Raw genomic sequence first — 55,791 nt, 5'->3', positions numbered from 1 at the left:
GCAGATCCAGAGCTGAGTAAGCAGCGATCCGCACGCGCAGATCATCTGGCTGCAACCCATCGGGTTCGGCTAACTGATCCAGCAGATTGCTTAGCATGACGCCACGTAGTTCAGCTGCAGCTTCAGCGGGTAGGGGAGAGCGTTCGGACTCATGCAGCGGGCTTCGCTGTAGTGGAAAAGGTACAACGCAGGATTCGAACTCAGCCATGGCGCACCTCCAAGTTTGAGGTGGACAGCAAGACCAGAAGCCCAAGGCGGAGCTCTCGGGTAAAAAAGGGGTAGCGCATTTTCCTTGTGCTCCTCAGACGATTAAGGAGCCGTCACCCGCCGTTGTCACTCGGATATGGGTGGCGGACCGTGCGGGGGTGACAAACCGGCGTCCGAGGGAACCGGCCAGGCAAAAGCCTGCCCCACACGGCCCGCCATAGAAGTTAAGCAACCAAGCAATCGTATGCTGGTGCTTAAACTATGGCGCTACCGCGCCTCGAACGAATCGGGTTGTCACACCCGGTCGTGGGACTTACCACGACGGGCGCACTCTAGCCCGAGGGTTTACGAATGGCAACATACTGGGGCGTAGGAGGGAATGATCGCGTAGGAGGAGGCTTGGTCGGAGCTGAAGCCAGCAAGAAAGATTTTCAAAGCTCTTCAGCGCCCTCCGCTTCGAGAAATGCTTAGGGAGGCGGCCTGAAGATATCTACCAGAAGCTGTCGGCCGCCATAGACTGACTCCAGCCTTCAGCAGATCGTTATGTTTTATGATGGGGTTAGTGTTTGCATTATTTGTTGCACGGCGCTTCAGCGCTAAATAAGCCCGTGTCCTTATGGAATTCAGAGCCCTGGGGTGCGTTGGTCAGATACTTTCCAGGGTTGCTATGGTCGTAACCACTATGTGCTGTGCTGCTAAGTTTAACTAATAGTAAATGACAAATGCGCATTCCTGGAAATATTCTAATTGGCGCAATTGATGAATTATGAATCTCAAGGGTAATGGGTCTGGCAAGCCCCGCTCCGAAGCCGGGTGATACATAGGTTGATAAGATTGTATTTAGACCTAGTCTGGCCAGGCCTGATATGTTGGAAATATGGCCTGCTAAAGAATTCGAAAAAGCAATTCCTTCAAGGGTAGAGCCGAGTATGAAGTCGCCGGGTAAAAGGAGGTGTCCATTAGATGGGGTGATGCGCTCGGCAATACAAGTCGGGTACGTCTCCGGCCTGCGAATATCTACCTCGTGAGATGTGTAAGAGGGTATTATTATGTTTTCTGACAGGTGCAGGCAAATGGAGGCGGATCTTATATCAGGGATGGTATTGTGTGAAATAGAAAAATCACCATTCTGAATGGCTTTTCTAATTTCAATATCCGAAAGAAACATGTCATGCCCCTCGCTTCATCGCCGCGTTGATGACTTGCTTGGTCCCGAATGGGACAAAATCTTTCCAATTTCTTTTGGATGACACTAGCTCTCTAACAAGAGTCCCGGTGACGTTTTTCATCATGAAGTCACTGTGAAGAGGCTGAAAGGCTATGACCTTCATGCCGGCCTGCTCAAGAAGTTCTTTTTTGTACAGCTCCCAATTACTAAACAAGCGTATATAGTGAACTATATCTGCAGTGTGATCTTGCTTAAGGTGGGGGATCGCTACTTCTGGATTGTCAATCTCAAAAGGAATAATCTGATACCTCTCAGGCGGAACTCCCCATCGCTCTAGTGACAGCGCTATCATCCTCTTTCTGTCTTCAAAGGTGAACGGGTTGCCTTCGGGTGTACCACGATGAGGAAGTATCTCGCATTCGCTAACACAATTTATGTTTGGTTGAGTAATGCCGATAAGGCATGTCTCAGAATTCGCAACTCCATGCAGAATATACTCGAAATGCTCATGGTGGAATGGTTGAAACCTTCCGTGAACCATTCCAATCTTGTCTCTATTGTTTGACTTTGCGCCGTTCAAGTAAGGAGACAAAGCTTTGCTTCTTTGGTCTAGGTTTATATTTATTCCACGCTCCCAGAGATCGTCAAATGTTTCAACAAAATAGGGGGCGAGGGAGTCGTCGTTGTTTTTTCCATCAAAAATGAGCTGCGCATTCTTCCAGCCGGATGAGTCTGCTTCATATACTGATAGTGCCGTAACACAGTCATCTATTATAAGCAGTCTTAGTGGTGGCTTTTTAGGATACAGCCTGACCTCGAAGTGATAGCCGTCCTCTCTTAGTTTGGCTAGGGTCGCTATCGTGGCGATAATTTTATTTCTGTATTCAGTTTGAAGTTTTTTGTTGCTGCTTAGGCGCTCAAGATCATCGCTAAATGGATCCATTAGCATTATCTTAACGAGATCTGGATTCTTGTTTCTTCTAAAAAAATCGACTTTCTCTAGTGTTTCTCTAAGAAATTTCTCGCCAGCTATGCCAAGAAATTTAAAGCTACTCTTTGTTCTTTTTGAAAGTTCTTCGGGTGGGGTTTCGGATAGTTTTTTAATTGAAGTTAGCCCGATATTTGTTGATCCAATTATGACCTCTTTGAAGTGCATAAGTGCCGCATCAAATCCTGCTGTTGATGCAATGCTATATGATACTACAATGCCAATGAAAAAGAATGATGCCGAAATGAAGTAGGATACTGGGTCTGAGATGCTAAAAAAAACATAGGCAGCAATGGTAATTGCTGCTAGGAGAACAAGTAGTGCGATTATTTTATCGGGAATCCTGCGTGGCATGCTGGGTATTTCCTTATGTGTTCATATGGGTGTTGTGGCGTGCCGAGGTTGAAAGTTATAGATTCATAGTAAAGTCAGAATTGGTCATTGGCTTGCGCCTGGTGCTATTGCTCTTATGGTTAGTTTATTGAGTGCAATATTTCTCGCTGGTTGGCCATTCTCCCGTTCAATATCAGTAAAAGCAAGATAAGAGCTGAACGCCCTTCACCAGTTAGCTATGGCTAGCATCGGAGGGTGTCTTGGGTATCTGCTTAATGATCGAAGGGAGCGTATGCGATTCGTGGTGCTGCCATTACATGGCGACTAAAGGTCTTTTGGGCAATGCGCTGAGCGTCCTCATGCGATATTCCGCCTTGAACCAGACGTTTCACATAGTCCGCTTCAGACAGCCCTGGCGCATTCTGTGGATGCATGTGGCTCGCTGTCCGTCGAATGACAGCGTTCAACCAGCGTGATGGGGAAGTACGGATGGTTCCCTTGGCCAGGGCGCTCAACAGTTGGGAGGTGATCGCTTCCTGTTGATCAGCAGGAGCGGAGCTGATCAACAGGGCGACCTGTTGACTCTCCGATGCACCAAGCCGCGTCAGTTTTGCCGTGCGGCGTACTGATGATTCATATGAGGGTTCATATGGTGGTTCTAGGGGTGACATAGCTATGTCACCCTCCCCCTGACATAGCTGTGTCACCCCGGGGGTGACAGTGGTGTCACCCTCCCTGGCGATGTCACCAGCCGGGGGTGACAATTTGTCGGGGTAGGTCAAAGCGAGTGTGTAGCCGTTGGAAACCTGCCGGCCGCTGGCATCGAATCGAGCGTCCTTCCTAAGCAGACCGGCAGTCAGCAGGGTTTTGATAGTGCGTTGGACGGTGCGCTCCGAAGTACTGCACTTCGCTGCAATCGTCTTCATCTTCGGCCAGCAGTAGCCGTGATCATCTGCGTTATCAGCGAGCGCCATGAGGACTAGCTTCGGCACAGGCGGGAGCGGCTGCTCCCATGCCCAGTTCATGGCTTTGATGCTCATAGCGATCAGGCTTCTTCGATGACGCGAGCGACTGCAGAGGTTTTGAAATAGATCCGCCGGCCGATCTTGACCTTGCACGAGCGCAGCTTCGCGGACAGCTCGTTGTCGCCGCTCAGGGAGATCCTCAGGCCGTTTTTGCTGCGATGTAGCACCTCTGCGAGCTGCTCGAGGGAAAGCAGTGGTGATCCTCCGTAGCGGTTGAGCAGGGTTTCTTCGACTGTCATCTTGCGACTCCTTGTAGGGCTTGCGATACACTGCGCTCATTACGCGAAAAAGGCGTAAGAGTCCTAAAAAAATACTAAATGTCCATATTTTAGACATTTAGTCCTTTTTATGATCGAAGGCTTACGATGTCAAGCACGATTGAAGACCGCGTCATTCTGATTCTGAAGGAGCAGATGACTCCGGCTGACCTTGAGAGCCTGAAGGGGCACGAAGGGCCGTTCTCAGCGCTGCTCAGCCTGTGGAGTCAGCCGCCGTACGCTGGTCGCGGCTTCTGGGAAAAGCTCTCCCAGCTCACAGGCATTCCGTCTGCCCGGTGGCGTAGTGCGTTCTCGCGCAAGCAGAAACCGACCTCAGCCATGATCGAGTCGGTTGCCCACCTGTGGCCGAAATATGCGTTCTGGCTGGTTACTGGCGTGACCGATGCGGCCAATGGTCATGTGGCGCCATTAACGGCGCTGACCTTCCCTGAGTTTCTTCATGCGGAGCAGCCTGGTGCCGATGCGTATTTCAGCAAGGCCATTGCCCTGGCAAAGCGACTGTATGAAGAGGGTGAGGTCGATCTGGAGAGCGATGAAGCGCGTCTTGCGGCAGTTGAGAGGACGCTTCCCTTTTCGCATTGGGTTGGGAGTGATCTGGTTGACGTGGCTTATCGACTGGCGGCCAGCGATGAGTACCAGGAGCTTGTCAGGGCTTGGGAGGGCCGAGAAGAGTCTCGTGCTGAGTATGTTGGTCGGGTTCTAGGCACTGATCGCCCGTGGGAGCGGCAGTTGGAAGAGAGGAAATCTCTCGGCCTCACGTCGGCCCCAGTATACGGACAAGACCCTCGCGTCACGCACCAGAGCAGCTGGGATCTTTTCTACAAGCCAGGCAGCGAAGATGCTTGAAGGCTGGTGACTGGAGCTGGGTCAGTTTCATGCCCTCAATGAGCTCGCTGAATATCGCCCCGGCCGCGTGGTATTTGATCAGTTGTCAGAAGTTTGCTTACTGTGCCTGGTCGTTTTCCTCTCTAGCTTATCCAGCTTGCTGACAAGGTCTTCAGCACGCAGGTGCGTGTAGCGCTTGAGCATCTGCATCGACTTGTGGCCGCTGATGGCCGAGACCTCCTGATCGGATAGGCCGCCTTCGACCAGCCGGCTGACCGCCTCATGACGTAGATCGTGGAAGCGCAGGTCGGGCATCCCAAGCTTCTTCTTCAGCAGCCCCCAGGTTTTGGTGAAGGCATAGGGGCGACGTTTCTCGTCCTTACCTGGTTCACCGAAGAACACCAGATTGCAGTCTTTGGGGCGAACAGGGTTCTCCAGGGCGGCCCTGAATGTTTCGGTTGCCAGCTTGGTAAGGGGAACGGTACGAGCACTGTCGTTCTTGGTGTCTGCGAGCCGCACCACGCGCTTTTTCAGGTCTACCTGATGGCAACGTAGGCCGGTTATCTCCGACGACCTCATGCCCGTTTCCAAGGCGATTCGGACGATCCAGCCCAGCATGGGGTTGCTGTGGCTGTTCACCGCAGCGAGCAGGCGCTTTTCTTCGTCGGCGGACAGTCGGCGGTCTCGGCCGTCTCCAGGGCTCGGCTTGCGGATACTAAGCACCGGGTTGAAGGTAAGGCCCAGGCCCCATTCCTGAATAGCTACTGTGAAAAGGTGGCTGAGAAGGGCCAGTTCAAGCCGCACGGTATTGTTGCTGGTGGGGAGGCCGCGCTTGCTCAGGGTGCCGAGCCTTGTGTCCCGGTACTTGGCGATGACTTCAGCGGAGAGGGCGGCCATGGAGTATTTGCCAAGGTGCTGGATCAACTGTTTGGCCTTGGTGGCTTCGGCTTTGCGCGTAGTGGGCTTCTTGCTGGGCGTCACCTCGGACAGGTAGCGCTCTAGAGCTTTCTCCAGCGTCATGCGCTCGGAGCCGCTGCGCTGGATGTACACGCCGCGCACCATTTCGTCTTCGGTGCGGCGTGCCCAGTCTTCGGCGTCGCGCTTGGTGCGGAAGGTTTTGGCGTTGGTTGGCCAGCCCGTTTTGCGGACTACGGCTTTCCATGTGCCGGCAGGGGTTTTGACGATTGTTGCCATCAGATAAGGACTCCAAAGGCAGACTGGCTAACCAGTACTGTACCGATTTTGTACCTTTGGACCATAGGCTGATCCAGATGCCACAACCCTAAAAAGCTTAAAGCCGCGCAGTGCGCGGCTTTGAAGGTGGTGGGCCCACACGGACTCGAACCGTGGACCAAAGGATTATGAGTCCTCTGCTCTAACCAACTGAGCTATAGGCCCCCAGAAGGCCGGCGGATTATACCGACGCGTTCTCGCCAGCGCCAACCGCTTGACCTGGCGGGAGAAATTTCCGGGTGAAGGCTTCTGCCGAGAGTGGGCGGCTGATCACGTAGCCCTGGATCTGCAGGCAGCCTTCGGCGGCCAGACAGAGTTCCTGGGCCTTGGTTTCCACCCCTTCGGCGATCACCGTCAGTTGCATGCTCTGACCCAGGGCGATGATGGCGCGGGTGATCGCCAGGTCGTGCGGGTCGTCCGGCAGGCCGCGGACGAAGGACTGGTCGATCTTCAGCACGTCCAGCGGCAGACGCTTGAGGTAGCTGAGCGAGGAGTAGCCGGTGCCGAAGTCGTCGATGGCCAGCTGCACGCCGAGCTCCTTGAGCCTGTGGAGTATGTCCAGGGCATCACCGGCCTGGTTCATGATGAAGTTCTCGGTGATCTCCAGTTGCAGCAGCCCGGCCGCCAGACCGTGCTGTTGCAGCAGTTCGCCGATGCGCGAAACCAGGCTCGGCTGGTGCAGCTGGGCGCCGGCAAGGTTGACCGACAATGTGCCGAAGCCCTGGCTGTTCTCCTGCCAGCATTGCAGCTGGCGGCAGGCCTCCTGCAGCACCCAGTCGCCGAGCGGCAGGATCAGCCCGCTTTCTTCAGCCACGGGGATGAAGCGATCCGGCGGGATGTCGCCGAATACCGGGTGCGGCCAGCGCACCAGCGCTTCGGCGCCGACCAGTCGCTGGCTGCGCAGGCAGAACTTGGGCTGGTAGTAGAGGCACAGTTCGTCGCGCTCCAGGGCGCGGCGCAGTTCCTGTTCCATGGCCATGCGTTCGTTGACCTAGAAGGTCAGCGAGCGTGTATAGAACTCGCTGCGGTTGCGCCCCTTGGCCTTGGATTGGTACATGGCGGCATCGGCGTTCTTGACCAGGGTGGCGACATCCGCGCCGTCCTTGGGGTAGAGGCTGATGCCGATGCTGGCGCTGACGAAGAACTCGTGGTGATCGATATCGAAGGGGGCGGTGAAGCAGTCGAGCAGCTTCTGCGCGACCTGATCGGCGTCCTCTGCCTGCTGCAGGCCCGGCAGCAGGATGATGAATTCATCGCCACCGAGGCGGGCGACGGTGTCGATGTCGCGCAGCTGCAGTTTCAGGCGCGCGGCGATGGCCCTGAGCAGTTGGTCGCCAACCGGGTGGCCGAGGCTGTCGTTGATCTGCTTGAAGCGGTCGAGGTCGAGAAACAGCACGGCGCCGGCGCGGTCTTCCGCGCGTGAGCCGTCCAGCGCGCTGCGCAGGCGGTTCTCGAACAGCAGGCGATTGGGCAGGCCGGTCAGCGGGTCGTGGTGGGCCTGATGGTCGAGGCGGGCCTGGGCGTGCTTGAGGCTGGAGATGTCGGCGAACACGCCGACGAAATGGGTGATTTGATTATCGGCGTTGCGCACCGCGCTGATGGTCAGCCACTCGGGGTAGAGCTCGCCGTTCTTGCGCCGGTTCCAGATCTCGCCCTGCCAGTGGCCGTTGGTCGCCAGGCAGTGCCACATGGCGTTGTAGAAGGCCTGGTCATGCTGGCCGGAGGCGAGCAGGCTGGGGCGCTGGCCAAGGGCTTCGGCCTCGGCATAGCCGGTGATTTCGGTGAAGGCGCGGTTGACCGCGGTGATGCGTTGTTCGAGGTCGGTGATCATCACGCCTTCGGCGGTGCTTTCGAACACCGTGGCAGCCTGCTGCAGTTCTTCCTGCATCTGCTGGCGTTCGGTGATGTCGCGGGCGATGGTCAGCAGGCAGTCCTCGCCGCCGACGGGCAGCGGCTGCGCCGACAGTTCGCAGAGGCGCAGCTGGCCGCTCTTGGTGCGAACCCGGGCGATCATGTCGCGCACGCTGCCGTGCTGGCGAATCCGCTCGACCAGGCGCTGACGATCCTGTGGGTCGGCCCAGATGCCCAGGCTGAGGGTGCTCTGGTTGGCCACTTCGTCGAGCTGGTAGCCGGTGATGCGGGTGAAGCCGTCGTTGGCCTCGATCAGCAAGCCATCGCGCATACGGCTGATCAGCAGACCGTCGGGCGAGGCGTGGAAGGCTCTGGCGAACTTTTCCTCGGAGATCTGCAGCTGCTGCTGGGTGGCCTTGAGCTGGCTGATGTCGCGCACCACCACCACCAGCGCCGGCACGTCGTCGAGCTGGAAGGCTTCGGCCGATATCAGGCCGGTGAACAGGCTGCCGTCGGCGCGGCGAAAGGGCATCTCCAGGTTGCGCAGGTTCTGGTCCTGCAGGCGTAGCAGCAGGTTCGGGCCGATGCCGGGAACGCCCCAGATGTCCAGCTCGGTGGCGGTCTTGCCCAGGGCCTGCTCGACGCTGACGCCGGTCTGCTCGGTGAAGGCGGCGTTGACCTCGAGCAGCACACCATCGGTGCGGCGGGCGATGACCAGAATGTCCGGGCACTGCTGGAACACCGAGGCGAACTTCTGCTCCGACAGGCGCAGGGCATGTTCGGTCTGCTTGGCCTCGCTGATGTCGATCATCAGGCCACGGACCACCTGCTGATCGCCGCGCTGCAGCAGGGTGACGATGTCGCGCACCCAGACCACATGACCGTCGGCTGCCAGCAGGCGATATTCCAGCGCGTGATCCTCGCCGGCGGCGCATTGCTCCAGGCAGCGGCGCAGGGTGCGCTGTTGATCATCCGGGTGCAGGTGGCGTTGCCAGAAGCCGGGCTGGAGCCAGTCCTCGAGGGGGTAACCGAGCAGCTTCTCGGCGTGGGGCGAAACGTAGGTGTAGGTCAGCCCGCTGGACTCCGCTTCCCAGGTGATGGCCGAGAGGCTTTCCACCATGTCGCGAAAATGCTGCTCGCGGCTGCGCAGTTCCTGCTCCAGCGCTTCGCGGTTGCGCATTTCGCTGTTAAGACGGCGATTAATGCGCAGGATGATGGCGATGATCGCCAGCAGGCCGAGCAGCGCCGGCAGGCCGTAGGGCAGGGCTTCGCGCCAGGCGCTGCGCTTGTCCAGCACGCTGCCGATCCAGGGTGTCTGCAGCGCCGCGACTTCGGCGGGGCTGAGTTCGGCGAACAGCTTGTCGAGGATGCCGGCCAGTATCGCGTGATTGCGCGGCGCGGCCATTGCCAGCTGGTAGCGATAGGGCGTTTCACCGCTGATGTACAGGCCGTCGAGCTTGAGCTGGCGCAGGCTCCAGACGCTGGATGCCAGATCGCCGACCAGCGCATCCGCCTGGCCGGTGGCCAGCGCCTGCAGCGCCGCGGCGACGCTGGGCAGTGGCATCAGGCTGAGGTCCGGGTGCTGCTGGCGCAGCAGCTCGTGCGGGGCGTAGTCGGCCACCACGGCGACCTTCAGGCCATAGAGGTCTCTGAGCTTTCTGGGCTGCGGCCCGCCGTTGCGGGCCAGGATGACGATGGGGAAGTCCAGGTAGGGGCGCGTGAAGACCAAGTAGTCCTGGCGCTCGGGCGTCGACATCACGCCCGGTAGCAGATGTATCTGGCCGGCTCGGGCCTGGTCCAGCACCTCGCTCCAGCTGCTCGGCTCGACAGGCTGCAGCTTCAGGCCGAGGCGGCTTTCGATCAGCCTGACGTAGTCGGCGGTCAGGCCCTGGTAGCGGCCCTGATCGTCACGAAACTCGAACGGAGGCCAGGAAGTATCCACGCCTAGGCGCAGCTCCGCCTGGGCGGCCAGCCAGGTGCGTTCCTCCTCGCTGAGAGTCAGGGCAAGGGCCGGGGTCGTCCAGTACGCCAGGCACAACAACAGAATGGCCGGCAAGCGCGGCATGATCGCCTCTTTGATAGCAACCAGTGTCCGTTGCAGTGTAGCCCCCTGCCGGCACGGATGGCAGTTTGACTTCACTGGCGGCGAGCGCTCGGGAGAGAAATAGGGGGGGCTGGAAGCAAAACCCCCGGCCTGGGCCGGGGGGTCTGGTCTTACTCGTCGAGGAAGGAGCGCAGGTGCTCGCTTCGCGTCGGGTGACGCAGCTTGCGCAGCGCCTTGGCTTCGATCTGACGAATACGCTCACGGGTGACATCGAACTGCTTGCCCACTTCCTCGAGGGTGTGGTCGGTGTTCATGTCGATACCGAAGCGCATGCGCAGGACCTTGGCTTCACGGGCGGTGAGGCCGGCCAGCACTTCGCGAGTGGCTTCCTTGAGGCTCTCGACGGTGGCTACGTCGATCGGGGACTGCATGGTGCTGTCCTCGATGAAGTCGCCCAGATGCGAATCTTCGTCGTCGCCAATCGGGGTTTCCATGGAGATCGGCTCTTTGGCGATCTTCAATACCTTGCGGATCTTGTCCTCGGGCATTTCCATGCGCTCACCCAGCTCTTCCGGAGTGGGCTCGCGACCCATTTCCTGCAGCATCTGACGGGAGATGCGGTTGAGCTTGTTGATGGTCTCGATCATGTGCACCGGAATACGAATGGTGCGCGCCTGGTCGGCGATCGAGCGGGTGATCGCCTGGCGAATCCACCAGGTGGCGTAGGTCGAGAACTTGTAGCCGCGCCGGTATTCGAACTTGTCCACCGCCTTCATCAGGCCGATGTTGCCTTCCTGGATCAGGTCGAGGAACTGCAGGCCGCGGTTGGTGTACTTCTTGGCGATGGAGATCACCAGTCGCAGGTTGGCCTCGACCATTTCCTTCTTGGCGCGGCGAGCTTTCGCCTCACCGATGGACATGCGACGGTTGATGTCCTTGATCTCGGCCAGGCTCAGGCTGCACTCGGCTTCCAGGTCGGCCAGCTTCTGCTGGCAGCGCTGGATGTCGCCCTGCAGGTTGCCCAGGGCTTCGGCGTACTTGGCCTTGCCCTTGGCCAGGTCGGCGGCCCAGTCCATGTCGATTTCGTTGCCCGGGAACAGGCGCAGGAAGTCGGCACGCGGCATGCGCGCATCGCGTACGCACAGCTGCATGATGGCGCGCTCTTGCGCACGCAGACGGTCGAGAGCGTCGCGCACCTGGGTGACCAGGGCGTCGTACTGCTTGGGCACCAGCTTGATCGGCATGAACAGCTCGGCCAGGGCGGCCAGCTCTTCGGTGGCCTGCTTGCTGCCACGACCGTGCTTCTTCAGGGCCTTCTGGACTTTCTCCTGCTGCTCGGCCACGGCGCTGAAACGGCGAGCCGCTTCTTCCGGGTCCGGGCCGCCATCGCCTTCTTCTTCCTCGTCGTCGCCGCTCTCTTCGTCTTCTTCGTCGTCGCTCTCTTCAGCGGCGGCGCCTTCCTTGACGGGAACGGGGGCGGCGGCTTCGTCGGGCACGCTGCCGTCATCCGGGTCGATGTAGCCACTGAGGACTTCGGCCAGGCGGCCGCCCTCGGTGGTGACACGGTTGTACTCGGCGAGGATGCCTTCGACGGTGCCGGGGAAGTGAGCGATGGCGCTCATGACTTCGCGGATGCCTTCCTCGATGCGCTTGGCGATTTCGATCTCGCCTTCGCGGGTCAGCAGTTCCACGGTGCCCATTTCACGCATGTACATGCGCACCGGGTCGGTGGTGCGGCCGATATCGGTCTCAACGGCGGCGAGGGCGGCAGCGGCTTCTTCGGCTGCAGCCTCGTCGGTGTCGGCTTCGGCCAACAACAGGGCGTCCGCATCCGGAGCACTCTCGAATACGTTGATCCCCATGTCGTTGATCATGCGGATGATGTCTTCCACCTGTTCCGGATCGGAAATGTCTTCCGGCAGGTGGTCATTGACCTCCGCGTACGTCAGGTAACCCTGCTCGCGACCACGGCTGATCAATTCTTTCAAACGAGATTGCTGTTGCGCTTTTACGGACATAACACCCTATCCACTGAAGGTCTTGGCGGGCTGAAAACAAGCCGCGGATTATACCTGAATAAGACCCTTACGCGCCAGTTGGGGAGGGGGAGACTGGTAATGCGTTACGGCTTAGCAGGGCGCGCAGCTGATCTTTTTCCTCTGCGCTCAACTCACTTAGGCGGGCCTTGCGCAGCAACTGCTCCAGGCTGCGCTCGCGTTGGCGGGCTGCAAGAGTAGTTATAGTGTCGAAAAACTGTTGTTCAAGGTTGTCCGCCGAAATCAACCATTCCTTTTCCGCCAGGGCCCGTAGTAGACGGCCCTGTTCGGTGCCGTGCCAGCGCGCGATCAGTTGCAGCGAGCGCATGCCGGGGTTCTTCTGCAGGGCGCCGACCAGGGCCACCAGCAGTTGCGCGTAGGTGTCTTCCTCGTCGGCGAAGTGGCTGACATCCTCCACCTTCTGCGCCAGTTGCGGATGGTGCAGCAGGGTGCGCAGGGCGCTCAGATGCGGCGATTCGACGCTGACGGCGGTGCGCGGCGCGCGCGGGGCGAAATCGCCCTTGCCCTTCTTGCTCCACTTGCCGCCTTCTTTCTTCCAGTTGCCCTTGCCGCCGTCGTTGCTGCGCTCGTAAGCCTGCTGCTGGGGCGGGGCGGGCTGCTCGTAGCCGCCGAGATCCGGCATGGCGTCGTAATAGGCGCTATCGGGGATATCGCCGTAATCCGGATAGTCGCTGCTGGGCGCCTGGCTGATGGTGCTCGGCGCGTGGCTGCGCGGGGCGCTGGCCACCTGGCTGAGGGCCTCGCCGGAAAGACCGGTGATCTCGCTCAGGCGCTGGCGCATCAGGGCGCGCAGGTTGTTGCCGGGAATCTTGTCGATCAACGGCGCGGCCAGGGTCACCAGGTGGGCCTTGCCTTCCAGCGAGCGCGGGTCGGCTTCTTCGGACAGCTGCTGGAAGAAGTAGTCGGCCAGCGGCTGGGCATGCTGGTTGATGCGTGCGCGGAAGGCGTCGGTGCCCTCGGCACGCACCAGGGTATCCGGGTCTTCGCCTTCGGGCAGGAACAGAAAGCGCGCGCGGCGGCCGTCCTGCAGGCTCGGCAGGGTGGATTCCAGGGCGCGCCAGGCGGCGTTGCGCCCGGCGGCGTCGCCGTCGAAGCAGAACAGCACGCTGGGCACGATGCGGAACAGGCGCTTGAGGTGCTCCTCGCTGGTGGCCGTGCCCAGGGTCGCCACGGCATTGCGCAGGCCCTGCTGGGCCAGGGCGATGACGTCCATGTAGCCTTCGACCACCATGATCTCGTCGAGATCGCGGTTGTGCTTGCGCGCCTCGTACAGGCCGTAGAGCTCCTGGCCCTTGTGGAACACTGCGGTTTCCGGCGAATTGAGGTACTTGGGCTTGTCGTCGCCCAGCACCCGGCCGCCGAAGGCGATCACCCGGCCGCGGCTGTCGCGGATGGGGAACATGATCCGGTCGCGGAAGCGGTCGTAGCGCCTGCCGTTGTCGGCGTTCTCGATCAGCAGGCCGGCGTCGATCATCGCCTTCTGCTGCAGGGCGTCGCCGCCCAGCTGCTTGAGCAGGTTGTCCCAGCCGGGCGGGGCGAAGCCGAGGCCGAAGTCGCGGGCGATTTCACCGGTCAGGCCGCGGCCCTTGAGATAGTCCACGGCGTACTTGCGCTGCGGGTGGCTCTTCAGCGCCTGACGATAATGCTCGGCGGCGGCCTCCAGCAGTGGGTAGAGCGGCGAGTCCACCGGCTGGCGCGGTGTGCGCCCGCGACCACCTTCCTCGCGCGGCACGTCCATGCCGGCGCGCTTGGCCAGTTCCTCGATCGCCTGGGGGAATTCCAGCTGATCGTGGTCCATGACGAAGCCGAGGGCATTGCCGCCGGCGCCGCAGCCGAAGCAGTAGTAGAACTGCTTGTCCGGGCTGACGGTGAAGGAGGGGGTCTTTTCCTTGTGGAACGGGCAGCAGGCGCTGTAGTTCTTGCCGGTCTTCTTCAGCTGGATGCGCGAACTCACCACATCGACGATGTCGGTGCGGTTGAGCAGGTCATCGATGAAGGATTGCGGAATCAGGCCGGCCATAGGCGCTCAGCATACTGTCCGGCGCGAGCGCGGGACAACGATTGGTAGAAAAGCAAAAACTCCGCTCACTCGCTAAGGTGCGAGGCGGAGTCTTTCAAATGCAATGCCCGGCGTGAGCCGGGCATTCGGGCGTTGCCGTACTTGATTAGTACAGGCGAACGCTGCGACGCTGCTCGCGCTGCACTTTCTTGGCGTGACGCTTAACAGCGGCAGCGGCCTTGCGCTTACGCTCAGCGGTCGGCTTTTCGTAGAATTCGCGGCTACGAACTTCAGCCAGTACACCGGCTTTTTCGCAGGAGCGCTTGAAACGACGCAGGGCTACGTCGAAGGGTTCGTTCTCTTTAACTTTGACGGCTGGCATCCAGGTCGTACCTTCATTAATTACCGGGGTGAACGCGTTCCCGGCAAAATGGCTCGGGTTGCGTCGGTTTTTAAGGGTTGCGGATGTTACCCCCTCGAGCCGAGGAATGCAAAGCCCTCTGATCGAAAAGCGCTGGCCGCTCCGCCGGGCGGCGCTTATCATGCGCGCCTTTGTTCCACGCGGCAAACCAAGGTTCAAGCTCCATGCTCGTACTGGGATTGGAAACTTCCTGCGATGAAACCGGCGTCGCGCTCTATGACAGCGAGCGCGGCCTGCTGGCCGACGCCCTGTTCAGCCAGATCGACCTGCATCGCATCTATGGCGGCGTGGTGCCGGAATTGGCCTCGCGCGACCACGTCAAGCGCATGCTGCCGCTGATCCGCCAGGTGCTCGACGAAGCCGGGCGCGAGCCGAGCGATATCGATGCGCTGGCCTATACCGCGGGGCCCGGCCTGGTCGGAGCGCTGCTGGTCGGTGCCTCCTGCGCGCAGGCGCTGGCCTTCGCCTGGGGCGTGCCGGCCGTTGGCGTGCACCATATGGAGGGTCACCTGCTGGCGCCGATGCTTGAGGAGCAGCCGCCGGCCTTTCCCTTCGTCGCCCTGCTGGTTTCCGGTGGTCACACGCAGTTGGTGCGGGTCGATGGCATCGGCCAGTACCAGTTGCTCGGCGAGTCGCTGGACGATGCGGCCGGTGAGGCCTTCGACAAGACCGCCAAGCTGATGGGGCTGAATTATCCCGGTGGGCCGGAGATCGCCAAACTGGCCGAGCAGGGCACGCCGGGGCGCTTCATCTTCCCGCGGCCGATGACCGACCGTCCGGGGCTGGATTTCAGCTTCAGCGGCCTCAAGACCTTCGCCCTGAACACCTGGCAGCAGTGCCGCGACAGCGGCGACGACCTCGACCAAGCCCGCCGCGACATCGCGCTGGCCTTCCAGCAGGCGGTGGTTGAGACTCTGACCATCAAGTGCAAGCGTGCGCTCAAGCAGACCGGCCTGAACAGCCTGGTAATCGCCGGCGGGGTGAGTGCCAACAAGGCCCTGCGCGAGCATCTGGAGCGCATGCTGGGTGAGCTGAAGGGCAAGGTGTTCTACGCGCGGCCGCGGTTCTGCACCGACAACGGCGCGATGATCGCCTACGCCGGTTGCCAGCGGTTGCTGGCCGGGCAGCACGAGGACCTGGCGATCAAGGTGCAGGCGCGCTGGCCGATGGAGTCGCTGCCGGCGCTGTAAGCGCCTCTGGTATAGGCAGGTGTTGTTTGTCAGTCAGAAGCGCCGCTCGCGGCCGGCGAACAGGTCACGCAGATTGCTGCGGTGACGCCAGACGATCAGCCCGGTGAGCACGCAGGCCGGCAGCAAGGCTGCCGGTTGTTGCCAGGCCAGCAGCGGTAGCGTCAATGGCGTGGCGATTAGCGAGGCCAGCGAGCTGGTGCGGGTCAGCAGGAAAACCAGTGCCCAGGCCGCCAGGGCAAGCAGGGCGGCCGGCGGGTAGAGGCCGAGCAGCATGCCGGCGGCAGTGGCCACGCCCTTGCCGCCACGGAAACGGAAGTACAGCGGGTAGAGGTGGCCGACCACTGCCGCCAGGCCGATCCAGGCCTGCTGGTGCAGGCTGAGGCCGAGCAGCTTGGCGATGAGGATCGGTAGCAGGCCCTTGAACAGGTCGCCGATCAGCGTCATGACGGCCAGCTTCTTGCCGGCCACGCGCAGCATGTTGGTGGCGCCAGGGTTGCCCGAGCCGCTGACACGCGGGTCCGGCCCGCCTGCAAGTCGGCTGAGCAGGATGGCGAAGGACAACGAACCGAGCAGGTAGGCAAGGATTGCCAGAAGCCAGAACATGGTGGCCATTCCAGGGCATGGGGTGGCCCGATTCTAACGAGGTGCAGCGTCCTTGTCGTGGCGCGGAGAGGGCAGGTGGACAGAGTATTTATCGAGGGCCTGGAGGTCGACACGGTGATCGGCGCCTACGATTGGGAACGCGAGATTCGCCAGTGCCTGCGTCTCGACCTGCAGATGGCCTGGGATAACCGCCCTGCTGCGGCTGGTGACGACCTCAACCTGGCGCTCGACTACGCCAGTGTGTCCGCACGCATCCAGGCCTTCGCCGACGAATCGCAGTTCATTCTGGTGGAGACCTTTGCCGAGCGTCTGGTGCAGACCCTGATGGACGAGTTCAACATCCCCTGGATGCGTCTGAAGCTGACCAAGCCCGGCGCAGTGCCGGCCGCGCGTGGCGGCGTAGGCGTGGAGATCGAGCGCGGATGCCTCTGACTCGGGTCTTTCTCGGCCTTGGCAGCAATATCGAGCGCGAGGCTCACCTTGTCGCCGGGCTCGATGCGCTTGCCGGTCTGCTCGATGACATGCGTTGCTCGCCGGTCTTCGAGAGCCATGCGGTGGGCATCAAGAGCGGCAACTTCTTCAACCTGGTGGTGGTCGGCGAAACCGAGCTGCCGCTGCTGGAGCTGGATCGTCGGCTGAAATTCATCGAGGCCGATAACGGCCGCTACGCGCCGGACCGCAAGGGCCTGCCGCTGGACATCGACGTGCTGCTGTACGGCGAGCAGGTTGGCAACTTCAACGGCCTGGTGCTGCCGCGCGCGGAAATTCTAAAGAACGCCTTCGTGCTCTGGCCGCTGGCATTGCTGGCGCCGCAGTTGCGGCATCCGCTGGATGGGCGTTCGTTCGCCGAGCTGTGGGCGTCGGCGCAGATCGATCAGCAGCTATGGCCGGCGGCCTTCCAGTGGCGCGGTGCCGAATTGACCCCGACGGAGCTGCTGCAGGCGCGCCCTTCGTAGCCCGGATGCAATCCGGGTGGCGGCCTCAGAATCGCCCCGGATTGCATCCGGGCTACGGTTGCTGCGGCGCTCTGTAGGAGCCGGCTTGCCGGCGATGATCGCCCGCAAGCGGGCTCCTACGAGGGGACATGTTGCGCTTTGTAGGCCTTGAGTGCCCTCAGGCGCTCGCGGTTGAGCGCTTCGCCCAACTCCGCGCCTTTCAATCCCTTCTCCAGCAACGGCTTGACCGGCACTTGCCGCGCGGCTTCGGCGGCGCCGAGCAGGTACGCGGCTTGCGGGTACTGACGCTGCTCCAGGCCGTGTCGACCACGCGCATCCATCTCGCAGGCGGCGACGAATTCGGCGAAGCGTTGCGGGCGGCGGAATACGTCGAAGCGCTGCAGCAGTTCCAGCAGCGTCGAGGGGCGCAGCTCCAGCGCGCGATGGCCGTGGGTATGGAATTCACCGACCAGCATTGCCAGCTCGGCGCAGTCGCGCGGCGCCTTGCAGCGCTCGTTGATCGCCTGGATCAGGCGCAGCCCCTTGTGTTCATGAGCGATATGGCGCGGCCATTCGGCCTCCGGCGTCAGGCCCTTGCCGACGTCGTGGAGCAGGCAGGCCCAGCGCACGCTGAGCGGCTGGTCGTGTTCCGCGCACTGACGCAGCACGCTCAGCACATGCACGCCGGTGTCGATTTCCGGGTGATGCGCCTGCGGCTGCGGTACGCCGAACAGATCGTCCACCTCCGGCAGCAGGGCGGCCAGCGCGCCGCAGTCGCGCAGCACCTGGATGAACACGTCCGGGCGCGGCTCCATCAGCGCGCGGGAGATTTCCTTCCAACTGCGCTCGGCCGTGAGGTGGGCCAGTTCGCCGGACTCGGCCAGTTGGCGCATCAGGCCCAGGGTCTCATCCGCCACGCGGAAGCCGAGCGGCGCATAGCGCGCGGCGAAGCGGGCCACGCGCAGCACGCGCAGCGGGTCTTCGGCAAAGGCGGGGGAGACGTGGCGCAGGATGCGCGCGGCAAGATCCTGCTGGCCGCCGTAGGGATCGATCAGCGTGCCCTGTTCGTCTTCGGCCATGGCATTGACGCTCAGGTCGCGGCGGATCAGGTCCTCTTCCAGCGTGACTTCGGGGCTGGCGTGAAAGGTGAAGCCGCCGTAGCCGCGCCCGCTCTTGCGCTCGGTGCGAGCCAGGGCATATTCCTCACCCGTCTGCGGGTGCAGGAACACCGGAAAGTCGGCGCCCACCGGACGGTAGCCGAGCGCGAGCATCTGCTCGGCGCTGGCACCGACCACGACCCAGTCCACTTCGCTGACGGGACGGCCGAGCAGGCGATCGCGCACTGCCCCGCCGACTTTGTAAATCTGCATGGGAATCCTCCGTTGAGTGCAGAGGATACCGAAGATCGGTAGGGTGCGCCGCGCGCCCCGGCTTGATACGCCAGCCTGCCATTGCTGCGCTGCCCTGGGCGGCCCGCGACGCCCTACCGGGTGGCCAGCGGAATCTGCTCGGTCAGCGCCCGGGTGGCGCGCTCCAGCAACTCGGCGCTGTCGCGCGCGGGGCTCAGGCCGGTGCTGATGACGCCTTCCCAGAGGATGCGCTCGTCCAGATCGGTGAGGCGCAAGCGCAGCGTGCCGGTCTCGTCACGCAGGCGATGGATGGCTTGGTAGGGACCAAGCGGGTTGGGCGGCGGCACATCGACCTTGAAGGTCAGCGGTTCGTCGCGAACCGCCAGCCAGTAATAGACGCGCAGTTGCGGCTGCTGGCTTTCGTGGTAGCCGCGGGCGGAAAGGCCATGCAGCAGCAACTGCGGCAGCTGACGATAGCGCTCCGGAAAGGGCGCTTCACCCTCCAGGGAAGACTGTGGATCGATCAGCTCGAAACCGTGACGCCCGGTGAGCGCGTCGTTGGCGGGGGTGATGATCTGGGCCTGGGGGATATGGCTGGCACAGGTGGCCAGCCCCAGGCACAACAGCAATACCAGAAATACGCGCATGCAGGACGTCTCGCAGAGTCTGCCTGCGATGCTGAGGCTCCTAGCCATGCCGGGCAACCGATCAAATGGGTGGGATGACCAGGTCGAGGCGCGGATAGTCGCCTTCGCCTTCCGTCTCTCCTCGCGGCGGCACGTGCTGGGTGGTGATCAGCTGGTCGCCCTGACAGACCTCCAGGTGGATGTCGAATCCCCACAGGCGGTGCAGGTGCTTGAGCACTTCTTCGGTGGAGTCGCCCAGCGGCTTGCGGTCATGCTGCTGGTGACGCAGGGTCAGCGAGCGGTCGCCACGGCGGTCGATGCTCCAGATCTGCACGTTGGGTTCGCGATTGCCCAGGTTGTACTGCGCCGCCAGCAGCTCGCGGATGGTGCGGTAGCCGGATTCGTCGTGGATGGCCGGTACCAGCAGTTCGTCCTTCTGATCGTCGTCGAGAATGCCGAACAGCTTGAAGTCGCGAATCACCTTGGGCGAAAGGAACTGCAGGATGAAGCTCTCGTCCTTGAAGCTGGTCATGGCGAACTTGAGGGTGGTCAGCCAGTCGCTGCCGGCGATGTCGGGGAACCAGCGCTTGTCTTCTTCGGTGGGCTCTTCGCAGATGCGGCGGATGTCGCGGTACATGGCGAAGCCCAGGGCGTAGGGGTTGATGCCGCTGTAGTAGGGGCTGTCGAACGGCGGCTGATAGACCACGCTGGTGTGCGACTGCAGAAACTCCATCATGAAGCCGTCGGTGACCAGGCCCTCGTCGTACAGGTCATTCATCAGGGTGTAGTGCCAGAAGGTGGCCCAGCCTTCGTTCATCACCTGGGTCTGGCGCTGCGGGTAGAAGTACTGGGCGATCTTGCGCACGATGCGGATCACCTCGCGCTGCCAGGGCTCCAACAGCGGCGCGTGCTTCTCGAGGAAATAGAGGATGTTCTCCTGCGGCTCGGCCGGGAAGCGCTTGCTGTCCTTTTCGCCGCCCTTGTCCGCACTCCTGGGAATGGTGCGCCACAGGTCGTTGATCTGCTTCTGCAGATGCTCTTCACGGTCCTTCTGGCGCTTGCGCTCCTCCTCCGCGGAGATCGGGTAGGGGCGCTTGTAGCGGTCGACGCCGTAGTTCATCAGGGCATGGCAGGAATCCAGCAGTTCCTCCACGGCATCGATGCCGTGGCGCTCCTCGCACTGCATGATGTACTGCTTGGCGAACACCAGATAGTCGATGATCGAACTGGCATCGGTCCAGGTGCGGAACAGGTAGTTGCCCTTGAAGAAGCTGTTGTGGCCATAGCAGGCATGGGCGATCACCAGCGCCTGCATGCAGATGGTGTTTTCCTCCATCAGGTAGGCGATGCAGGGATCGGAATTGATCACGATCTCGTAGGCCAGGCCCATCTGCCCACGCTTGTAGCCTTTTTCGGTGGCGAGAAAATGCTTGCCGTAAGACCAGTGGTGATAGCCCAGCGGCATGCCCACCGAGGCGTAGGCATCCATCATCTGCTCGGCGGTGATCACTTCGATCTGGTTGGGGTAGGTGTCCAGCGCGTAGCGCTCGGCGATGCGCGCGATCTCCTTGTCGTACTGACGGATCAGCTCGAAGGTCCATTCCGAGCCGGTGGACAGCGGCTGGCGTTTTTTGGCAGTGGCACTCATGGCATGGCCCTCAACTCACCAGGCGACGCTGGAACAGTTCGCGGAACACCGGGTAGATGTCCGCCGCGGACACCAGTTGCTGCTGGGCAAAGCTTTCGGCGAAGGCTTCGGCCACCTGCTCGTACTCGAACCACAGCGCCTGGTGTTCGCGCGGGGTGATCTCGACGTAGGTGAAGTACTGCACGAACGGCATGATCTGGTTGATCAATATATCCCGACACACCGGCGAGTCATCGTTCCAGTTGTCGCCGTCCGACGCCTGGGCGGCATAGATGTTCCATTCGTTGATCGGGTAGCGCTCGGCCATGATCTCCTGCATCAGCTTCAGGGCGCTGGAGACGATGGTGCCGCCGGTTTCGCGGGAGTAGAAGAACTCCTCTTCGTCCACCTCTTTCGCACTGGTGTGGTGGCGGATGAACACCACCTCGATCTTGTCGTAGTTCCGCTTGAGGAACAGGTAAAGCAGGATGAAGAAGCGCTTGGCGATGTCCTTGGTGGCCTGGGTCATGGAGCCGGACACGTCCATCAGGCAGAACATCACCGCCTTGGAACTGGGGTTGGGCTGCTTGGTCAGCAGGTTGTACTTGAGGTCGAAGGTATCGAGAAAGGGCACGCGGTGGATACGCGCGCTCAAACGTTCGATTTCCGCTTCGATTTCCTGAATATCGCTGAAGTTGTCCGGTTCTTCCGTTCTAAGGCGCAGCAGTTCGGCCTTCGCCTCGCGCAGTTTGGCGCGGCTGGAGCCGGACAGGGCGATACGCCGTGCATGGGCCGAGCGCAGCGTGCGGATGATGTTGATGCGTGACGGATTGCCTTCGTTGCTAATGCCCGCGCGCACGGTCTTGAAGGTATCTGCGCCGGTCAGGTGGCGTTTGACCAGGTTGGGCAGCTCCAGGTCTTCGAACATGAAGTCGAGGAATTCTTCCTGAGTGATCTGGAAGACGAACTCGTCCATGCCCTCGCCGGAGTTGCTCGCCTTGCCACTGCCGCGCCCACCGCCACCACCCTGCGGCCTGGGGATGCGTTCACCGGCGGTGAACTCCTTGTTGCCGGGATGGACGATGGTCTGCTTGCCGCCGCGGCCGTGGTGCAGCACCGGCTCGTCGATGTCGCGGCCGGGAATGCTGATCTGTTCGCCGTGCTCCATGTCGGTGATGGAGCGCCGGCTGACGGCTTCCTCCACCGCCTTCTTGATATGTTCGCGGTAGCGCCGCAGGAAGCGCTGGCGGTTTACCGTGCTCTTGTTCTTGCCATTCAGGCGCCGGTCGATCACATAGCTCATGACATCTCCCTAGCCTGCCCGTAGTCACAGGCAGGCAGCGAATGACCCGGCGCGGGCTACGCGCCGGATAGGGCTTACTGAGACTTGCGAACCCGCAGGTACCACTCCGACAGCAGGCGCACCTGCTTCTCGGTGTAGCCGCGCTCGACCATGCGTTTGACGAAGTCGTTGTGCTTCTGCTGTTCCTCCTTGCTGCCCTTGGCGTTGAAGCTGATGACCGGGAGCAGGTCCTCGGTGTTGGAGAACATCTTCTTCTCAATGACCACACGCAGCTTCTCGTAGCTGAGCCAGGTGGGGTTCTTGCCGTTGTTGTTGGCGCGGGCACGTAGCACGAAATTGACGATCTCGTTGCGGAAGTCCTTCGGATTGCTGATGCCGGCCGGCTTCTCGATCTTCTCCAGTTCCTCGTTGAGTGCCACGCGGTTGAGGATCTCGCCGGTTTCCGGATCGCGGTATTCCTGATCCTGAATCCAGAAGTCGGCGTACAGCACGTAGCGGTCGAAGATGTTCTGCCCATATTCGCTGTAGGATTCGAGGTAGGCGGTCTGGATCTCCTTGCCGATGAACTCGATGTAGCGCGGCGCCAGGTACTCCTTGATGTAGCGCAGGTAGCGCTCGCGCACTTCGGCAGGGAACTGTTCCTGTTCGATCTGCTGTTCCAGCACGTAGAGCAGGTGCACCGGGTTGGCGGCGATCTCGTGCGGGTCGAAGTTGAATACCTTGGAGAGGATCTTGAAGGCGAAGCGGGTCGACAGGCCGTTCATGCCCTCGTCGACCCCGGCTGCGTCGCGGTATTCCTGGATCGACTTGGCTTTCGGGTCGGTGTCCTTGAGGTTCTCGCCGTCGTAGACGCGCATCTTCGAGTAGATGTTGGAGTTTTCCGGCTCCTTGAGTCGGCTCAGTACGCTGAACTGGGCGAGCATCTTCAGCGTGTCCGGCGCGCAATGGGCCTTGGCCAGCGAGCTGTTGATCAGCAGCTTGTCGTAGATCTTCACCTCGTCGGTGACGCGCAGGCAGTAAGGCACCTTGACGATGTAGATACGGTCGATGAAGGCCTCGTTGTTCTTGTTGTTACGGAAGCTGTGCCACTCGGATTCGTTGGAGTGAGCCAGCAGGATACCGCTGTAGGGAATCGCGCCGAGGCCCTCGGTGCTGTTGTAGTTGCCCTCCTGGGTGGCGGTGAGCAGCGGGTGCAGCACCTTGATCGGTGCCTTGAACATCTCGACGAATTCCATCAGGCCCTGGTTGGCCCGGCACAGCGCGCCCGAGTAGCTGTAGGCGTCGGCGTCGTTCTGCGGGAATTCCTCCAGCTTGCGGATATCCACCTTGCCGACCAGGGCGGAAATGTCCTGGTTGTTCTCGTCACCCGGCTCGGTCTTGGCCACGGCGATCTGGTTGAGGATCGACGGATACAGCTTGACCACGCGGAACTGGCTGATGTCGCCGCCGAACTCCTGCAGGCGCTTGGTGGCCCAGGGCGACATGATCGAGTTGAGGTAGCGGCGCGGGATGCCGTAGTCCTCTTCGAGGATGGCGCCATCCTCGGCGGCGTTGAACAGCCCCAGCGGCGACTCGAACACCGGCGAGCCCTTGATGGCGTAGAAGGGCACCTTCTCCATCAGCTGCTTGAGCTTTTCGGCCAGCGAGGATTTACCACCCCCCACCGGGCCTAGCAGGTAAAGGATCTGTTTCTTCTCTTCCAGGCCCTGCGCGGCATGCCTGAAGTAGGAGACGATCTGGTCGATGCACTCTTCCATGCCGTGGAAGTCGGCGAAGGCCGGATAGCGACGGATCACCTTGTTGGAAAAGATTCTCGAGAGACGCGAGTTGGTCGAAGTGTCGAGCAACTCCGGTTCGCCGATAGCCATCAGCAGGCGCTCGGCCGCAGTGGCGTAAGCGCTGCGATCCTGTTTGCACAGTTCGAGATACTCCTGCAGCGAGTACTCCTCCTGGCGGGTCGCCTCGAAACGCTGTTGGAAGTGACTGAAAATACTCATGACTTCACCTCGCTCGATGCTGAAAGCTGGCTCGGGATCGGTCGTGCGGGTGCTGGATGACCCCGGCTCAGGACAAGCCGGGAAGAATCCCCCAAAACCCTAAAAGGTCGTTACCGATGGCCCGATGCCGGTTGGCCGGCTCTACCTTGAGTGGGATGGCCTGAGTAACAGAATAGTTCGTTCTGCCGAGCGTCAAGGCGGGGACAACGATAACTGGATGTTACCGTGCGTCGGGAAAGCTCGGCAGGCCAGAGGGGGCGGGGCCTGCCGGTTCGGCGAAAATTATTCTTCGCTGCCTTGCGCGGTTTCGCTGGGGAAGGTTGCGCGCCACAGCTCGAATCCGCCGTCGAGGCTGTACACCTCGCTAAAGCCCTGGCCTGCCAGGTAGGCGGCCGCGCTCTGGCTGGAGTTGCCGTGATAGCAGGAGACGATCAGCGGCGCATCGAGGTCGGCGTGGGTGATGAAATCGTGCAAGGAGTGGTTGTCCAGGTGCCGTGAGCCGCTGATATGGCCAAGTGCGAAGCTCTGCGGGTCGCGGATGTCGACAACCACCGCGCCATTGCTGCGCAGCTCCTGGGCTTGTTGCGGGGAAATTCGCTTGAATTCGCTCATGTTCGGGGACCTTCGAGTGATCTTGGGTGTGCCTCGGGCGCTTATTGCTTGGGACAGGTGCAGCGATGAAGCGCGCCGCTGTCGACGTTCAGCAGGGTCATCGCGCCGCCCCAGACGCAGCCGGTATCCAGGGCATAGAGGCCGGGCTCCTGGCAGTTGCCATCGAGCGCCGCCCAATGGCCGAAGATGATCTTCTCGCCGCGCATCTTGCGCTGCGGATGGCTGAACCAGGGGGCGAAGCCGGGCGGTGCGCTGCCCACGCCCTCCTTGCTCTTCAGGTCGAGCGTGCCGTCGGCGGTGCAGAAGCGCATGCGGGTGAAATAGTTGGTGATCACCCGCAGGCGGGTCACGCCGTGCAGGTCCTTGTTCCATTTCGCCGGCTCGTTGCCGTACATGCCATCGAGAAACAGTGGTAGGCGGGCATCGTCGCGCAGCACTTCCTCGACTTCGGCGGCGCGCTTGAGCGCCTTGGCCAGGCTCCATTGCGGCGGGATGCCGGCATGCACCAGGGTGATCTGACGCTCGGCGTCGTGGTGCACCAGCTTCTGCAGGCGCAGCCAATCGAGCAGATCGTCGCGGTCCGGTGCGTCGAGAATTTCGCGCAGGGTGTCGCCCTTCTTCAGGCGCTCGATATTGTGCGCCACGGCCAGCAGGTGCAGATCATGATTGCCCAGCACGCAGGTCAGGGCGTGGCGGATGGAGTAGAGAAAACGCAGGGTTTCCAGCGACTGCGGGCCGCGGTTGACCAGATCGCCCACCAGCCACAGCTGATCCTGAGCCGGGTCGAAGGCCACCTGTTCCAGCAGGCACTTGAGCGGTTGCAGGCAGCCCTGCAGGTCGCCGACGGCGTAGACGGCCATCAGTGAAGGGCTCCCGGTACGGCCAGACGGAACGGCGCGATGGTCGCATCGAAGCGTTTGCCGTCTTCGGCGAGCATCTGATAGCTGCCCTGCATGATGCCGACCTGCGTGGCCATCACCGTGCCGCTGCTGTAGGTGTGGCTGGCGCCCGGGGCGATATCGGGCTGCTGGCCCACGACCCCGGCGCCTCGTACTTCCTGCACGCGGCCGTCGCCATCGGTGATGATCCAGTGGCGCGACAGCAGTTTGGCTGGCAGCTGGCCATTGTTGACGATGGTCACGGTGTAGGAGAACGCATAACGGTTCTGCTCCGGCTGCGATTGCGCAGCCAGATAGCGGGTGGTGACGCTGACGTCGATCTGATAACGAGGGTCGGACATGCGGGAGATCCGTTGAGCGTATTGGCAGTTTAGTCCTGTGCGGACGCGGGCTGCAGGGCGAGCTGATCAGCCAGACGAACGAAGGCGGCCAGGTCCAGCTGTTCCGGCCGCAGGCTGCCGTCGACGCCGGCCGCTTCGATGGCCTCGGCGGGCAGCAACTGCTTGAGCGTGTTGCGCAGCGTCTTGCGGCGCTGGTTGAAGGCTTCGCGCACGACGCGTTCGAGCAGGCGGTGGTCCTTGGCCGGGTGCGGCAGCACCTCATGCGGCACCAGGCGCACGATGGCCGAATCGACCTTGGGCGGCGGATTGAAGGCACCGGGGCCGACGTTGAACAGGTGCTCCACGCGGCAATGGTATTGCACCATGATCGACAGCCGGCCCCAATCACCACCGCCCGGACCGGCGGCCATGCGCTCGACCACTTCCTTCTGCAGCATGAAGTGCATGTCGCGAATCAGTGGCGCGTTGTCCAGCAGGTGGAAAATCAGCGGGGTGGAGATGTTGTAGGGCAGGTTGCCGACCACGCGCAGGCTGCCGGGAGCGGCCTCAAGGCGGGCGAAGTCGAATTTCAGCGCGTCGCCCTGGTTCAGGCGAAAGCGCGGATTGTCGCCGAACTTGCCTTGCAGGATGGGAATCAGGTCGAGGTCCAGTTCGATCACGTCGAGCTGCGCGCCGCTGCCGAGCAAGCCCTCGGTGATGGCGCCCTGGCCCGGCCCGATTTCCAGCAGGCGCTCGCCTTCCTTGGCGCGAATGGCGCGCAGGATGCGGTCGATGACGCCGGCATCGTGCAGGAAGTTCTGGCCGAAGCGCTTGCGCGCGCGGTGTTGGTATTCGGACATGGCGACAGCTCCAAGCCTCAGGCTGCAAGCATCAAGCAGGAGCCGAGAGCGATAAGGCAAAGTCGCGCAGTTTAACAGCGAAAGACGCTGCGGCTGTAGGCACGCGCGTCGCGCGCGCGGATTTTGTGACGCTGGCGAGGCGTAGCCCGGATGCAATCCGGGAAAACAGGGCGGCGCTGGACCCGGATTGCAGCCGGGCCCTATGGCCGGCCGCCATTAACTCGCCGCTTGTGACTTGCCGCTGGTGGCTGCCGCCATCTGGTAGGCGGTTTCCAGCGCCACCTGCAGGCTGCCGGTGTCGATGTTGCCGCTGCCGGCCAGGTCCAGCGCGGTGCCGTGATCGACCGAGGTGCGGATGATCGGCAGGCCCAGGGTCACGTTCAGCGCCGCACCGAAACCCTTGAACTTGAGCACGGGCAGGCCCTGGTCGTGGTACATGGCGAGCACCGCATCGGCGTGCTCGAGATGCTTGGGGGTGAACAGGGTATCGGCCGGCAGCGGGCCGATGAGGTTCATGCCTTCGGTGCGCAGACGCTCCAGCGTCGGCTCGATGATCTCGATTTCTTCGCGGCCCAGATGACCGCCTTCGCCCGCATGAGGGTTGAGCCCGCATACCAGAATGCGCGGCGCGGCAATGCCGAACTTGGCCTGCAGGTCGGCATGCAGAATGCGCGTCACCCGCTGCAGACGCTCGGCGGTGATGGCGGCGGCTACATCCCTGAGCGGCAGGTGCGTGGTGACCAGCGCCACGCGCAGGCCACGGGTGGCGAGCATCATCACCACCTGCTCGGTCGCGGTCAGTTCGGCGAGAAACTCGGTGTGCCCGGAGAAGGCGATGCCGGCCTCGTTGATCACGCCCTTGTGCACCGGGGCGGTGATCATCGCGGCGAAGGTGCCATCCAGACAGCCTTGTCCGGCGCGGGTGAGCGTTTCCAGCACGTAACCGGCGTTGGCCGGATCGAGGCGGCCGGCGTGCGCCGGGACAGCGAGCGGTGTATCCCAGACATACAGGCTGCCGGCTGCTGCCGGGCTATCCGGCCATTGTTCGGGGCCTACCGCCAGCAACTCGATGGCCAGCCCCAGCTGCTGCGCCCGCTCGGCCAGCAGTGCCAGGCTGGCGATGGCCACCAGTGGTACTGGCTGGGCCTCGCGTGCCAGCAGAAGGCAAAGATCCGGGCCTATGCCGGCTGGCTCGCCAGGGGTGAGGGCAAAGCGTTGCTGCGTATTCATGGTCGGTCTCGGTGACGACGCGGGGCGCCAGTGTACGCCGCCGGGCCAGGAACGAAAAAGCCCGGCGCTGGGCCGGGCTCTTGCGTTCGGAACGGCTGTTACAGCTTGGTTTCGACGTAGGCTTCGTCGCGGATCTGGCGCAGCCAGGCCTGCAGCTCTTCGTCATACTTGCGGTTGCGCAGCAGGTTGGCAGCTTGCTGCTCGCGGAACTGCGTGCTGCTGTCGGTGGCGCGGCGGCCCATGACCTGCAGTACGTGCCAGCCGAACTGGGTCTGGAACGGCTTGGACAGCTCGCCGCTGGCGGTCTCGCTCATCACCTGGCGGAACTCGGGTACCAGGGCGTTGGGATCGATCCAGTTGAGATCGCCGCCGTTGAGGGCCGAGCCCGGATCCTCGGAGAAACTCTTGGCCAGCTCGGCGAAGTCCTCGCCGGCGACGATGCGCTGGTACAGGCGCTCCACCAGGCGGCGGGTTTCCTCGGGGCTGCGGATCTCGCTGGGCTTGATCAGGATGTGGCGCACATGCACTTCGTCACGCACCTGGGTGTCGCCACCGCGCTTCTCGATCAGCTTGAGGATGATGAAGCCGCCCGGCGTGCGCACCGGCTCGGTGACCTCGCCCGGGTTCAGCTGGCTGATCATGCTGTCGAAAGGTGGCGGCAGCTGTCCGGCCTTGCGCCAGCCCATCTCGCCGCCTTCCAGCGCGGTTTCGCTGGCCGAGCGGGAAATGGCCAGCTGGGCGAAGTCCGCGCCCTGCTGCAGCTGCTGATACAGCTCGCGGGCCTGGCGGTCGGCAGCCTGGATTTCGCTGGAGGAGGCGCCTTCGGAAACCGGGATGAGGATGTTGGCCAGGCGGAACTCTTCCGACAGCTGCATCTTGCCCAGATCGGAGGCGAGGAAGTTCTGCACCTCCTGGTCGGTGACCTGGATGCGCTCGGCCACGCGGCGCTGACGCACGCGGCTGATGATCATCTCGCGACGTACCTGGTCACGCGCGTCGGCGTAGGACAGCCCGTCGCGCGCCAAGGCCTGGCGGAACTGTTCCAGCGACATGCCGTTGCGCTGGGCGATGGTGCCCATGGCCTGGTTCAGTTCCTCGTCGGTGATGCGGATGCCGGAGCGCTCGCCGATCTGCAGCTGGATGTTCTCGATGATCAGACGCTCGAGCACCTGCTGGCTCAGCACGTGCTCGGGCGGCAGGGCGCCGCCGCGCTTGTCGATGGTTTGCTGCACTTCACGCAGACGCGCGTCGAGCTGGCTCTGCATGACCACGTCGTTGTCGACGATGGCCACTACGCGGTCGAGAGGGCGAACTTGGGCCTGAGCCGTTGCCGCCAGCAGCGCCGCGCCCAACAGCAGGGGGCGCAGGCGATCAGAAAGCTTGGTCTTCACGTTCACGGTAACCTTGAATGCCTTGGTCGAGGAAAGTTTCCACCTTGTTGCCAACAACGCCGCCGAGGCCCTTGAGGACGATCTGCAGGAAGATGCCGCGGTCCGGCTCGTCGTTGCGCGATGGGTTGAGGCTGACTTCGTCGTAGTCGATCCAGTAGCGGTTGATCAGGCGCAGCTTCCAGCAGCAGCTGTCGTACTCGAAGCCACCGAAGGCTTCCAGGGTACGGTTGCGGCCGTAGTCGTACTGCCAGCGCGAGATCAGGCTCCACTGTGGAACCAGCGGCCAGATGACGGAGAAGTCATGCTGGTCGATCTTGTAGTAGTTCTTGATGTAGTTGGGGCTGCCCGGGGTGCCATAGTCCGGGTTGGTGGTCCAGGTGCCGCTGTCGCGGTCGTAGCGCACGGTGTCGTTACGATAGCGATAGCCCAGGTTGACCACCTTGTTCGGGTTGTCTTCCGGCTGGTAGTGGAACATTGCGCTGCCCGAGCGGGTGGCGTGCTGGTCCGGATCCCAGTTGAAGGTGGAGGAGAAGCGCCAGTCGCGGTTGAAGCGATACAGGTACTCCAGCGCGTAAGGCGATACGTCCGAGGTCGCGTCCTGGCGGCCGCGGTAATCGATACCTGCCAGTTGTACCTTGCGATCCTCGAAGTAGAAGGCCTGGCCGATGCTGAAGCGCTGGCGCTCGAAGCCGTTGGGCTCGATCCAGCGGCTGGTCACGCCCAGCGACAGCTTGTTCTCGTCGCCGATACGGTCCTTGCCGCTGAAGCGGTTCTCGCGCCACAGCGAGGCGTAGCTGAAGGTCGGCTCGCCAGTGTCGAAGATCGGAATGTCGGTCTGATCCTCTTCCGGTACGTAGAGATAAAAGGCGCGCGGCTCCAGGGTCTGGCGGAAGTCCTTGCCGAACAGCTGGGTGTTGCGGTCGAAGTACAGGCCGCTGTCGACGCTGAACAGACCGACGCCGCGATTTTGCGTACCCTTGTAGGTCTGCTCGGCAAGCAGAGTGTTCTTGCCCTGCTGGTCCAGGCTGATGTCGTAATGGGTCTGCATGTATTTGACCTGCGGCTTGATAAAGCCCCAGGTCCAATCCAGCGGCAGGCTGACAGCAGGCTCGAGATGTACTCGTTCACCGGTAGCACGCGCCAGGCCGCGAATACGCGTGTCATACCAGCTTTGTTCGGCGACGCCGTCTTCGTTGATGAAGAAGCCCGAACGCAGATCGCGATCGAAGCGTACGTACTCGGTGCCGTAAGTGAAGTCCAGGCCACCCGGGTTGAACGGCAGCTTGCCGTCGAGGGTGATCTGCGGCAGGCGGTCGTATGGCGTTACGTCGGTGATGTTTGCCAGCTCATACGCATGCAGATTCAGGCGAGCGCGATAGCTGTCGCCACGATAAGTCAGCGTGCCGCGCTGGTTCACGTAGGTGGTCGTTTCGATACCCAGGTCGGTATCGAGATCCTGGAAGTAGTAGGGGTCGCTGATGTCGGTGTAGTCGACTTCGGCCAGCAGGCGCGAATTCAGGCCCTGCTTGTGCTGCCAGCTGTACATCCAGCGCTGGTCTTCGTATTCGGACTGCAGCTTGCGCTCGTCTTCCTGGTCGTTGAGCCATGCACCGCCGACCTGGCCTTCGCTGCTCTCGGTCAGGTAGCGGAATTCGCCTTCCATCAGCAGGCCACGCTTGGCCATATAGGTGGGGTAGAGCGTGGCGTCGTAGTTCGGCGCCAGGTTGAAGTAGTAGGGGGTCTGCAGCGAGAAGCCGTTGTCGCTGGAGGTGCCCATGCTCGGCGGCAGGAAGCCGGACTGGCGACGGTCGTCGATCGGGAAATAGATGTACGGGGTGTAGAACACCGGAATGTCCTTGACCCGCAGTGTCACGTTGGTCGCGGTACCGAATCCGGTCGCCGGGTTCAGGGTGACGTTGTTGCCCTTCAGGTGCCAGGCATTGTCACCCGGCTCGCAGCGGGTGTAGGTGCCGTCCTTGAGGCGGATGATCGCGGTCTCTTCACGCTTGGCGTAGAGCGCGCTGCCGCGCACGTGAGCCTGATGCATCACGTATTCGGCGTTGTCGATACGGGCTTCGCCGTTGTCGAGTTGCAGCTCGGCGCGGTCACCGACCACCAGCGTGCCCTTGTCGCGCAGGCGCACGTTGCCGACCAGCTCGCCGCGGTTTTCGGCCTGGTGCAGGCTGGCCTCGTCGGCCTCGACCTGCATGCCGGACTGGCGCAGAACCACGTCGCCGGCCAGGGTGGCGATCTGCTTTTCCTGCTCGTAGCGCGAGGCCTTGGCCGACACGTACATCGGCGACTCGTCGAGCGGGGTGGTGTCATCCATGCCCGGACGCAGGGGCTCGATATAGGCGCCCGCGCAGTAGGGACCTGCTTCGGCCAGCTGAGCGGCGGTCAACTTATCGCGCGGGACCCAGTCCAAATGACTGTAATCAGGACTGCGCGAAGCCAGGGCGCGCCCCTTGCTCTCGGTGACCAACACCGGAGCCGGTTCCTGCTTGGTGGCAGTTGCTGTGGCAGAGCCGCTGGTGGTGCTGACAGCGCTACGGCTGTGCTGTGGACGCGGAGGCAGGGCGCTGGTGGCTGTCTTTGGCGCACAGGCCCAGCCGCCCGTAGGCGACGCCTGGCAATCGTATTGCTCGGCGGCAAAGGACTGTAGGCTGAACGCGGGCTGTAAGGCCAGAAGACTGCCGGTAACCAGCAGCGGGAATTTCTTGCGGAACGCGGGGTGTTTTACTGCCATCTTGTTAGTCCGGGCTTCCTGCGCGCTACCGGCCCAGGGGCCGCACGCCTCTCGATGGGCTGAAAAAGATGCTGGATAATAAAGCATGACCCGCGCAACGGCTAGCGCCGTCGGAGACCCCTTGATGCCTGAACACGATGTACGTCTGCAACACCTGCAAGTCTGGCTCGCCGAGCAATTGCCACTGCTGTTCGCCGAGCGAGGCTGGGGCCCGGTGCCGGCTGCCGAGCTGACCCCCGCAAGCAGCGATGCCAGTTTTCGCCGCTATTTCCGTTGGCAGAGCGGGGCGCGCAGCCTGATCCTGATGGACGCGCCGCCGCCGCAGGAGAACTGCGAGCCCTTCGTGCGCATCGCTGCACTACTGGCCAGTGCCAGCGTGCATGTGCCGCAGGTGCTGGCTGCCAATCTCGAGCAGGGCTTTCTGGTGCTGGATGATCTGGGCCGCCAGACCTATCTCGAGGTGATCGACGAGGCCAATGCCGATTCGCTGTTCGCCGATGCCATCGATGCGCTGCTGGCCCAGCAGCTCTTGCCGATGGACGCCGATCTGCCGCATTACGACGAGGCCCTGCTGCGCCGCGAGCTGCAACTGTTTCCCGAGTGGTACGTGCAGCGCCACCTGCAGGTCGAGTTCAAAGCCGAGCAGCAGGCGGCCTGGCAGCGCATCAGCCAACTGCTGATCGACAGCGCCCTGGCCCAGCCCAAGGTGCTGGTGCATCGCGATTTCATGCCGCGCAATCTGATGCACAGCTCGCCCAATCCCGGCGTGCTGGACTTTCAGGATGCCGTATACGGCCCGGTGACCTATGACATCACCTGCCTGTTCAAGGATGCCTTTCTCAGCTGGCCCGAGGCGCGGGTGCAGGGCTGGCTGCAGGGATACTGGGAACGGGCACGGGCGGCCGGTATTCCGGTGCAGGCGTCGCTGGAGGACTTCCTGCGCGCCAGCGATCTGATGGGGGTGCAGCGCCACCTCAAGGTGATCGGCATCTTCGCGCGCATCTGCCATCGCGACGGCAAGCCCAAGTATCTGGGTGACGTGCCGCGCTTCTTCGCTTACATCCGCGCCGTACTGGCGCGCCGGCCGGAACTGGCCGAGTTGGGTGAGCTGTTCGCCAGCCTGGCGATAGAAGAAGGGGCACTTGCATGAAGGCGATGATCCTCGCCGCCGGCAAGGGTGAACGCCTGCGTCCGCTGACCCTGCATACGCCGAAACCGCTGGTGAAGGCGGCTGGCGTACCGTTGATCGAGTATCACGTCCGCGCCCTGGTCGCCGCCGGCTTCACCGAGCTGGTGATCAACCACGCCTGGTTGGGCCAGCAGATCGAGGACTACCTCGGTGATGGCTCGCGCTTTGGCGCGCACATCGTTTACTCACCCGAGGGCGAGCCTCTGGAAACCGGCGGTGGCATCTTCAAGGCGCTACCGCTGTTGGGTGATGAGCCATTTCTGGTGGTCAACGGCGACATCTTTACCGATTACCCGTTCGCCGAGCTGCGCAAGCCCATGAGCGGCCTGGCGCATCTGGTGCTGGTGGACAACCCGGCGCATCACCCGCACGGAGACTTTGTTCTGGCGATGGGTCAGGTACAGGACGCCGAGTCGCTGGGCGAGCGCCTGACCTACAGCGGTATCGCTGTATTGCATCCGCGTCTGTTCGCCGCCTGCCAGCCAGGCGCTTTCAAGCTGGCGCCGCTGCTGCGCTCGGCCATGCAACAGGGGCAGGTCAGCGGTGAGCGCCATGCCGGGTGCTGGATCGACGTTGGCACCCATGAGCGCCTGGCCGAGGTGGAACGCCTGCTGCAGGAGGTACGCTAGGTGCTCTGGCCGGCGACCATGCTCGGGGCTGCCGCAGGCCTGGCGCTGGCCAGCATTCCCGGTGCGCTGCTCGGCGGGCTGCTCGGGCAGGCGCTGGATCGCCGCCTGCGTCTGCACGGCTGTGACAATCTGCGCGAGCGCCTTGGCGGACGTGCTGCCCCGGCGGACGACGAATTGCTGTTTCTGATGCTCGGTCGTCTGGCCAAGAGCGATGGCCGCGTGGTGCAGCGCCACATCCAGCAGGCGCGCTCGGAGATGCAGCGTCTGGCGCTCGATGAGGCTGGGCAGCGGCGCGCCATCGAGGCCTTCTCCCGTGGCAAGACCGGGCGCGACAATCTGCGCCGACCGCTGCAGCGCCAGCGCGAGCGTGCCGAGCAACTGCTACGTGCCTGTTGGCGTATGGCCTGGGTCGACGGACGAGTGCCGCCCAGCGAACGTGAATTGATCCTGTTGTGGGGCAAGTGGCTGGGCTGGGACAGTGCCCGTCTCGACGTCCTGGGCGAGGAATATGCGCCGCGCCGAGGACAGCAACCGACCCCGGCGGGTGGCAGTTACCAGGAGGCCTTGCGCCTGCTCGGGGTGAACGAAGGCAGCGAGCCGGAGCAGATCAAACGCGCCTATCGCCGCCTGCTCAGCCGCCATCATCCGGACAAGCTGGCCGGCTCCGGCGCCTCACCGGAACGAATTCGCGAGGCGACCGAAACCACCCGTCAGTTGCATCAGGCCTATGCGGTGGTGCGCCAGCGTCGAGGTCTGCGCTAGCCGCCGCTGGTGCGGATATGCAGTTGCAGCCAGCCGCGCAAGCGTCGATACAACTGTTCCTCCTGAACCGGCAGGTTGCCGGGCAAGGCTTTCATGGCCACCTGTATATAAGTAGGCAACTTGGCACGCTTACTGGCCTGCAGGCGCTTGAGGGCTGCCTGGCGCTCGCTCGCCTGATCCTTGTAGTAGAAATCGCCAGTGGCCACCGGCAGCTGCGCCACCAACTCGTCCAGTGGCGGAGCGAAGCCTGCCGGCAGCTCGGCGGCCACCATCAGCAGGTTCTGCACGTTCTGTGGCTTGCGTTCACTGAGGTAACGGGCGGCCCAGTACGCTCCGCTGCCATGGCCCAGCAGCACGATTTCCTTGGCCTGCTGCTGGTCGGCGAAGGCGATGGCCGCCTCGATGCGCGCCATGACCCGCTCGACATGCGCCTGGCGCCGCTGTTCGGGGCTGATTTCCGGAGCGGCGGGTGCGGCTGTCGGCTCTGGCGAATCATTGGCAGCGCTTTCCGCCTCCGCGTCGCTGGCTTCGTCGCCAGCTGGTGCGGGCGTTTCGGAGTTGGCGGTACGCGGCGGCAGCGGGTCGCCATCCGGATCGGGGAGGGTGATGCTCAGGCTGTGCCAGCCGGCATCCGGCAACTTGCGCCGAAGCGGTCCGACCGCGGCCGCGCCGTCGGCGTTTTCCACGTCGCCGGGCAACAGAATCACCGCGCCGCTGGGTTCGCCGACGTTGGCGGGCAGCCACAGGGCGAGAAAGCTCTCGGCACCAGCCTGCAGCATTTGCTGTTCACGTTTGTCCAGGCGTTGCTCCAGCGTCTGCGCGTCGCTGACGCTGCGTTCGGGCAGCAAAGGGCGTTCGCTTGCCGCTGGGGTGTCGGCGCTATCAGTCGGCGCGTCCTCGGCCGGCTCCTTGGCCCAGGCTGAGAGACAGGAGAGCAGGTAGAAACCGAGTAGGGCAAGCAGAGTTGGGCGCATCTTCAAGGCTCCGATGATCTGCAACTGAGCCTAATGCCGCGCCCGGCTTTTGTCAGGCATCTGGCGCAGGATTGGCGTTCGAGCGTCGGGGAAGACGTGGCGGGATGCTCCCTGCGCATGAATTCAATCTGGCCCATTAGCGCTTGCGGTAAGGGCGGGCGGTCTCGAGAGGCGCTCGAAGGCAGTAAGCGCGGCAACGGTCCGGTGCCAAGGGTTAAAGGTGACCACCTGAGTCAGTGTCTTGTCAGTTGGATAAAGGTCACGCCGGGAAAGCGGCTGGGCTTTCTGCCGTGAGACGAATTGGCGCGCCTGATCCAGTGGCGCTGCCAGATAGCCATTCAACCGCTACAATGCGCGCCACCGTGATTCAGCACTCAGAGGTGCGCCATGCAACCCTTCGCCATCGCCCCGTCGATCCTTTCCGCCGACTTCGCCCGCCTGGGCGAGGAAGTGGACAACGTACTCGCCGCCGGGGCGGACATCGTCCACTTCGATGTCATGGACAACCACTACGTGCCCAACCTGACCATCGGCCCGATGGTCTGTGCAGCGCTGCGCAAGTACGGCATCACCGCGCCCATCGACGCGCACCTGATGGTCAAGCCGGTGGATCGCATCATCGGCGACTTCATCGAAGCCGGCGCGTCGTACATCACCTTCCACCCGGAAGCCAGCGAGCACATCGACCGCAGCCTGCAACTGATCAAGAGCGGCGGCGCCAAGGCGGGTCTGGTGTTCAACCCGGCCACTCCGCTGGACGTGCTCAAGTACGTGATGGACAAGGTCGACATGATTTTGCTGATGAGCGTCAACCCCGGCTTCGGCGGACAGAAGTTCATCCCCGGTACCCTCGACAAGCTGCGTGAAGCCCGTGCGCTGATCGACGCCAGCGGCCGCGAGATCCGCCTGGAGATCGACGGCGGCGTCAACGTGCAGAACATCCGCGAGATCGCCGAGGCGGGCGCGGACACCTTCGTCGCCGGCTCGGCCATATTCAACCAGCCGGACTACAAGGCGGTGATCGACGCCATGCGCGCCGAACTGGCCCAGGTGCGTGGATGAAACCGCTGCGCGCGCTGTGCGGCGGTGAGCTGCCGCGCCTGGTGATGTTCGACCTGGACGGCACGCTGATCGACTCGGTGCCGGATCTGGCCGCAGCGGTCGACCGCATGCTGGTCGAGCTGGGTCGTCCGCCTGCTGGCGTGGAACAGGTTCGCGAGTGGGTCGGCAACGGTGCCCGGGTGCTGGTTCGGCGCGCCCTGGCTGGTGGCCTGGATCACTCGGCCGTGGGCGAGGCCGAGACGGAGCAGGCGCTGGCACGCTTTCTCGATATCTACGCCGACTGCCACAACCTGACCGCGCTGTACCCCGGTGTGCACGAGCTGCTCGAAGCCTTGAGCACGGCGGCCGTGGAGCTGGCGGTGGTGACCAACAAGCCGGAGCGTTTCGTCGCGCCGCTGCTGGATCAGGTCGGCCTGGGCGGTTACTTCCGCTGGATCATTGGCGGCGACACCCTGCCGCAGCAGAAGCCCGACCCGGCTGCGCTGCTGCAGGTGATGCATCTGGCTGGGGTCGAGGCGGCACAAGCGCTGTTCGTCGGCGATTCGCGCAATGATGTGCTGGCCGCACGCGCTGCCGGCGTGCCCTGCGTCGCCGTGAGCTATGGCTACAACCATGGCCGGCCGATTGCCGAGGAACGTCCGGCGGTGGTGGTCGATAGCCTGGCCGAGCTGCTGTAATTGCATTTGCCCGCAGGAGCCCGCTTGCGGGCAATCGCCGAATCGCCTACGGGTTGCTTAGGTCGAGCGGCTGCGCTACCGTGGCCGCTCTCCTTATTCCCCCGCCTGTCGAGATCGCACCGTGGTGGTTAGCTGCAAACTCTGGATGAAGGTCATCAAGGCCCTGGCCCGTTGGCGCTGGCGCGCCTGATTTCGTCCTGCCGCTGCGCGCGGCCCGTTTGCACCCGACCGTTTTCCCCGAGCCATGAGGCTGATCATGACCCATGAAGAATTCCTGCGTTTAGCCGCCGAAGGCTACAACCGCATTCCGCTGGCCTGCGAAACCCTGGTGGATTTCGACACGCCGCTGTCCATCTACCTGAAACTGGCCGATGCGCCCAACTCCTACCTGCTCGAATCCGTGCAGGGCGGCGAAAAGTGGGGCCGTTATTCGATCATCGGCCTGCCGGCGCGCACCGTGCTGCGCGTGCATGGCCATGATGTCGTGGTCAGCACCGACGGCGTCGAGGTCGAGCGCCACGAGTGCGCCGACCCGCTGGAGTTCGTCGAGCAGTTCAAGGCGCGCTACAAGGTGCCGACCATCGTTGGTCTGCCGCGCTTCAACGGTGGCCTGGTGGGCTACTTCGGCTATGACAGCGTGCGTTACGTCGAGCCCAAGCTGGCTGCCGGGGTGAATCCCGATGCGCTGGGCACGCCGGACATCCTGCTGATGGTGTCCGACGCGGTGGTGGTGTTCGACAACCTGGCCGGCAAGATGCACGGCATCGTTCTGGCCGACCCGGCGCAGCCGGATGCCTTCGAGCAAGGCCATGCGCGCCTGCGCGAGATCCTGCACAAGCTGCGCCAGCCGATCACCCCACGCCTGGGCGTGGACCTGTCTGCGCCTTTGGGCGATGAGCCGGCGTTTCGCTCCAGCTACAGCCAGGGCGACTACGAGGCGGCGGTCCGTGCGATCAAGGAGTACATCCTGGCCGGCGACTGCATGCAGGTGGTGATCTCCCAGCGCATGTCGATTCCGTTCAAGGCCGCGCCCATCGACCTGTACCGCGCGCTGCGTTGCATCAACCCGACGCCCTACATGTACTTCTTCAACTTCGGCGACTTTCATGTGGTCGGCTCCTCGCCCGAGGTGCTGGTGCGCGTCGAGGATGGCCTGGTCACCGTGCGCCCCATCGCCGGCACGCGTCCGCGCGGCGCCAGCGAGGAGGCGGACAAGGCGCTGGAAGACGACCTGCTGTCCGACGCCAAGGAAATCGCCGAGCACCTGATGCTGATCGATCTGGGCCGTAACGACACCGGCCGCGTGTCGCAGATCGGCTCGGTCAAGCTCACCGAGAAGATGGTCATCGAGCGCTATTCCAACGTCATGCATATCGTCTCCAACGTCACCGGTCAGCTGAAACCCGAGCTGTCGGCAATGGACGCGCTGCGCGCCATCCTGCCGGCCGGCACCCTGTCCGGCGCGCCGAAGATCCGCGCCATGGAAATCATCGATGAGTTGGAGCCGGTCAAGCGCGGCGTCTACGGCGGCGCAGTCGGCTACTACGCCTGGAACGGCAACATGGACACCGCCATCGCCATCCGCACCGCGGTGATCAAGGACGGCGAGCTGCACGTGCAGGCCGGCGCCGGCATCGTCGCCGACTCGGTGCCCGCGCTGGAGTGGGAAGAAACCCTGAACAAGCGCCGCGCCATGTTCCGCGCCGTCGCGCTCGCCGAACAGACTGCCGTCCAGGCCCAGGAATAACAGGAGCCGTACCATGCTTTTGATGATCGACAACTACGACTCCTTCACCTACAACGTCGTGCAGTACCTGGGCGAGCTGGGCGCCGACGTCCATGTGATCCGCAACGACGAGCTGAGCATCGCCGAAATCGAAGCACTGAAGCCCGAGCGCATCGTCGTCTCGCCCGGCCCGTGCACGCCGACCGAGGCGGGGGTGTCCATCGAGGCCATCCTGCATTTCGCCGGCAAGCTGCCGATCCTTGGCGTCTGCCTCGGCCACCAGAGCATCGGCCAGGCCTACGGCGGCGACGTGGTGCGTGCGCGCCAGGTGATGCATGGCAAGACCAGCCCGGTGTTCCATGCGGACAAGGGCGTATTCGCCGGCCTGAACAACCCGCTCACCGTGACCCGCTATCATTCTCTGGTGGTCAAGCGCGAAACCCTGCCGGACTGTCTGGAGATCACCGCCTGGACCCAGCACGAAGACGGCTCGGTCGATGAGATCATGGGCCTGCGCCACAAGACCCTGAACGTCGAGGGCGTGCAGTTCCACCCCGAGTCCATCCTCACCGAGCAGGGCCACGAACTGTTCGCCAATTTCCTCAAGCAGACCGGAGGCGTGCGCGCATGAATATCAAGGAAGCTCTGGGCCGGATCGTCGCCCAGCTCGATCTAACTACCGAGGAAATGCAGGCGGTGATGCGCGAAATCATGACCGGCCAGTGCACCGACGCGCAGATCGGCGCCTTCCTCATGGGCATGCGCATGAAGAGCGAGACCATCGACGAGATCGTCGGTGCCGCCAGCGTGATGCGCGAGCTGGCCGCTCCGGTGGTCATCGACGCCGAGCGCCTGGTCGACACCTGCGGCACCGGCGGCGATGGCATGAATATCTTCAACGTCTCCACCGCGGCGGCCTTCGTCGTCGCGGCGGCCGGCGGCAAGGTGGCCAAGCACGGCAACCGCGCAGTCTCCGGCAAGAGCGGCAGTGCCGATCTGCTGGAAGCGGCCGGCGTCTACCTGGGGCTCAAGCCCGAGCAGGTGGCGCGCTGCGTCGAGAGCGTGGGCGTCGGCTTCATGTTCGCGCCGTCTCATCACGGGGCGATGAAGCACGCCATCGGCCCGCGCCGCGAGCTGGGCCTGCGCACCCTCTTCAACATGCTCGGCCCGATGACCAACCCGGCTGGTGCCAGGCATCAGGTCATCGGCGTGTTCAGCCAGGCGTTGTGTCGGCCGATGGCCGAAGTGCTGCAGCGCCTGGGTAGCGAGCATGTATTGGTGGTGCACGCGCAGGATGGCCTGGACGAGATCAGCCTGGCCGCGCCTACCTTCGTCGCCGAGCTCAAGGACGGCAAGATCAGCGAGTACCGCATCCAGCCCGAGGATTTCGCCATCAAGAGTCAGAGCCTGATCGGCCTGACCGTCGACAACGCCGAGCAGTCGCTGGAACTGATCCGCGACGCGCTGGGGCGGCGCAAGACCGAGAATGGTCAGAAGGCCGCCGACATGATCGTGCTCAATGCAGGCGCTGCACTGTACGCCGCTGACCATGCCAGTAGTCTGCGCGAAGGCGTGCAGCTGGCCCACGATGCCTTGCACACCGGGCTGGCGCGCGAGAAGCTGGAGGAGCTGGTGTCCTTTACCGCGGTATTCAAACAGGAGAACGAAGGGTGAGCGTGCCAACCGTACTGGAGAAGATCGTCGCCCGTAAGTTCGAGGAAGTGGCCGCGCGCCGCGTCCAGGTCAGCCTCGCCGAACTGGAAGCGGCCGCCCGCGCCGCCGATGCGCCGCGCGGCTTTGCCCGGGCGCTGCTGGAGCAGGCGGCGCGCAAGCAGCCGGCGGTGATTGCCGAGATCAAGAAGGCCTCGCCGAGCAAGGGCGTGCTGCGCGCCGACTTCGTGCCCGCCGATATTGCCCGCAGCTACGAGGCCGGCGGTGCCACCTGCCTGTCGGTGCTGACCGATATCGATTTCTTCCAGGGTGCCGATGAATACCTGCAGCAGGCTCGCGCCGCCTGCGCGCTGCCGGTGATCCGCAAGGATTTCATGGTCGATCCCTACCAGATCGTCGAGGCCCGCGCCCTCGGCGCCGATTGCGTGCTGCTGATCGTGTCCTGCCTGGATGACGTGCGCATGGCCGAACTGGCCGCGGTGGCCAAGGATGTCGGCCTCGACGTGCTGGTGGAGGTACATGATGGCAACGAACTGGAGCGCGCGCTCAATACTCTGGATACGCCGCTGGTGGGGATCAACAACCGTAACCTGCACACCTTCGAGGTCAGTCTGGAAACCACTCTGGACCTGCTGCCGCGCATTCCGCGTGAGCGCCTGGTGGTGACCGAGAGTGGCATTCTCAACCGCGCCGATGTCGAGCTGATGGAGATCAGCGAGGTGTATGCCTTCCTGGTTGGCGAGGCCTTCATGCGGGCTGAGAGCCCCGGGGCCGAGCTGCAGCGTTTGTTCTTTCCCGAGCGTGGGCGGCCGACGGTGGTCGGCAAGGACCCCGAGTAAACGAAAAAGCCGGCAATCAAGCCGGCTTTTTCATGGGGCGGGGTTCAGCGCGTGCCGAAGACCACCATGGTCTTGCCTTTCACGTGCACCAGGCCCTGTTCTTCCAGGGACTTGAGTACGCGACCGACCATCTCCCGCGAGCAGCCGACGATGCGGCCGATTTCCTGGCGGGTGATCTTGATCTGCATGCCGTCCGGGTGGGTCATGGCGTCCGGCTGCTTGCACAGATCGAGCAGGGTGCGGGCGACGCGGCCGGTGACATCGAGGAAGGCCAGATCGCCGACCTTGCGCGTGGTGTTGCGCAGGCGCTCTGCCATCTGGCTGCCGAGGGCGAAGAGGATGTCGGGGTCCTGCTGGGTCAGTTCGCGGAATTTGGCGTAGCTGATTTCCGCCACTTCGCATTCGGTCTTGGCGCGTACCCAGGCGCTGCGCTCCTTCTCCGCGCCATCCTTCTCGAACAGGCCCATCTCACCGAAGAAGTCGCCAGAGTTGAGGTAGGCGATGATCATCTCGCGGCCATCGTCATCCTCGATCAGGATGGTGACCGAGCCCTTGACGATGAAGAACAGCGTTTCGCAACGATCACCTGCGTAGATGATGGTGCTTTTGGCGGTGTAGCGACGGCGATGACAGTGTGCGAGAAGCTTGTCGAGGTTCTTGATTTTAGGTGTGAGGGTAATAGCAACCATGCCCGAGTCCCGAATATGAAAAATGAAGGCCTTTATCCAACGGCAATTTCTTATTGGTTATCCGGCCAAGTGTGCCAGCATTCCGGCGTCAGCTTAACAGACATACGATGACCAGGGCGTATTTTGCGACTTGGCTAACACTACTCCGTGGAACTTTGTCGCACAGGCCACACAGCAGGGGATTCCATGGCTGTGCTAACCTGCCGAACTTTCCACCCAGGGAGCCTGAATCAATGAAAGCGCGCGTGCAGTGGGCCGGTGAAGCCCTGTTCCTCGGCGAGTCCGGTAGCGGCCATGCCGTGGTGATGGACGGCCCGCCCGATGCCGGCGGTCGCAACCTCGGCATTCGGCCGATGGAAATGCTGCTGATCGGCCTGGGCGGTTGCAGCAACTTCGATGTGGTCAGCATTCTGCGCAAAGGGCGTCAGCCGGTGGAAAGCTGCGAGGTGTTCCTCGACGCCGAACGCGCCAGCGAGGAGCCCAAGGTATTCACCAAGATCCACCTGCATTTCGTGGTCAAGGGCCGTGGGCTGAAGGAAGCCCAGGTCAAGCGCGCGGTGGAGCTGTCGGCGGAAAAATACTGCTCGGCCTCGATCATGCTGGGCCGTGCCGGGGTGGCTATCAGCCACGACTACGAAATCGTCGAGCTGGGCTAGGCCTCTACGCTGTAAACCACAAGGGCGCCGATTGGCGCCCTTGTTGGTTTCAGATGCGGTAGGTGCTCTTGGTCATGGCCTTCGACAGCAGGGTCATGCCGAACTTCACCGGCGCCGGGAAGCGCACGCCACCGGCGGCCAGGGCGCTGTTGGCGTGCTGCTCCTCGTCGATGCGCATCTGTTCGAGGATGGCGCGCGACTTGGCATCGTGTTCGGGAATCTGTTCCAGATGCTCATCCAGATGCTTGCACACCTGATCTTCGGTGGCGGCCACGAACCCCAGGCTGACCCGATCGCTGACCAGGCCGGCCACGGCGCCGACGCCAAAGGACAGGCCGTAGAACAAGGGGTTGAGCACGCTGGGATGACTGCCCAGCTCGCGGATGCGCTGCTCGCACCAGGCCAGGTGATCGATCTCCTCGTCGGCCGCGTGCTCCATGGCGCTGCTTACTTCCGGCAGCTTGGCGGTCAGCGCCTGGCCCTGGTAGAGCGCCTGGGCGCAGACCTCGCCGGTATGGTTGATGCGCATCAGCCCGGCGATATGCCGGCTCTCCTCGGGGTTCAGATCCGTTTCCGCCTGAACGATGGCCGGAGACGGACGGCTGGATGCGCCACTGAAGGGCAGCAGGGTACGTAGCGCAGCATCGGCCTGCAGCAGCAGGCGATCGACGGGGGAGTACTGGCGTTCACTGGCCATGGGGCACCTCCGGAAAACACAACGCGACTAGTCTACTGCAAAGTGACTGGGACGTCCGAGCTCAGGGCAATTCGCGCAGCACGCGAAAACCCAGGGCATAGTCGCGGTGATGCGGCTGCTTGAGGTCGCGCATGCTGCTGCGCAGGTAGGTCGGGCCGCTGTTCCAGGCGCCACCGCGAACCACCCGCGGGCTGCTGTCGAGCAGGCCGGCGCTTTGCGTTTCGCTGCCATCGAAGCTCTGCGTGAAGCGCGAAGCCGTCCATTCCCAGACGTTGCCGGCGGTATCGTGCAGGCCGAAGCCGTTGGCCGGAAACTGGCCCACTGTAGCCGTCTTGTTACGCAGCAGGCGAGGGCTGGCGCAACCGCGGCAGTGCGCGCGGGGCCGGGTTTCATCACTGTCCAGTGCGTCGCCCCACCAGTAATAGGTCTGGCTGCCGCCACGCGCCGCGTACTCCCACTCGGCTTCGGTGGGTAGGCGGTAACGCGCGCCGGTCTCGCGCGACAGCCACTGCGCATAGGCGTGTGCATCGCGCCAGGACACGTGGATCACCGGGCGCTGCGCGGAAAGACCCCAGCCCTCGTTATCTGGCATGGGCAGCTTGTTGGCTTCGGCATATGTCTGCCAGTCGGCAAAGGTGACCTCGTAGCGGCCGATGGCGAACGGCTTGTCGATTGCCACGCTCCGTTGCGGCCGCTCGTTGTCGTTACCGCGGCCGCTGCCATCGCCCATCAGGAACTGCCCGGCGGGCACCACCACCATCTCAGGTCCCATGCCGCCGCCGGTCAGGACGTCAGTGAGCGTCTGACCGTTACAGGCCTGGGGGGCCACCAGCAGCGCCAGGCTCGCGCTTATCGCCAGAGACAAGGCGGTGTGACTGCGGCACGCTTTCAATACTTGCACGACGCCATGCCTCCGGCGACGATCTGCCTGTTAGGACAGTCCATGCAGCGAGCTCCCGTTATTGCAAACCGCGGATGTTAACCCTGCATGGCTGGCTGGCAAACCTCACAAGGAGTGCGTGTTGAAGAACGATATTCACGATCTGGGACTGGTGCTGGATTCCAAGGTCAAGCTGGTGGTCATCGAGTCCTGGGACGAGATGCGCGTGCTGGAAACCCTGACCGGCCTGGCGGTCAAGCGCGGCCTCGGTCTGCACACCTGGTCGGTGACCGAGGGGCTGCAGCGCCTGGGGTTCGGGGGCGCGCCGGTGGACGAGGCGCCGACTTTGGAGCCGGAAGCGGCGCTGCGCATGATCAAGGCCGATCCGCAGCCGAACCTCTACGTGATGTGCGACCTGCACCCCTTTCTCGACGACAACCCGCGGCTGGTTCGCCTGCTCAAGGAAATCGCCATGAGCGAGGCGGCGCACAAGCCGACCCTGGTGCTGGTGTCGCATGCCCTCAAACTGCCTGCCGAAGTACAGCGTTACGCGGCGCGCTTCAGCCTGGCGCTGCCCTCGGAAGACGAACTGCTGAGCATCGTGCGGGACGAGGCGACGCGCTGGAGCGAGCGCAACCGCGGTGCGCGGGTGCGTACCGACAATCGCACCCTGCAGCAGGTGGTGAAGAATCTGCGCGGCCTCAGCCATGCCGAGGCGCGTGCCCTGGCGCGCAACGTGATCTGCGACGACGGTGCGATCACCCAGGAAGATATTCCCGAGCTGAACAAGACCAAGTTCCAGTTGCTGGATCTGGAGGGCGTGCTCAGCTTCGAGTACGACACCGCGCGTTTCGCCGATGTCGGCGGCCTGCTCAACCTCAAGCGCTGGCTGGCCGAGCGTCAGGCCGGCTTTCTCGAAGGCAAGGGTATCGATGCGCCCAAGGGCGTGATGCTGGTCGGCGTGCAGGGCGGCGGCAAGAGTCTGGCGGCCAAGGCGGTCGCTGGTCTCTGGGGGCTGCCGCTGCTGCGCCTGGATTTCGCCTGCCTGTACAACAAGTTCTTCGGCGAGACCGAGCGCAACCTGCGCGAGGCGCTGCGCCTGGCCGAACAGATGGCGCCCTGCGTGCTGTGGATGGACGAGGTGGAGAAGGGCCTGGCCAGCGGCGATCATGACGGCGGCGTGAGCCAGCGCGTGCTCGGCACCCTGCTGACCTGGATGGCCGAACGCAAGGCTCCGGTATTCGTCGTCGCCACGGCCAATGCCATCGACCGCTTGCCCCCCGAACTGGTGCGCAAGGGGCGCTTCGACGAGCTGTTCTTCGTCGACCTGCCCGATGCCGAGGTGCGCGCCGAGATCTTTCGTATCCACCTGCAGCGCCGCGAACTGGAACCGGCCGGTTTCGACCTGGCGCAGCTGGCCGCGGCCAGCGAGGGTTTCTCTGGTGCGGAGATCGAGCAGGCGGTGGTCAGTGCGCTGTACGCCGGGCAGGCGCAGCAGCAGGCGGTGGATCAGCATCTGCTGCTGCGCGCGCTGCAGAGCACCGCGCCGCTCTCGGTGGTGATGGCCGAGCGTCTGGCTGCATTACGACAATGGGCCGATGGGCGGACGGTCAACGCCGGTTGAGGCTGTATCAGCCTTGGGTGAAGGGGCGTGTCAGACGGCCGCTGAGCTTGCGCACCAGCCAGCGTGGTGCCAGGCGCGAACTCAACGCCAGCAGACGGTTGCGCCAGCCGGGGATGATGATGGCGCGGTTCTTTTCCAGGGCGCGGACGGTGATCAACGCCACCTCTTCCGCGCTCATCATCAGCTTGCTGCTCTCGAGGCGGCTGACGTTCATCCCGGCGGCGCGGAAGAAGGCGCTGCGCGTCGGACCGGGGCAGAGCACGCAAACGCGCACACCACGCTGGCGCAGCTCCTCACGCAGCCCCTCGGAAAAGTGCAGCACATAGGCCTTGCTGGCGTAGTAGCTGCTCATCCAGGGGCCCGGTTGAAAGGCTGCGACCGACGCCACGTTGAGAATCTGCCCACCGCCACGTTCGGCCATATGCTGGCCGATGGCGTGACATAGCCGCGTCAGTGCCAGCACGTTGACCTCCAGCTGCTCCTGCTCGCGGCCCCAGTCCTGTTCGAGAAAGGCGCCTGCGCAACCGAGGCCGGCGTTGTTCACCAGCAGGTCGATCCGCCACTGCCCCTGCTCAAGCTCATGCAGCAGTCCGGATATCCGCAGTGGCTCGCTGAGGTCGCACAGACGAAACAGCACGTCGACGCCGAAGCGCTGCGCCAACTCGCAGGCGATGCTCTCCAGCGCGTCGCGCCGTCTGGCCACCAATATCAGGTTGCGCCCCCGACGCGCCAAGGCCTCGGCCATGGCCAGGCCGAGGCCGCTGGAGGCGCCGGTGATCAATGCATAGCTGGGCATGGTGCCGGGCTATTGCTCTTGGAACTCGGCGGCGCGCTCGACATAGCCCTGGTACTGGGGAATGGCGATGGCGGCGACGATGCCGGTGATCGGCACCAGCAGGAACAGCCAGGCCAGTACCTTGACCGCCGTGCTGTTGGGCGGTGGCGGCGGGCCGAAGCGATTGACGCCCTGGGTACCGGGAATAATCAGCATCAGCAGGGCGAACACGCTGCCGACGATCGGTATCAGGTGGACCAGCAGCAGCCAGCCGGACCAGCCGATGTCATGCAGGCGCTGTACGCCGATGCAGATGCTGATCACGATGGCGCCGATGCTGACGAGCACCAGAAGCAGCATCGCCAGCGTCGAGGAGAAGGCGGCCATGCCCGTTCCCAGCAGCAGGATGGGCATGAAACACAGGGTGACTGCCATCAGCCAGCCCAGGTAGCGCACGCGGCCGATCCGACCGCTGACCCCGAATACCTTGAGCTCGGAAAACTCCGGCAGCTGCTCGGCGACATTCGCCTGAGGCGGGGCATAGGGCGATGCACTGGCGGGCGCCGAGGCTGGCTGAGGCGACGCGGCCAGCTGTGCCTGGCGAGCGAGATACTTCTCGATAATGATCCCGCAGGCCGAGCATTCGTCTGCCTTGGGCTGCTCGTGGCCACACTTGGGGCAGGTCATGCTGGTACTGGCGGCGGACGTCGCAGCCGCTTCTTGAGGCGCTTCCTCCTGATGATCATCGGTGGGCACCAGGCTCAGGCTGGCGGCCTGATCCAGCTCCTTGCGGACCCGGGCACCGGCGTTCTGCAGGGCGGTGAGGTACTGGTTGGCCTCGTTCTCGCCCAGATCGCGCTTGAGTGCCACCTGCGCGCCACTGAACAGGCTATCGATACGGGCAAGATCGCTCTTGAACAGGCGGGCCAGGTTTTCCTTTACCGTTTCCAGCGTGGTCTCGGGCATCAGTTCGCCGTCGAACACTATCTTGTAGCGCGGTTGATTCATGCGGGCTTCCTTGTCTGCGGGAAGTTGTGAGGGTGAGCTAAGCCTAGAGTGCGGCAAGGCCAATATACAAGCGGCCTGCAGCACAGTTCGCATTCGTCTTTCAGCCGGTGGGCAGCGTGCTCCAGCGACCGACCAGCTGGCCTGCGCGCAGCAGACGCATTTCGCCGAAACCGCCAAGCAGACCCTCGCTGATTGCCGGGCGCAGAAAAACCCAGTCGTCCGCTCTTAGGCCGGTGGCCGCGCTGCCGATCAGGCGCTCCTGATTGGCACTGCGTCCGTACAGGGCGTCGTAGTCGAGTCCGGCCGGCGATACGGGGTGTGCGGGCCAGCGCCCCCCATAGAGGTAATAGGCATGCTCGCGATTGGGATTCCAGGCGTTCATCAGCGGCTGCACGGCGCCCAGATAGGGTAGGGCGCCGTCCGCTACCTTGAGCAGCGGGCTGGCGATCCACAGGGCCGGTTGATGTTCGCTCAGGGCAGGCGTGTCGAAGTCGCCCGGCTTGAGCAGAGCGGAGCCCACCGCGACCTCATTGAGCGGAGTGTCCGAGCGGCTGTGCAGTGGGTAGGTCAGACTGCCACCGCCGTTGAGCAGCGGTTGCCGCGGCCAGAGCTGAGGGAACGCCCGAGCTGCGGCGAGGAACTCGCGGTAACGGGCGTTGGTATCGGCGAAAACCCGGCGTTGCTCGGTCCAGGGCGGGGCATGGGCGACGTGCGCGTCATACCCCATCAACCCCTGCAGTTGCAGCTGCGGCTGGTCCTGCAGGTGCTGCAGGGCCTGGCCCAGGGCTTGCGGATCGCGAAAGCCGCCTCGCGTCATACCGATATCGATCTCCAGGGCGATGCGCAGGGGTTGCCCCAGCGCCTGGGCCAGCTCGGCGTACTGGCGCAGCCGCTCTGCGCTATCGATAAGCCAGGTCAACTGGCGGGCAGGGGTGAAACCAAGATGGCCTGGCAGCTGGCGATAGAAGTTCAGCGCGGCATGCACCGGCATGGGTTTGCCCAGCAGTAGATCGGCCTGCGGGAAACTGCGCGCCAGGCGGTTCAGCTGCGGCTGGTGAAAGACCATGAAGCGCTGGGTTTGCAGGCGTTTGGCCAGATATTCGAGCAGCCCCACGCTGGCCAGCGATTTGCTCACCAGGCGCAAGCCAAGACGGCCGTTCAATCGCTCGGCGAGCAGATCGGCATTGGCATCCAGGCGGTCCAGATCCAGCAGCAGCGCTGGAATACCATCGCCTTCCTGCTGCAGAAGGCGGTTGAGTGCGGCGAAATAGGCGTCGTGCTGCTGGCCGCGATCGTGCGGTCGCAGCGCCCAGCCCGCAAGCAGGCCGAGGGCGCCCACAGCCAGCAGATGGCGGCGTTTCATCGCGGCCAGCGTTGCCCCAGCTGTTGGCTGCGCACCAGGGCGGCCCGGTATTCGCGATCGAGTCGCGCTACCAGCTCCTGCACCGACGGCAGGTCGTCGATCCCGCCAACCCCCTGGCCGGCCGACCAGACGGTTTTCCAGGCCTTGGCTTCCTCATCCATGGGTTTGAGTTTTTCGCCGTAATTGATGTCGGCCTTGTTCTGCAGCTGCTTCAGGTCATAGCCGGCCTGCTCCAGGCTCTGGCGCATGAAACTGGCCGGCACGCCCGATACCGCCGGGGTGTGGATGATATCGGCTGCCTGGGCACCGAGGATCATGCGCTTGTAATCCTCGGAAGCATTGTTTTCCTGGGTAGCGATAAAGCGTGTGCCCATATAGGCCAGATCGGCGCCGAGCAGCTGGGCAGCGAGAATTTCGTGGCCGTGATTGAGGCAGCCGGACAGCAGCACGGTCTTGTCGAAGAACTGCCGAATCTCCGCCAGCAGGGCGAAGGGGCTCCACGTGCCGGCGTGGCCGCCAGCGCCGGCTGCCACGGCAATCAGACCGTCCACACCGGCCTCGGCGGCCTTTTCGCCATGGCGGCGGGTGGTCACGTCATGGAACACCAGGCCGCCGTAGCTGTGCACGGCATCGACCACTTCCTTCACCGCGCCCAGGCTGGTGATGACGATGGGCACGCGGCGTTCGACGCAGATGGCCAGATCCGCCTGCAGCCGAGGGTTGCTGTTATGCACGATCAGGTTGACGGCGAAGGGGGCGGCGTCAGCCGCAAGACTGGCTTCGATCTCGTCGAGCCAGGCGGCGAAGCCGGCGCTCTCGCGCTGGTTCAGCGCCGGAAAGCTGCCAACGATACCGCTGTTGCAGCAGGCACTGACCAGTGCCGGATTGGACACCAGGAACATCGGCGCAGCCACCAGCGGCAGGCGCAGGCGTTGTTCGAGCAGGGCGGGCAGAGACATGGCGAATTCCTCAGAAGGGGCGGACGACGACCAGGATGACGATGCCCAGCAGGGCCAGCACCGGCGCTTCATTGAACCAACGATAGAACACGTGGCTGCGGCTGTTCTCGCCGCGGGCAAAGCGCTTGAGCTGGGCGCCGCACAGGTGGTGATAGATCACCAGGGCAGCGACCAGCGTGAGCTTGGCGTGCATCCAGCCCTGGCTGAAGTAATAGCCGGGATTGAGGGTCAGCAGCCAGATGCCCAACGCCAGCGTGGCGATCATCGACGGCAGCATGATGCCGCGATACAGCTTGCGCTCCATGATGCAGAAGCGCTCGTGGCTGGTGGCGTCGTTGCTCATGGCGTGATAGACGAACAGGCGCGGCAGATAGAACAGGCCGGCGAACCAGCAGACCATGGCGATGATGTGCAGAGCCTTGAGCCAGAGATAGAGCATTTTCGCTTCTCGCGCTGAAAAATGGTCTCGATAGTAGAGGCAGGCGACGGCCTGCGTCACCTCTGCGGTTGGAGCTTGGCCGATGCGGCTTTATCATCGGTAGCTTTCCAATGGCTTTTGCAAAGGGGCATGTGATGATCAAGGTCGGTATCGTCGGCGGCACGGGCTACACCGGTGTCGAACTGCTGCGTCTGCTGGCGCAACACCCGCAGGCAGAGGTGGCCGTGATCACTTCCCGTTCCGAGGCCGGCCTGCGCGTCGACGAGATGTACCCCAATCTGCGCGGCCACTATCCGGAGCTGGCCTTCAGCGTGCCGGACGTCGCCACGCTGGGTGCCTGCGATGTGGTGTTCTTCGCCACGCCACACGGCGTCGCCCATGCGCTGGCCGGTGAGCTGCTGGCCGCCGGCACGCGGGTGATCGACCTGTCCGCCGACTTCCGCCTGCAGGACGCCGAAGAGTGGGCCAAGTGGTACGGCCAGCCGCACGGCGCTCCCGAGCTGCTGAGCGAAGCGGTATATGGCCTGCCCGAAGTCAACCGCGAGGCGATCAAGACGGCGCGCCTGATCGCCGTACCCGGCTGCTACCCGACCGCTACTCAGCTCGGCCTGATCCCACTGCTGGAAGCCGGCTTGGCCGATGCCGGCAGCCTGATCGCCGACTGCAAGAGCGGCGTCAGCGGCGCCGGCCGTGGTGCCAGCGTTGGCTCGCTGTTCTGCGAGGCCGGCGAGAGCATGAAGGCCTACTCGGTCAAGGGCCATCGCCACCTGCCGGAGATTCGTCAGGGGCTGCGCCTGGCAGCTGGTGGCGACGTCGGTCTGACCTTCGTGCCGCACCTGACGCCGATGATCCGCGGCATCCATGCGACCCTCTATGCCCGCGTGGCCGACACCTCGGTCGATCTGCAGGCACTGTTCGAGCAGCGCTACGCCAATGAGCCCTTCGTCGACGTGATGCCGGCCGGCAGCCACCCGGAAACCCGCAGCGTGCGTGGTGGCAACGTCTGCCGCATCGCCGTGCACCGCCCGCAGGGTGGCGACCTGGTGGTGGTGCTGTCGGTGATCGACAACCTGGTCAAGGGCGCCTCCGGCCAGGCGGTACAGAACATGAACATCCTCTTCGGTCTCGACGAGCGTCTTGGTCTGTCGCACGCGGCCCTGTTGCCGTGACGCCGGCCTGGGAGGTCCGCCTCAGCGATCCGCGTCGAGAGCGTCGACGCCGCTGGATACTGGTCTTGCTGCTGCTGGCCATTCCCGGAGCGTTTCTGCTGGGCTTCTTCGGGGCCCAGCAGCACGGCCAGCAGGTGGAGGATCAAACCCATGCTCTGCTGGCCAGGCTGGCCGAGCAGGAGCAGGAACTGGAGTTGCTGCGTCAGCGTCTGGCCGTGGTCGGCAGCAGTGACAAGGTCAGCCAGCAGGCCATCGAACAGAATCGCCGCACCATCAAGCTGCTCGAGGAGCAGATCTTCAAGCAACAACAGGATCTGGCCTTCTACAAGGGCGTGCTGGCGCCTGCCAGTCGTCGCGAAGGCATCCGTATCCGCGCCTTTGAGCTGCAAGCCACGGACTCGCCCGGCCATTTCCGCTACAAAGTGCTGATGAGTCGTGTGGGGAGCAGTGACGAGCCGCTAAAGGGCAAGTTGCGGATCACCGTCGAAGGACAACAGGGCGGCAAGGACGTCAGTCTGGACCTGTCGCAGTTGTCCGGTGAGGTGAGCGAGGCCAGCATCCCGTTCTCCTTCAAGCATTTTCAGTCATTTCCCGAGGCCGGACGCTTCGGCGAGATGCAACTGCCTGATGGCTTCGAGCCGCGTCAGGTAAAAGTCCGTGCGGAAGTCGAAGGTGACAAGCCGCTGGATCGTACGTTCGATTGGATAAACCAGGAGCAATAGCCACCCATGTGGAACAAAGACAAGGCCAAGCCTGACTTGCAGCGTTTCAGCGGCAAGACCAGCCTGATTGCCGCCGGCGCCGAGCTGGTGGGCGATATGCGTTTTCAGGGCGCGGTGCAGGTGGATGGCCGGGTTACTGGCAATCTGCTTGCCACCGAAGGGCTGGTGCGGGTCAGCGTAGGTGGCCTGGTTGAAGGTGAGGTGCGTGCACCCCATATAGTGATTGATGGTGAGGTGAACGGTGATGTCTTCGCCGCCGGCCATCTGGAGCTGGGCGCGCGCGCTCGGGTGCGGGGCAACCTGCACTACGGCTTGATGGAGATGGCCATGGGCGCGCAGATCGAAGGCAGGCTCTTCCATCTGAAAGACGGCGAGCGGCCGTTGGAGCTGCCGGCCACCTTGGATACCGAGCAATAGTTGACCAATTTTCTCGGGCAAGCGGATAATGCACGCCCAACGCAGTATGGCGCATGGCGCCGGGAGTCACAGCATGAGCGTCGAAACCTTCACCCCTGCCCCCTTGCACTTCACCCAGGGTGCTGCAAGCAAGGTGAAGACCCTGGTCGATGAAGAGGGTAATCCGCGGCTGAAGCTTCGCGTGTTCGTCACGGGCGGTGGCTGCTCGGGCTTTCAGTACGGCTTCACCTTCGATGAGGATGTAGCCGAGGACGACACCATCGTCGAGCGCGAGGGCGTCAGTCTGGTGGTCGATGCCATGAGCTTCCAGTATCTGGTGGGCTCCGAGGTCGACTATCAGGAAGGGCTGGAAGGATCGCGCTTCGTGATCAAGAACCCCAACGCCACCACCACCTGTGGCTGCGGATCGTCCTTCTCGATCTGAAGTCTTCGCCTCATGACGACGCCGCGCTTGATGCGCGGCGTTTTCGTTTTCAGGCGGGGTAGATGGCGCCGAGAACGCGCAGACCTCTGGCACCGGTGACACTCGGGCGATTGCCTGGAATGCCTTCCAGTGCGCAGTGCGCCAGCCAGGCGAAGGCCATGGCTTCGACCCAGTCCGGGTCCACGCCTTCGGCCGCGGTGCTGCTCACGTCGGTTCCTGCCAGCATCTCGCTCAGGCGCTTCATCAGGCAGGCGTTGTGGGCGCCGCCGCCACATACCAGCAGAGCATCCGTTTGTGCCTGGGCGCTGCGTAGTGCGCTGACGATGCTGCATGCGGTGAGCTCTACCAGCGTCGCCTGAACATCCTCGCTGGCCAGCTGTGGCAAGGCCCGCAGGTGGCCGAGCAACCAGTCGAGATTGAACAGCTCGCGCCCGGTGCTCTTCGGACCCTGCGCGGCGAAGAAGGGATCGCTCAGCAGTCGTTTCAGCAGCTCCGGGTGTACGTTGCCGCTGGCAGCCCAGGCGCCATCACGGTCATAGGTAAGGCCCTGGCAATGCTGAATCCAGGCATCGAGCAAAACGTTGCCGGGGCCGCTGTCGAATCCCAGAATCTCCTGGTCCGGTGAAAGCAGGCTGAGGTTGCTGAAGCCGCCGACATTGAGCACGGCTACGTGCCGTTGGTTATCGCCGAACAGATCCTGGTGAAAGGCGGGGACCAGAGGAGCACCTTGACCGCCTGCAGCCACATCGCGCCGACGAAAATCCGCGACCACGCAGATGCCGGTGAGCTCGGCCAGCAGTGCCGGGTTGCCGATCTGAATGGTGAAGCTGCGTGCCGGTTCGTGGCGCACGGTCTGACCGTGGCTGCCGATGGCGCGGATCTGCTGTGCGCTCAGGTTCTGTTGCTCAAGCAACTCGTTGACGGCGGCGGCGGCCAGTTCCACCCAGTGCTGTTCGGCAATGGCTGCGCGTGCCAGCTCGTCGTCGCCAGCGCTGCATAACGCCAGCAGCTCGCTACGCAGTCGTTCTGGCATGGGGCGGTAGAGCGTGGCGAGAAGGTGGGGGCGCTGACCTTGATCGATCAGCGCAATGTCCAGTCCGTCCAGACTGGTACCGGACATCACGCCAATATAGAGGGGCACGGCTTACTGCTGATTGGAGGCCAGCATGGTGGCCTTTTCCTGGTCCATGCGTGCCATCAGCGGTTTGCTCAGTTGCATGAAGCGCTGCTTCTCGCTCGCTGCAATGGGGTCGGCCATCGGCAGCTTCTGGCTGAGCGGGTCGACGTGTACACCGTTGACCTGGAACTCATAGTGCAGGTGAGGTCCGGTGGACAGGCCAGTGGTACCGATATACCCGATGATCTGCCCTTGCTTGACGTTAGCGCCGTTGCGAATGCCTTTGGCGAAACCCTGCATGTGCGCGTAGAGCGTACGGTAGCGCTGGCCATGCTGGATGATCACGGTGTTGCCGTAACCGCCGTTGCGGCCGGCCAGAGTCACGCGGCCGTCGCCAGCTGCCTTGATCGGTGTGCCGTGTGGCGCAGCATAGTCGACGCCCTTGTGTGCACGGATCTTGTTCAGGATCGGATGCTTGCGGCCGGTGGAGAAACGCGAGCTGATCCGGGCGAAGTCCACGGGGGTGCGGATGAACGCCTTGCGCATGCTTTCGCCATTGGCGTTGTAGTAGCTGGTGGTGCCTTGCTTGTTGGTGTAACGCACCGCCGTGTAGGTCTTGCCGCGATTGGTGAAGCGCGCCGAGAGGATGTTGCCGGTGCCGACACGCTTGCCGTTCACCACCTTCTCTTCATAGATCACTTCAAACTCGTCGCCTTCGCGAATATCCATGGCGAAGTCGATGTCGTAACCGAAGACGTTGGCCAGGTCCATGGTCAGGCTGTGCGACAGGCCGGCACGCTTTGCCGAGAGGAACAGCGAGCTGTTGATCACGCCGCGGCTGTAGGTGGTCACCACCTCGGGTTTGACCTGATCGCGCTCGAAATCGAAGCCCTTGTCGGTACGGCTGAGGCGAATGGTTTCCAGATCGCTGAGCTTGCTTTGCAGATGCTTCAGCTTGCCATCTTCATTTAGTTCGAACTCCAGCACCTGGCCGACCTTGAGGCGACTGAACTGCTTGGCGTCCTTGTTGCTATTGAGGGCTTCATGCAGATCGTTGGCGTTCAGGCCGACCTTGGCGAATACGGTAGAAAGCGTATCGCCGTTGCTCACCGTGATGTTGTGGTGGTTGGGGTCGGAGGGAGTGGTGGTGTCGGCTGTTTCTAGGATGTTCTCGTCAGCGTCTTCTGCGCTGTTTTCGGCGGTGTC

General features: G+C 63.1%; 51 protein-coding genes, 1 tRNA gene and 2 pseudogenes (2 of these 54 running past the window's edge). 19 read left to right on the top strand and 35 right to left on the bottom strand.

The features are described from left to right. The 5 genes from L1F06_RS21940 to L1F06_RS21920 all read right to left on the bottom strand — a co-directional run. Positions 1 to 208, bottom strand: partial view of a hypothetical protein gene (locus L1F06_RS21940; RefSeq protein ID WP_129482574.1) — the 5' portion only. The gene continues 62 nt to the left of window position 1, outside the view; 208 of the gene's 270 nt are visible here — the first part of the coding sequence; it begins with the start codon at positions 206 to 208; its stop codon lies off the left edge, out of view. 570 nt (positions 209 to 778) lie between these two features. Next, entirely contained in the window at positions 779 to 1,375 is a 597-nt protein-coding gene (locus L1F06_RS21935) for a dCTP deaminase (protein ID WP_129482575.1), read from the bottom strand. Position 1,376: 1 nt separating this feature from the next. Next, on the bottom strand, positions 1,377 to 2,717 hold the full coding sequence (locus L1F06_RS21930; RefSeq protein WP_129482576.1) for a nucleotidyl transferase family protein: 1,341 nt from the start codon (positions 2,715 to 2,717) through the stop codon (positions 1,377 to 1,379). Positions 2,718 to 2,968: 251 nt separating this feature from the next. Further along, complete coding sequence (locus tag L1F06_RS21925; protein WP_129482577.1) at positions 2,969 to 3,736, bottom strand: helix-turn-helix domain-containing protein; 768 nt, start codon at positions 3,734 to 3,736, stop codon at positions 2,969 to 2,971. Positions 3,737 to 3,741: 5 nt separating this feature from the next. After that, positions 3,742 to 3,960, bottom strand: coding sequence for a plasmid-related protein (locus L1F06_RS21920; RefSeq protein ID WP_096825472.1), 219 nt, complete (start codon positions 3,958 to 3,960; stop codon positions 3,742 to 3,744). 126 nt (positions 3,961 to 4,086) lie between these two features. Between L1F06_RS21920 and L1F06_RS21915 the strand changes: the two genes are divergently transcribed. After that, the gene (locus tag L1F06_RS21915; RefSeq protein WP_034008526.1) at positions 4,087 to 4,845 is read left to right on the top strand and encodes a hypothetical protein; all 759 of its coding nucleotides are present in this window, start codon (positions 4,087 to 4,089) and stop codon (positions 4,843 to 4,845) included. 78 nt (positions 4,846 to 4,923) lie between these two features. Here L1F06_RS21915 and L1F06_RS21910 read toward each other — a convergent pair whose 3' ends face one another. From L1F06_RS21910 to rpsU, 6 genes and pseudogenes are all read right to left on the bottom strand, one after another. Further along, positions 4,924 to 6,018 (bottom strand): tyrosine-type recombinase/integrase, encoded by a 1,095-nt coding sequence (locus L1F06_RS21910; RefSeq protein WP_129482578.1) that lies wholly within the window; start codon positions 6,016 to 6,018, stop codon positions 4,924 to 4,926. Between the two features lie 127 nt (positions 6,019 to 6,145). Further along, a tRNA-Ile gene (locus L1F06_RS21905) sits at positions 6,146 to 6,222 on the bottom strand. A gap of 16 nt (positions 6,223 to 6,238) precedes the next feature. Continuing rightward, positions 6,239 to 9,973, bottom strand: a pseudogene (locus tag L1F06_RS21900) (EAL domain-containing protein). 149 nt (positions 9,974 to 10,122) lie between these two features. Continuing rightward, positions 10,123 to 11,970 (bottom strand): RNA polymerase sigma factor RpoD, encoded by a 1,848-nt coding sequence (gene rpoD, locus L1F06_RS21895; protein WP_012019874.1) that lies wholly within the window; start codon positions 11,968 to 11,970, stop codon positions 10,123 to 10,125. 67 nt (positions 11,971 to 12,037) lie between these two features. Then, positions 12,038 to 14,029 carry a DNA primase gene (gene dnaG / locus L1F06_RS21890; RefSeq protein ID WP_012019873.1) on the bottom strand — a complete coding sequence of 664 codons (1,992 nt, stop codon included), beginning with the start codon at positions 14,027 to 14,029 and terminating at the stop codon, positions 12,038 to 12,040. Positions 14,030 to 14,174: 145 nt separating this feature from the next. Continuing rightward, positions 14,175 to 14,390 (bottom strand): 30S ribosomal protein S21, encoded by a 216-nt coding sequence (gene rpsU, locus L1F06_RS21885; protein ID WP_003290642.1) that lies wholly within the window; start codon positions 14,388 to 14,390, stop codon positions 14,175 to 14,177. Positions 14,391 to 14,593: 203 nt separating this feature from the next. Between rpsU and tsaD the strand changes: the two genes are divergently transcribed. After that, entirely contained in the window at positions 14,594 to 15,619 is a 1,026-nt protein-coding gene (gene tsaD / locus L1F06_RS21880; protein WP_129482579.1) for a tRNA (adenosine(37)-N6)-threonylcarbamoyltransferase complex transferase subunit TsaD, read from the top strand. Positions 15,620 to 15,652: 33 nt separating this feature from the next. Here tsaD and plsY read toward each other — a convergent pair whose 3' ends face one another. After that, a complete protein-coding gene (plsY, locus tag L1F06_RS21875) occupies positions 15,653 to 16,222 on the bottom strand; it encodes a glycerol-3-phosphate 1-O-acyltransferase PlsY (RefSeq protein ID WP_004373527.1) in 570 nt (189 codons plus the stop codon). A gap of 75 nt (positions 16,223 to 16,297) precedes the next feature. Between plsY and folB the strand changes: the two genes are divergently transcribed. Both folB and folK read left to right on the top strand, forming a co-directional pair. Beyond that, positions 16,298 to 16,654, top strand: a complete 357-nt coding sequence (gene folB / locus L1F06_RS21870; protein ID WP_012019870.1) for a dihydroneopterin aldolase — start codon at positions 16,298 to 16,300, stop codon at positions 16,652 to 16,654. Beyond that, the gene (gene folK / locus L1F06_RS21865) at positions 16,645 to 17,178 is read left to right on the top strand and encodes a 2-amino-4-hydroxy-6-hydroxymethyldihydropteridine diphosphokinase (protein ID WP_129482580.1); all 534 of its coding nucleotides are present in this window, start codon (positions 16,645 to 16,647) and stop codon (positions 17,176 to 17,178) included. The genes folB and folK overlap by 10 nt, the downstream gene beginning before the upstream one ends. A gap of 116 nt (positions 17,179 to 17,294) precedes the next feature. Here folK and L1F06_RS21860 read toward each other — a convergent pair whose 3' ends face one another. From L1F06_RS21860 to L1F06_RS21805, 12 genes are all read right to left on the bottom strand, one after another. Further along, the gene (locus tag L1F06_RS21860; protein ID WP_129482581.1) at positions 17,295 to 18,527 is read right to left on the bottom strand and encodes a multifunctional CCA addition/repair protein; all 1,233 of its coding nucleotides are present in this window, start codon (positions 18,525 to 18,527) and stop codon (positions 17,295 to 17,297) included. Positions 18,528 to 18,640: 113 nt separating this feature from the next. After that, complete coding sequence (locus L1F06_RS21855; RefSeq protein ID WP_129482582.1) at positions 18,641 to 19,153, bottom strand: DUF4136 domain-containing protein; 513 nt, start codon at positions 19,151 to 19,153, stop codon at positions 18,641 to 18,643. Positions 19,154 to 19,214: 61 nt separating this feature from the next. After that, positions 19,215 to 20,780, bottom strand: coding sequence for a SpoVR family protein (locus L1F06_RS21850; protein ID WP_004373515.1), 1,566 nt, complete (start codon positions 20,778 to 20,780; stop codon positions 19,215 to 19,217). A 10-nt stretch (positions 20,781 to 20,790) separates the two neighbouring features. Beyond that, positions 20,791 to 22,062 (bottom strand): YeaH/YhbH family protein, encoded by a 1,272-nt coding sequence (locus L1F06_RS21845; protein ID WP_004373513.1) that lies wholly within the window; start codon positions 22,060 to 22,062, stop codon positions 20,791 to 20,793. A gap of 74 nt (positions 22,063 to 22,136) precedes the next feature. Next, the gene (locus L1F06_RS21840; protein ID WP_004373511.1) at positions 22,137 to 24,059 is read right to left on the bottom strand and encodes a PrkA family serine protein kinase; all 1,923 of its coding nucleotides are present in this window, start codon (positions 24,057 to 24,059) and stop codon (positions 22,137 to 22,139) included. Between the two features lie 282 nt (positions 24,060 to 24,341). Then, positions 24,342 to 24,671, bottom strand: a complete 330-nt coding sequence (gene glpE, locus L1F06_RS21835) for a thiosulfate sulfurtransferase GlpE (protein WP_004373510.1) — start codon at positions 24,669 to 24,671, stop codon at positions 24,342 to 24,344. A gap of 41 nt (positions 24,672 to 24,712) precedes the next feature. Then, positions 24,713 to 25,531, bottom strand: coding sequence for a symmetrical bis(5'-nucleosyl)-tetraphosphatase (locus tag L1F06_RS21830; RefSeq protein WP_004373506.1), 819 nt, complete (start codon positions 25,529 to 25,531; stop codon positions 24,713 to 24,715). After that, on the bottom strand, positions 25,531 to 25,911 hold the full coding sequence (apaG, locus tag L1F06_RS21825) for a Co2+/Mg2+ efflux protein ApaG (protein WP_004373504.1): 381 nt from the start codon (positions 25,909 to 25,911) through the stop codon (positions 25,531 to 25,533). Before apaG ends, L1F06_RS21830 begins: the two co-directional genes overlap by 1 nt. Before the next feature lie 29 nt (positions 25,912 to 25,940). Beyond that, positions 25,941 to 26,750, bottom strand: coding sequence for a 16S rRNA (adenine(1518)-N(6)/adenine(1519)-N(6))-dimethyltransferase RsmA (rsmA, locus tag L1F06_RS21820; protein WP_004373502.1), 810 nt, complete (start codon positions 26,748 to 26,750; stop codon positions 25,941 to 25,943). Between the two features lie 216 nt (positions 26,751 to 26,966). Beyond that, positions 26,967 to 27,980, bottom strand: a complete 1,014-nt coding sequence (gene pdxA / locus L1F06_RS21815; RefSeq protein WP_129482583.1) for a 4-hydroxythreonine-4-phosphate dehydrogenase PdxA — start codon at positions 27,978 to 27,980, stop codon at positions 26,967 to 26,969. 98 nt (positions 27,981 to 28,078) lie between these two features. Then, a complete protein-coding gene (locus tag L1F06_RS21810) occupies positions 28,079 to 29,371 on the bottom strand; it encodes a peptidylprolyl isomerase (protein ID WP_129482584.1) in 1,293 nt (430 codons plus the stop codon). Then, complete coding sequence (locus L1F06_RS21805) at positions 29,352 to 32,117, bottom strand: LPS-assembly protein LptD (protein WP_129482585.1); 2,766 nt, start codon at positions 32,115 to 32,117, stop codon at positions 29,352 to 29,354. The genes L1F06_RS21810 and L1F06_RS21805 overlap by 20 nt, the downstream gene beginning before the upstream one ends. 124 nt (positions 32,118 to 32,241) lie before the next feature. On the opposite strand from L1F06_RS21805, the gene L1F06_RS21800 reads away from it, so the two are divergent. Genes L1F06_RS21800 through L1F06_RS21790 form a run of 3 tightly spaced genes read left to right on the top strand, consistent with a single transcriptional unit; the run spans position 32,242 to position 34,697 of the window. Next, a complete protein-coding gene (locus L1F06_RS21800; protein ID WP_129482586.1) occupies positions 32,242 to 33,267 on the top strand; it encodes an aminoglycoside phosphotransferase family protein in 1,026 nt (341 codons plus the stop codon). Then, positions 33,264 to 33,935, top strand: coding sequence for an N-acetylmuramate alpha-1-phosphate uridylyltransferase MurU (gene murU, locus L1F06_RS21795; RefSeq protein ID WP_129482587.1), 672 nt, complete (start codon positions 33,264 to 33,266; stop codon positions 33,933 to 33,935). The genes L1F06_RS21800 and murU overlap by 4 nt, the downstream gene beginning before the upstream one ends. Further along, entirely contained in the window at positions 33,936 to 34,697 is a 762-nt protein-coding gene (locus L1F06_RS21790) for a DnaJ domain-containing protein (RefSeq protein ID WP_129482588.1), read from the top strand. Here L1F06_RS21790 and L1F06_RS21785 read toward each other — a convergent pair. Beyond that, positions 34,694 to 35,671 carry an alpha/beta hydrolase family protein gene (locus tag L1F06_RS21785; RefSeq protein ID WP_129482589.1) on the bottom strand — a complete coding sequence of 326 codons (978 nt, stop codon included), beginning with the start codon at positions 35,669 to 35,671 and terminating at the stop codon, positions 34,694 to 34,696. The genes L1F06_RS21790 and L1F06_RS21785 overlap by 4 nt on opposite strands. Positions 35,672 to 36,058: 387 nt before the next feature. On the opposite strand from L1F06_RS21785, the gene rpe reads away from it, so the two are divergent. The 6 genes and pseudogenes from rpe to trpC all read left to right on the top strand — a co-directional run bounded on the left by rpe (position 36,059) and on the right by trpC (position 41,646). Further along, positions 36,059 to 36,733 (top strand): ribulose-phosphate 3-epimerase, encoded by a 675-nt coding sequence (rpe, locus tag L1F06_RS21780; protein WP_090434731.1) that lies wholly within the window; start codon positions 36,059 to 36,061, stop codon positions 36,731 to 36,733. Then, a pseudogene (locus tag L1F06_RS21775) lies at positions 36,730 to 37,600 on the top strand (phosphoglycolate phosphatase). The gene rpe and the pseudogene L1F06_RS21775 overlap by 4 nt, the downstream one beginning before the upstream one ends. 66 nt (positions 37,601 to 37,666) lie before the next feature. After that, a complete protein-coding gene (trpE, locus tag L1F06_RS21770; RefSeq protein ID WP_129482590.1) occupies positions 37,667 to 39,157 on the top strand; it encodes an anthranilate synthase component I in 1,491 nt (496 codons plus the stop codon). A 13-nt stretch (positions 39,158 to 39,170) separates the two neighbouring features. Beyond that, positions 39,171 to 39,767: an aminodeoxychorismate/anthranilate synthase component II gene (locus L1F06_RS21765; RefSeq protein ID WP_004373486.1), complete on the top strand. Its 597-nt coding sequence runs from the start codon at positions 39,171 to 39,173 to the stop codon at positions 39,765 to 39,767. Next, positions 39,764 to 40,810: an anthranilate phosphoribosyltransferase gene (gene trpD / locus L1F06_RS21760; RefSeq protein ID WP_129482591.1), complete on the top strand. Its 1,047-nt coding sequence runs from the start codon at positions 39,764 to 39,766 to the stop codon at positions 40,808 to 40,810. The genes L1F06_RS21765 and trpD overlap by 4 nt, the downstream gene beginning before the upstream one ends. Continuing rightward, entirely contained in the window at positions 40,807 to 41,646 is an 840-nt protein-coding gene (gene trpC, locus L1F06_RS21755; protein ID WP_004373484.1) for an indole-3-glycerol phosphate synthase TrpC, read from the top strand. The genes trpD and trpC overlap by 4 nt, the downstream gene beginning before the upstream one ends. Before the next feature lie 44 nt (positions 41,647 to 41,690). On the opposite strand, the gene crp is transcribed toward trpC, so the two are convergent. After that, entirely contained in the window at positions 41,691 to 42,335 is a 645-nt protein-coding gene (gene crp / locus L1F06_RS21750) for a cAMP-activated global transcriptional regulator CRP (protein ID WP_004373483.1), read from the bottom strand. A gap of 233 nt (positions 42,336 to 42,568) precedes the next feature. On the opposite strand from crp, the gene L1F06_RS21745 reads away from it, so the two are divergent. Further along, positions 42,569 to 42,991 carry an OsmC family protein gene (locus tag L1F06_RS21745; protein WP_004373482.1) on the top strand — a complete coding sequence of 141 codons (423 nt, stop codon included), beginning with the start codon at positions 42,569 to 42,571 and terminating at the stop codon, positions 42,989 to 42,991. Between the two features lie 49 nt (positions 42,992 to 43,040). On the opposite strand, the gene coq7 is transcribed toward L1F06_RS21745, so the two are convergent. Together coq7 and L1F06_RS21735 are read right to left on the bottom strand one after the other, a co-directional pair. Then, positions 43,041 to 43,688, bottom strand: a complete 648-nt coding sequence (coq7, locus tag L1F06_RS21740; protein ID WP_129482592.1) for a 2-polyprenyl-3-methyl-6-methoxy-1,4-benzoquinone monooxygenase — start codon at positions 43,686 to 43,688, stop codon at positions 43,041 to 43,043. 61 nt (positions 43,689 to 43,749) lie between these two features. Further along, a complete protein-coding gene (locus tag L1F06_RS21735) occupies positions 43,750 to 44,589 on the bottom strand; it encodes a formylglycine-generating enzyme family protein (RefSeq protein ID WP_129482593.1) in 840 nt (279 codons plus the stop codon). A 121-nt stretch (positions 44,590 to 44,710) separates the two neighbouring features. Here L1F06_RS21735 and L1F06_RS21730 point away from each other — a divergent pair, with 121 nt between their 5' ends. After that, positions 44,711 to 46,192: an AAA family ATPase gene (locus tag L1F06_RS21730; RefSeq protein WP_129482594.1), complete on the top strand. Its 1,482-nt coding sequence runs from the start codon at positions 44,711 to 44,713 to the stop codon at positions 46,190 to 46,192. A 7-nt stretch (positions 46,193 to 46,199) separates the two neighbouring features. On the opposite strand, the gene L1F06_RS21725 is transcribed toward L1F06_RS21730, so the two are convergent. The 5 genes from L1F06_RS21725 to hemJ form a co-directional block, all read right to left on the bottom strand. Further along, the gene (locus L1F06_RS21725; RefSeq protein WP_129482595.1) at positions 46,200 to 46,988 is read right to left on the bottom strand and encodes an SDR family NAD(P)-dependent oxidoreductase; all 789 of its coding nucleotides are present in this window, start codon (positions 46,986 to 46,988) and stop codon (positions 46,200 to 46,202) included. 9 nt (positions 46,989 to 46,997) lie between these two features. Beyond that, entirely contained in the window at positions 46,998 to 47,975 is a 978-nt protein-coding gene (locus L1F06_RS21720) for a DUF805 domain-containing protein (protein ID WP_129482596.1), read from the bottom strand. A gap of 100 nt (positions 47,976 to 48,075) precedes the next feature. After that, positions 48,076 to 49,338, bottom strand: a complete 1,263-nt coding sequence (locus tag L1F06_RS21715) for a DSD1 family PLP-dependent enzyme (RefSeq protein WP_129482597.1) — start codon at positions 49,336 to 49,338, stop codon at positions 48,076 to 48,078. Next, positions 49,335 to 50,297, bottom strand: coding sequence for an NAD(P)H-dependent flavin oxidoreductase (locus tag L1F06_RS21710; RefSeq protein WP_012019791.1), 963 nt, complete (start codon positions 50,295 to 50,297; stop codon positions 49,335 to 49,337). Before L1F06_RS21710 ends, L1F06_RS21715 begins: the two co-directional genes overlap by 4 nt. A gap of 10 nt (positions 50,298 to 50,307) precedes the next feature. After that, a complete protein-coding gene (gene hemJ / locus L1F06_RS21705) occupies positions 50,308 to 50,736 on the bottom strand; it encodes a protoporphyrinogen oxidase HemJ (protein ID WP_129482598.1) in 429 nt (142 codons plus the stop codon). Positions 50,737 to 50,870: 134 nt separating this feature from the next. On the opposite strand from hemJ, the gene argC reads away from it, so the two are divergent. From argC to erpA, 4 genes are all read left to right on the top strand, one after another. Continuing rightward, complete coding sequence (argC, locus tag L1F06_RS21700; RefSeq protein WP_004373472.1) at positions 50,871 to 51,905, top strand: N-acetyl-gamma-glutamyl-phosphate reductase; 1,035 nt, start codon at positions 50,871 to 50,873, stop codon at positions 51,903 to 51,905. 65 nt (positions 51,906 to 51,970) lie between these two features. Further along, on the top strand, positions 51,971 to 52,627 hold the full coding sequence (locus tag L1F06_RS21695) for a DUF6776 family protein (protein WP_232460384.1): 657 nt from the start codon (positions 51,971 to 51,973) through the stop codon (positions 52,625 to 52,627). A 6-nt stretch (positions 52,628 to 52,633) separates the two neighbouring features. After that, the gene (locus L1F06_RS21690) at positions 52,634 to 53,044 is read left to right on the top strand and encodes a bactofilin family protein (RefSeq protein WP_004373467.1); all 411 of its coding nucleotides are present in this window, start codon (positions 52,634 to 52,636) and stop codon (positions 53,042 to 53,044) included. A 73-nt stretch (positions 53,045 to 53,117) separates the two neighbouring features. Next, positions 53,118 to 53,468: an iron-sulfur cluster insertion protein ErpA gene (erpA, locus tag L1F06_RS21685; RefSeq protein ID WP_004373465.1), complete on the top strand. Its 351-nt coding sequence runs from the start codon at positions 53,118 to 53,120 to the stop codon at positions 53,466 to 53,468. Positions 53,469 to 53,517: 49 nt separating this feature from the next. On the opposite strand, the gene L1F06_RS21680 is transcribed toward erpA, so the two are convergent. Together L1F06_RS21680 and L1F06_RS21675 are read right to left on the bottom strand one after the other, a co-directional pair. Next, complete coding sequence (locus tag L1F06_RS21680; RefSeq protein WP_129482600.1) at positions 53,518 to 54,609, bottom strand: anhydro-N-acetylmuramic acid kinase; 1,092 nt, start codon at positions 54,607 to 54,609, stop codon at positions 53,518 to 53,520. 3 nt (positions 54,610 to 54,612) lie between these two features. Then, positions 54,613 to 55,791 carry the 3' portion of a peptidoglycan DD-metalloendopeptidase family protein gene (locus tag L1F06_RS21675; protein ID WP_004373463.1) on the bottom strand. 249 nt of this gene lie beyond the right edge of the window, so 1,179 of the gene's 1,428 nt are visible here — the last part of the coding sequence; its start codon lies beyond the right edge, outside the window — the gene reads right to left on this strand; its stop codon occupies positions 54,613 to 54,615.

This window comes from Pseudomonas hydrolytica (genome assembly GCF_021495345.1).
GTDB lineage: Bacteria > Pseudomonadota > Gammaproteobacteria > Pseudomonadales > Pseudomonadaceae > Aquipseudomonas > Aquipseudomonas hydrolytica.
This window is presented reverse-complemented; position numbering and strand designations above follow the sequence as displayed.

Excerpts from the sequence above, each read along its gene's own strand:
- L1F06_RS21935 (WP_129482575.1), bottom strand. The coding sequence starts at position 1,375 with ATGTTTCTTTCGGATATTGAAATTAGAAAAGCCATTCAGAATGGTGAT.
- L1F06_RS21930 (WP_129482576.1), bottom strand. The coding sequence starts at position 2,717 with ATGCCACGCAGGATTCCCGATAAAATAATCGCACTACTTGTTCTCCTA.
- L1F06_RS21925 (WP_129482577.1), bottom strand. The coding sequence starts at position 3,736 with ATGAGCATCAAAGCCATGAACTGGGCATGGGAGCAGCCGCTCCCGCCT.
- L1F06_RS21920 (WP_096825472.1), bottom strand. The coding sequence starts at position 3,960 with ATGACAGTCGAAGAAACCCTGCTCAACCGCTACGGAGGATCACCACTG.
- L1F06_RS21915 (WP_034008526.1), top strand. The coding sequence starts at position 4,087 with ATGTCAAGCACGATTGAAGACCGCGTCATTCTGATTCTGAAGGAGCAG.
- L1F06_RS21910 (WP_129482578.1), bottom strand. The coding sequence starts at position 6,018 with ATGGCAACAATCGTCAAAACCCCTGCCGGCACATGGAAAGCCGTAGTC.
- rpoD (WP_012019874.1), bottom strand. The coding sequence starts at position 11,970 with ATGTCCGTAAAAGCGCAACAGCAATCTCGTTTGAAAGAATTGATCAGC.
- dnaG (WP_012019873.1), bottom strand. The coding sequence starts at position 14,029 with ATGGCCGGCCTGATTCCGCAATCCTTCATCGATGACCTGCTCAACCGC.
- rpsU (WP_003290642.1), bottom strand. The coding sequence starts at position 14,390 with ATGCCAGCCGTCAAAGTTAAAGAGAACGAACCCTTCGACGTAGCCCTG.
- tsaD (WP_129482579.1), top strand. The coding sequence starts at position 14,594 with ATGCTCGTACTGGGATTGGAAACTTCCTGCGATGAAACCGGCGTCGCG.
- plsY (WP_004373527.1), bottom strand. The coding sequence starts at position 16,222 with ATGTTCTGGCTTCTGGCAATCCTTGCCTACCTGCTCGGTTCGTTGTCC.
- folK (WP_129482580.1), top strand. The coding sequence starts at position 16,645 with ATGCCTCTGACTCGGGTCTTTCTCGGCCTTGGCAGCAATATCGAGCGC.
- L1F06_RS21860 (WP_129482581.1), bottom strand. The coding sequence starts at position 18,527 with ATGCAGATTTACAAAGTCGGCGGGGCAGTGCGCGATCGCCTGCTCGGC.
- L1F06_RS21855 (WP_129482582.1), bottom strand. The coding sequence starts at position 19,153 with ATGCGCGTATTTCTGGTATTGCTGTTGTGCCTGGGGCTGGCCACCTGT.
- L1F06_RS21850 (WP_004373515.1), bottom strand. The coding sequence starts at position 20,780 with ATGAGTGCCACTGCCAAAAAACGCCAGCCGCTGTCCACCGGCTCGGAA.
- L1F06_RS21845 (WP_004373513.1), bottom strand. The coding sequence starts at position 22,062 with ATGAGCTATGTGATCGACCGGCGCCTGAATGGCAAGAACAAGAGCACG.
- L1F06_RS21840 (WP_004373511.1), bottom strand. The coding sequence starts at position 24,059 with ATGAGTATTTTCAGTCACTTCCAACAGCGTTTCGAGGCGACCCGCCAG.
- glpE (WP_004373510.1), bottom strand. The coding sequence starts at position 24,671 with ATGAGCGAATTCAAGCGAATTTCCCCGCAACAAGCCCAGGAGCTGCGC.
- L1F06_RS21830 (WP_004373506.1), bottom strand. The coding sequence starts at position 25,531 with ATGGCCGTCTACGCCGTCGGCGACCTGCAGGGCTGCCTGCAACCGCTC.
- apaG (WP_004373504.1), bottom strand. The coding sequence starts at position 25,911 with ATGTCCGACCCTCGTTATCAGATCGACGTCAGCGTCACCACCCGCTAT.
- rsmA (WP_004373502.1), bottom strand. The coding sequence starts at position 26,750 with ATGTCCGAATACCAACACCGCGCGCGCAAGCGCTTCGGCCAGAACTTC.
- pdxA (WP_129482583.1), bottom strand. The coding sequence starts at position 27,980 with ATGAATACGCAGCAACGCTTTGCCCTCACCCCTGGCGAGCCAGCCGGC.
- L1F06_RS21805 (WP_129482585.1), bottom strand. The coding sequence starts at position 32,117 with ATGGCAGTAAAACACCCCGCGTTCCGCAAGAAATTCCCGCTGCTGGTT.
- L1F06_RS21800 (WP_129482586.1), top strand. The coding sequence starts at position 32,242 with ATGCCTGAACACGATGTACGTCTGCAACACCTGCAAGTCTGGCTCGCC.
- murU (WP_129482587.1), top strand. The coding sequence starts at position 33,264 with ATGAAGGCGATGATCCTCGCCGCCGGCAAGGGTGAACGCCTGCGTCCG.
- L1F06_RS21785 (WP_129482589.1), bottom strand. The coding sequence starts at position 35,671 with ATGCGCCCAACTCTGCTTGCCCTACTCGGTTTCTACCTGCTCTCCTGT.
- rpe (WP_090434731.1), top strand. The coding sequence starts at position 36,059 with ATGCAACCCTTCGCCATCGCCCCGTCGATCCTTTCCGCCGACTTCGCC.
- trpE (WP_129482590.1), top strand. The coding sequence starts at position 37,667 with ATGACCCATGAAGAATTCCTGCGTTTAGCCGCCGAAGGCTACAACCGC.
- L1F06_RS21765 (WP_004373486.1), top strand. The coding sequence starts at position 39,171 with ATGCTTTTGATGATCGACAACTACGACTCCTTCACCTACAACGTCGTG.
- trpD (WP_129482591.1), top strand. The coding sequence starts at position 39,764 with ATGAATATCAAGGAAGCTCTGGGCCGGATCGTCGCCCAGCTCGATCTA.
- crp (WP_004373483.1), bottom strand. The coding sequence starts at position 42,335 with ATGGTTGCTATTACCCTCACACCTAAAATCAAGAACCTCGACAAGCTT.
- L1F06_RS21745 (WP_004373482.1), top strand. The coding sequence starts at position 42,569 with ATGAAAGCGCGCGTGCAGTGGGCCGGTGAAGCCCTGTTCCTCGGCGAG.
- coq7 (WP_129482592.1), bottom strand. The coding sequence starts at position 43,688 with ATGGCCAGTGAACGCCAGTACTCCCCCGTCGATCGCCTGCTGCTGCAG.
- L1F06_RS21725 (WP_129482595.1), bottom strand. The coding sequence starts at position 46,988 with ATGCCCAGCTATGCATTGATCACCGGCGCCTCCAGCGGCCTCGGCCTG.
- L1F06_RS21720 (WP_129482596.1), bottom strand. The coding sequence starts at position 47,975 with ATGAATCAACCGCGCTACAAGATAGTGTTCGACGGCGAACTGATGCCC.
- L1F06_RS21715 (WP_129482597.1), bottom strand. The coding sequence starts at position 49,338 with ATGAAACGCCGCCATCTGCTGGCTGTGGGCGCCCTCGGCCTGCTTGCG.
- L1F06_RS21710 (WP_012019791.1), bottom strand. The coding sequence starts at position 50,297 with ATGTCTCTGCCCGCCCTGCTCGAACAACGCCTGCGCCTGCCGCTGGTG.
- hemJ (WP_129482598.1), bottom strand. The coding sequence starts at position 50,736 with ATGCTCTATCTCTGGCTCAAGGCTCTGCACATCATCGCCATGGTCTGC.
- argC (WP_004373472.1), top strand. The coding sequence starts at position 50,871 with ATGATCAAGGTCGGTATCGTCGGCGGCACGGGCTACACCGGTGTCGAA.
- L1F06_RS21690 (WP_004373467.1), top strand. The coding sequence starts at position 52,634 with ATGTGGAACAAAGACAAGGCCAAGCCTGACTTGCAGCGTTTCAGCGGC.
- erpA (WP_004373465.1), top strand. The coding sequence starts at position 53,118 with ATGAGCGTCGAAACCTTCACCCCTGCCCCCTTGCACTTCACCCAGGGT.